Here is a 57671-nt window from a genome sequence, read left to right as displayed (position 1 = left end):
GCTTGGGCTGTCATCGGTGATGCTTCGTTCGCTGAAACAAGCGGGGTTTGAATCCCCATCACCGATTCAGGCAGAGTTGATTCCGCCGGCACTCGACGGGATGGACGTCATTGGTCAGGCGCGAACGGGAACCGGGAAAACCGCTGCATTCTCGATTCCGATCCTGGAGCAGTTAGATTCCCTCGACGATTGCCGAGATCCTCAGGCGATCATCGTGGTGCCGACGCGTGAACTGGCCGATCAAGTCGCTCGCGAGGCCGAGCGTTTGTCTTATGGCGTACCCACCGAAATCGCAGTGTTGTCGGGCGGCAAGAACATGCGTGGCCAGCTCCGTCAGCTCGAAAATGGCGCTCAGATCGTTGTCGGGACTCCCGGTCGCTTGCACGATCACTTGCAGCGTCGATCGCTGCGTACCAAGGACGTGTGGTGTGTTGTGCTGGATGAAGCGGATCGCATGTTGGACATCGGATTCCGTCCACAGATTGAACGCATCCTACGTCGCTGCCCTCGTGATCGACAGACGCTCTTGCTGTCCGCCACGTTGCCCACCCAGGTTCAACGTCTGGCCGAATCGTACATGCATGAGCCGCTTGTCATTGACTGTTGCAAAGAAGAGATGTCTGTCGAGACGATTGAGCAGCATTACTTTACCATTCCCCAGGATCAAAAACAGGACTTGCTGCGAGCGTTGCTAAAACGCGAGCAGCCCAAGCAGGCGATCATCTTTTGCCGCACCAAGCGTGGAACCGATCGCTTGTGGCGCGCCCTGAGCAAAGATTATCCCGACGCGGCGGCAATGCATGGTGACATGGCACAGACCGCGCGTGACCGAGTGCTGCAAAAGCTTCGTGATGGCAAACTGAGTATCTTGGTGGCAACCGACGTGGTGGGTCGCGGGATCGACATCAGCACGATCTCCCATATCGTCAATTACGACGTCCCCGAAGACAGTGACGATTACGTGCACCGTGTTGGGCGGACCGGCCGTATGGGACGCGAAGGCGTGGCGTTCACATTCATTGTTCCCGGCCAAGGTGATGTTCTGACCAGCATCGAACAGCGGATCAATAAGCTGCTGATTCGAGACTCCATCAAGGGCTTTGAAAAAGAGCCAGAGCCGGAGCCGCAAGAAGATGTTGCCGTCGCGCCCAGCCCCAAGCGGCTCAATCCGATGAACCGCAAAGTCAAACGCCGCCGCTAGTCCGCGCGCACGTCAACGGTGGCGTCACCCGCCGCTGGTGCGTCGTGGCGAATCGCTTGATGCTTGCGCTCACGACGCGCCGCATTTCCTTGCTGCGGCAACGCCTCTGGCAAACGCTTCTTCCATCAAAGCAATGCCGCTTAGATCCGAGTGCGCGAAATGGATCCGCCCGAGCGATTCGGCTGCTTGCTGGCGTTGTTTCCCAAACATAAATCCTACGCGAGGTTGGATCATCGCGTGTCCCCATCGCATGATGTCCATGCGCTGGATCAACGTCTCGATCTCAGGGTGCGCCCGGGACAGGTCGGCTAAGACAATTGCTGCCCAATCGTCCCACGTCATCTGCAAAAGTGTTTGCCGAGACAACTTGGGATCGTCTTTTAGCAATGGGTGGTACCAGGTGATCACGGTCGGCCCATGATCAGCACCTGACTGATGCGAGGCATTTACATAGCCCAGTGAATCGCTATGGCAGATCACATTGTCCCAGGCCATCAAGGCCGCCAGCCCATCTTCTTTTGATTCACTTGGTCTCGCTTTCAGCAACAGGTTAGCGACGACCCAGCCACCGTATTGAAACGTGGTCGCGTCGCGTCCGGCCTGTTGCCATTGGTCGATCAGGCGACTTGCCAAAAACTGTGGGGCAGCAAACACGACGTCGTCGGCAATCAATTCGACCATGCGATCCCTGGCCTTGTCGTAAGCCGTGACGCGCATGGATTGACCATTTGGTTGCTTGGTGATTTTGGTGACAGCGTGTTCGGTTCGGATCTGTTTGGCAAAGCGCTGACTTAAGTGCTGGACGATTTTGCCATTGCCCTGTGGCCATGTCATCACCGGCTGGGATTCCATTTCAGCAATCGAATTCGCCTGACCGCTCAGTCGAGACGCAAAGTAGAAAACGCCTGCCCATGCGCTGGTTTGTTCCAGCGTCAGTCCATAATCATCGCGGCACCCGTAATCGACCAGCCAACGCAGTGCCTCTGAGTCATAGCCTTGATCGGTCATCCACTGGGCCATTGAGATCTGGTCCAACTGAATGACCTCTGGATCGCTGTCCGTCCCCAGCTGCATTGGGATGGCGAACGCCCGTCGGCCTTGTTCGTCGCGCCGCTGCGCCCACTGATTCATCTGCAGTTGGAATTGTTCCAGTTGTTGACGATCGGTGGAATGAATCTCTTGAATGGATGCGGGATAAAGTCCTTCCAGCCAACGCCCTTGATGAAACACGCGTTCTTCGGGTTCGCGGCACAGGTGTTCTTCGGCGACAGTCACCTGACCGTCGGCCGAGACGTCTGTGACGATGTTCATTTCCTGAAACAGTTCCAGCAAGTCTCGGTTGAATGACATGGGCACCGGGACGTAATGGGCTGCCCAAGGAAACTGGGATGCCTCCCATTTGCCGCTGCGACTGGTGCCGCCGGCCGTGGACTCCATTTCTAGGATCACAACGTCTTGGATGCCTTGCCGCTGAAGTTCCCAAGCAGCGGAAAGGCCAGCGATTCCTCCGCCGACGATCACCACCGCATGCTTGGAAGGGGCACCCGTTGGCTGTGGCAGCTTCCAGCCGTCGCGAATCCGGTGTCCAACACTGAGGTCCGGTTGCAAGAGTTCCCCGCTGAAAGCTGCCGAGGGCTTTCCGGAACAGCCAACGAGCATTGCCAGCGGCGTTGTTCCCAGCCACTTGATCCACGTTCGGCGTGTCGGCTGTTTGAGTGTTTCGTTGCCTTGTGCTGAGCTCACGAACCCCATTCCTGTTCGTAATAACGCACCAAAACTTGATCGTTCAGCCGGTTGATTTTGACATCGACTGGAGCGATGTCAGCGGGCATTTGAAACAACGTTTGCATGGTTGATTGATCCAGATAGCGAAGCCCGTCGGGGAGCGCCCGTCGCGATTGCCAAGGCCGAGTGTCGCTGACGTCGGTGCCAGTGTAGCGTGCATAAGCAAATCCCCAGACGCCAAACGTCGGCACCGATGTCTGGTAGGGCTGGACCAGGAAACCGGACGCCGACAGCGTGTTCAGAATGCACCAATAGGATTGTGGGGCAACCAGCGGCGAGGTGCACTGGACCGTGATAACGGCGTCGTCGTTCAGCACTTTTTGCAACATCTGAAAGAATCGCGTGGTGTAGAGCTTGCCGACCGAATACGAACTTGGATCAGGAAAGTCGATGATCGCGACATCAAACGTTTTCTGTTGTTCGGTGGCCCAGACAAACGCGTCTTGGTTGATCACCGTGACGCGTTCATCGTTCAGCGAGTCTTGGTTGAGTTCTTTCAGCGGCGGAAACTTTTCCGCCAGGGACGTCATCGCGGGATCCAGATCCACCAACGTCACCGTTTTGACCGACGGATACCGCAGGACTTCACGCACTGCTAATCCGTCACCACCTCCCAGGACCAGCACGTCGTGCACCTGGTCTCGGCTGCTGATCGCGGGGTGGACCAGGGCTTCATGGTACCGGTATTCGTCGCGTGAATTGAATTGCAAGTTGCCGTTGAGATACAGCTGGAAGTTTTCCTTATCCTTCGTGACCACAATCCGCTGAAACGGGCTGTGCTGTGTAAACACGATCGGCTTCTGCAGAATGACTTCCTCTGAAAGCGAAGTCAGCGAGTCGGCTTTGATGAAGCCGACGACCAAGATTCCAACAACGATGAAGCCTCGCGTTCGCAGTCCCGTCACCGAACGCTGGGACAACAGCGGTCGCAATAGCGAGGTTCCCCAAATGCCGACCGCAGCGTTTAGTAACCCAAACAGCAGCGAAGTTCGCACCAGTCCTAGATGTGGCACCAGCAGAATCGGGAACAAGAGTGACGCCATCAGAGCGCCAATGTAGTCAAACGTCAGCACACGCGCGACGAGTTCGCGAAAGTCAAGATTTTCCTTCAGAATCCGCATCAACAGCGGTAGCTCGAGGCCGACCAAGATGCCGATCAGCAGCACCATGCCAAACAGCAGGATCCGAAACCATGCGATCTGTGCGAAGGCAATGAAAAGGATCGGAGCCGAAAGGCCGCCGACCAAGGCGATCGCAATTTCAATTTCGATGAAGGTCCGAGCCACTCCAGTGTCGACATAACGCGACAGCCAGGAACCAATCCCCAGAGCCGACAAGTAAACGCCGATGACTAAAGAAAACTGTGTGACGCTGTCACCGAGCAAGTAGCTGGCCAACGTGCCAGCCAGTAACTCATAGATCAAACCACAGGTCGCAATGACCAGAACATTCAAATAGAGCAGGTAGTTGGGTGCCCGATTGATCATCCGACGATGGCCGCGGCAATGATAATCGAAATCCCAATCACGATGGCTCCCATGATGATCGCTAGTGCTTGGTTCTGATCTTCTTCGATCTCACGCATCACTGAAAACGGCGTCAGTTTTTCCATCAGCCAGAGGCCGAAGAACAACAACACGATGCCGAGCACGGCGAAAACGATTGCGGCCACTAAGTGAACACCCAGGAGCGCAAATCCGGCCGCCGCGACGGAGGAACCCTCCGAATCGGCGGATTGAGCTAGCAACGCAAGACTGTTTAAATTCAATAAGTTCATCTTATTTTCCTCCACCCCATGAACCACCAAAGGAACGTCCACCATAACCGCTGGAGGATCGCATCCCTGATGAGATGACACGCAGCACACCAAAGCTGGGCGCTTTCCAACCGGCGACCGCTGCGGTCGTGAAACCAGAGCAGCAAATCCCGGCGGCAACAAAGTAACTGATCAAGAATGCGTTTTTCATCTAATCATCCGATGATAGATAAGGACTGAAATCACTGTCGCTCCACCGTTGCACTTCAAACTGACGGCGATAGAGCAAGAAACCCATTGGGAAGAGACTGACGCCCACCAAGGCGTACGTTAGCAGCCAAGCGTCGGCCTTGCTGCTGAACACGCCATAGACCAACAGCAGGTAAACCACGCCTCCGATCCAGGTGAGCCAAAAACTCTTCTCCATTGTCGGTGCAGACTGCAGGACGCCAACGCCCCAGGGGCGTGGCAGGTCTTTGACGCCGAAGATCGCTTCGATTTCCTCCGGGGCCATGTACTGGCCTTCCGAAACGGTGACTTCCTGTGTGTCGCCCCAGCCGGTGGTCTCGAACGAAAGCATGCGCGGAGGCGCAATGTAGTCGAACGTCTCCGTTTGGTCACCTACATTGACCTGCCAATAAAATTCGCCCAAGACATAGCTGACATGCGCTGTGCCACGATCGTACAAGCGGAAGGTCTCGCCATCGTAGGTGATGCTTTGACCGTAACGCGTGACGGGTTCGTCCACTGGGGCGACAAAGCTCCAGTGATAATCTTGACAAACCAACCAGCGAAAACCGGTCTCGCGATTGTAGAGCAGGTACTCCGTCCAAGGAAACGTCTGACCTTGATACAACACATGGCGTTTCATGTATCCGATCAAGGTAAACTTGACGCCGCCAATGGTCCCCTCGGATCCCAGCGGTATGAGCGGGTCGAGACGTTTCTGCGTGAGCGTCTGGAAGAGGGTGAGTTTGCCCTCCGACGCATCAAGCAGTGACGAGCAATTCGGGCAGGCCACTCGCAGGGTTTGGTCCGGTGCTCGTAGCTTCAACGGGCCGCCGCACTGTGGGCAGTTTAGCTGCAGCGAGCCTACACTCTGGACACCCGCGTTGGGATCCAAACTGGAAAGGTCAATGCCGAGTTCTTCCAGCGTAACCATTTTGCCCATGTACGCGGCTTGCTCGGCTCCCTCGCTGCCGTCGCCGTAGTCGAAGGTTGAAACCGCGTTGTCGGTGGCGATTAAGTCGACATAGTGATGTGAGCTGCCGGGATGAAATTGCCAGGGCAGTTCGCCTTCAGCGCCCTCGGCAGTCGCGACCCCTTTTTCGCGAACCGTAAAGGTTTCGTTCTTCAGCGGAATCGCTTTGTTGAGCTCGATGGAATCAAATTCTGGAAGAGACTGTGATTTTTTGAGCGTGTGTTTCCGCGTGATGGAAAATTTGCCTTGCGCTTCGGCTAACCAAGCCCATTGCTGACCGCCAAAGGAGAGGTACCACTCGTCCCAGCTGCCGCCGCCAGCATGCCGGTAACGAACGCGGCCGGCGATCGTGAATCGTTTGCCATTGAACCGGCCAGTCATGCCTCGCTTCAGGCCAGATGCCGGATCGCCGACTTCCGCGACTTTTCCGTAGTCTTCTAACGCTCGGTCGCTTCGTCCCACAGCGGTGTGGCAAAAATCACAGATGGCGACCATCGCGCCACCGGCTTGAAACTCAAGCGGTCCGCCACAAGACGGACAATTGGTCTGAATCCGTTTCATTGACCCGCTCCCCATCCGGTTGCCGTTTCGGCGTCTTGCCCGTTTGGTCGTGTCCTGTGAATTTTCCTGACCCGTACGTCGCCGGCATTCAAGCGACGCTGCAACTGAGTTTGCCAAGGCCAATCCGGCTTTGGAAGGCAGCTGTACAGGTTAAAGGTAACAAATCCAAATTCGGGGTACGTGTGACAGGCCAAGTGCGATTCACGGAGCAGATACAACAGAGTCACGCCGCCAGGGTCAGGAAACACGTGCCGCTGTGGTTGCCCAACCACCTGCAAGCACAGGTCATTGATTAATTTTTGGCAGATCGATTCAATCGTTTCCGCGTCTCGCAGTGCATGGGCGTCGCACGCGGAGGCCTCGACGATGAACTGGCAACCGCCATCAAACCCAGCCAGGGGGCTTGATGAAGCAAGATCGGTATCACCAGATACAGTCACGCGAGTGTCCAAAAAATCAAATGGAATGATCAGCCGACCGGGCGTCTGTCGGTTGGGGGCCGTTATAGCATAAATTCGGTCGTGCAAGGAGGAAGCCTTAACTGGGATGCTTGTAAAAACGTCCTTGCGGCGACATCACGGTTGATTGTCCGCCAGGCTTCGTCGCATGTGCCCGGGCACGGAAACCCCTGAAATAAGGGCGCGCCCGGATTACGCAGCGGGTAGGAGCGAATTACAATACGGGACTTCCACCTGGCGGATGAGCCCGACGCTGAATGCTCGATTGCCAGTGTCTTTTGATGACAGTGTTATACAGCCAAATCTCGATGAAGGATTCAACCAAGATGTCCAATTCAGTTCCCCGTCGATCTGCGCTCAAGGCGCTCGGAGCAAGTGGTGCGTTGATGGGCCTGTCCGAGAACGCAGCGGCCAATCAAGCCGACACCAGCGTTCGCGATTCGCTTGAGCCAGTCGTTCACTGGAGCGACACTCACGACCGGATCTGGCTCGCGGGTAACTGCTGGGCGAACCCGATGGAGGATTGGATGATTCGAGATGGAGCTGCAGAGTGCTTGACAACAGGCGGTGACCGCAACATCCATTTGATCACTCATCAGCTGACTGATCCTGGCAAGTCATTTGAAACCAGCGTCGTCGTCTCACGCGTCGCTGTTGCTGGCAAAGATGATGGTGTTGGATTTAAAGTGGGCGTCAAGAGCGACATCAATGACCATCGCGCCAACGTGTTTGCAAAGTCGGGCGTCAAAGCAGGCTTGATCAACGGCAAGCTAACCATCAACCGTAAAAGCAAAGCGATCGAAGGTGCTGCTGATCCTCAAAGTGTACGTTTGAAACTTAGCGGGAGGCCCAGTGGCGATTCGGTGGAGTTGACTCTGACTGCCACCAGCAGCGAAGGACAGGCGCTTGGCAGTCTGACGACAACGGTTACCCCTGAAGCGGTGACTGGAAATATTGCTGTGGTCAATAACTTTGATCCGCAACTGAAAAAGGGCAAAGGCGCTCGCTATCGCTTCAGCGATTGGGCTGTCGCAGGCGATGCGTTTACCGTCGATCAGGAACGGGCATTTGGTCCCATCCTGTGGACGATGTATTCGTTAAGCGACTCGCGTGGTGATGACGGGTTCGTGATGAAGTTGTCCGCGCTGACGGGACCACTGGGCGAACAGGACAGTGATCAGGTGGAGCTGCAAGTCCAACGCGGTGGCCAGTGGCAATCGCTTGGCAACGCGACCTTGGACCGTGATGCGTGGACCTGCACGTTCCGGATTCCAAACTGGGACGCGTCTGCTGATGTGCCTTATCGCGTGCTCTACAAGGAAACGCATCCCAGCGGTAAGGAAACCGAGTCGCAGTGGTCCGGAACCGTCAAAGCCAATCCCACCGGACGTCCGCTCCGCTTTGGTGCATTGACGTGCCAAAACGATTATGCGTTCCCATATCAACCGGTCGCTGATAACGTGATCAAGCTGGATCCAGATATTCTGTACTTCTCTGGTGATCAGCTTTATGAAGGGCATGGTGGATATGGCTTGATTCGCCGGCCTGCCGATTTAGCGATCTTGAATTACCTGCGAAAGTACTACCAATTTGGTTGGTCGTTCCGGCATGCAATGAAGGACCGCCCCACGATCTGTTTGCCCGATGATCACGATGTCTTTCAAGGCAACATTTGGGGCGAAGGCGGCGCACCAATGGATGTGCTAAACGGCGGTGCATCAAGCAACGGGGGTTACATTGAACCCGCCAAAATGGTCAACGTCGTTCATTTGACCAACTGTGCACATCATCCTGATTTTTATGATCCGACACCGTGCAAACAAGACATCAGTGTTTATTACGGGGACATGGTCTACGGTGGGGTTAGCTTTGCGATCATTGCTGACCGCCAATGGAAAAGCGGCCCGCAGCGCGTCGACACCGGTTCCGGACGAGCGGATCACTTAAAGGACCCGGACATTGATCCGTTGCGACTGGACAAGCCTGGTTTGGTGCTGCTGGGAGAGCGTCAAAAAGAGTTCCTCGAAAAGTGGGCCGACGATTGGCGTGGTGCATCGATGAAAGTCTTGCTCAGTCAAACCGTCTTTGCCGGAGTCGCCACTCACCATGGAAGTTACAACAACTATCTTGTGGCGGATCTAGACTGTGGCGGATGGCCTCAAACTGAACGCAATGCGGCGATTGAGTTGGCTGGCAAAGCTATGCCGTTGCACATCAATGGTGACCAGCACCTCACGTCACTGGCGCAGTACGGTGTGGATGAGCAACGCGATGGGTTTTGGTCGTTCTGCACCCCAGCGATCGCGGCCGGTTATCCACGCTGGTGGCGCGCTGATGAAGTGGGGATGGAACACACCAACCGTCCCAAGCATGGCATGCCGCACACGGGTGAATACGAAGATGGCTTGGGCAATAAAGTCTACGTCTACGCCGTCGGTAACCCCGAGGTTGCCAGCAAAAAGAATCGCTATGAACGGGCGCACCAAAAAGCGAGCGGATTCGGTTTGGTTGAAATCGACCCCAAAGCCAAAACGTACAACATCCATTCGTTCCGGTTTTTGATTGATGCCACCGACGGCAATCCAGAAAATGAATTCCCCGGCTGGCCTGTTCTGTTGCACCAACGTGAAAACGGCGGCGACAACGTGATCGGCTAGGAGCGACGCTTGGTTCGTTTGCCAAGCATTTCTAGGCAAAGCGTCTTGAACAGGGACACTGCGTTGGCAGCGTATCGAGGCAACAGACGCTGCGGCTCGCTGAACATTCGGTAGGCCCATTCCATGCCGATGCGCTGCAAGATACGCGGCGCTCGTTTGGCCGTGCCGGCAACGAAGTCGAACGAAGCTCCCAGCTGGATGCTGACGGGAACACCGAGACGCCGATGGTGCTTGGCGATCCATTGTTCGCCTTTGGGTTGGCCAAAGGCGACCAACAGAATGTCGGCCTTTGCATCCAGGATGCGTCGATCTTGTTCCGCTTGTTCGAGTTCGGAAAGCTCCCGGAACGGCGGTGATTCAACACCGGCGACACGAAGTCCCGGATACTGGGAGGCCAGTTTCTCGGCGCACATCTGGGCAACGCCCGGTTCGCCGCCAAGGAAATAGATGCCCCAGTTCTCTTCGGCCGCTCGCGCGGCAAGCTGGAAAATCATCTCGCTGCCCGCGACACGCTCTGGCAGATTCGGGGTGCCGATTCGACTGCGACAGACGATCGGTTGACCATCGGCCAGAATCATGGCGGCGCCATCAGTGATCCCTTGCATGCCAGCGACCTTCTGGTGCAACATCACGTAGTGAAGGTTGGCCGTGATCAGATAGCTGGGAACCCGTCGTTGGATCAGCCAAGCGATCCAGTCCAGCGTCTGGGCCATGGAGACGCAATCAAAGGGGACGTCCCAAATCACTCGCCGGTCGGTTTTCGGCTTGGTTAGCGGAGCCCGGTAGGACGGCGTCTGCGCACGAGTTCCCTTGCGGGGCGCATTGGGGGAATCACTGGAGGACCCAGTGACAATCGGTACTTGTCCTAAATGACTGGAATCACGAGTTGTGACCTGATCCATGGCAAGAACTTGTGCAGAGGAGGAGTGCCGAGGCGGTTCGAAGAGGTAAAGACACACAACGTTACGAGGCGGTTCCTCTGATGGCCAATTGTCTCCCCAAAATTGGTGTCTGTGCACCCTCAATGCAAAGGCTTAGGCCGGCTGTGAGGATTCGCGGGGCATAAGGCACCGCAGAGAGAAAGACTTTCGCGAGGGGCGTGAGTGCCCCCTTCTTGCGATGTCGGTGCTTGTCTTAACGTACTTGTCTTAACGGTGCTGAGTCCATTGAATGCGTCGCAGAGCACTTGTTCAACGTGGGGCCAGACGCTCGATTCGCCAATGGCCTTCACTTGGCGAATTTTTTGAGTTTCCGATCGAGTGTGCTGCGCTCGATTCCCAGGATGTTTGCCGCGCGACTCTTGTTGCCGTCAGTGTGTCGCAAGACACGCTGGATGTGTTGCTGTTCGAGTTCGCTTAGCGAGAGTTCGATGTTGGATGTGGACAGTTCTGCATCAGGCTGTGGTCCTTGTGCGGCCGGTGTCAGCATCAGGTGTTTGGCTTCAATGCGAGTGCCAGAGTTTAAGACCACAGCGCGTTCAATCACATTGCGTAATTCGCGGATGTTGCCCGGCCAGCGGTAGTCAAGCAGCATCTTCTCAGCTTCGGAGCTGATCGATTCAATTCTGCGTCCCATTTGAGCATTGAATTGTTGCAGAAAATGATGTGCAAGCACGACGACATCGGCACCTCGTTGCCGAAGCGGTGGGACCAGCACTTCGACAACATGCAAGCGGTAGAACAAATCCTGACGAAACGAGCCTTCAGAAACCATTTGCTGCAGATCGCGGTTGGTGGCGGCAACCACACGCACGTCGACTTTGATGGAAGCCTGTCCGCCGACGCGTTCAAACGGATGCCCCTCCAGGACGCGCAGAAACTTGGCTTGGATCTCGGGGTCCATCTCACCAATCTCATCCAACATCAATGTGCCGCCGTCCGCGGCCTCGAACTTGCCGGGCTTCCGATCGGTTGCTCCTGTAAAGGCACCTTTTTCGTGGCCGAACAATTCGCTTTCCAGCAAACTGGGGGACAGAGCAGCGCAGTTCATGCAGACCAAGGGACCGTTGGCGCGTTTACTGGCATGATGGATCGCCGAGGCCACCAGTTCTTTGCCGACCCCGGATTCCCCGCGGACCAGGACGGTGGCATTGGTGGGGCCGACTAGCGTCACCTTTTCGATAATGTCTTTGACGCTTGCGCTGTTGCCAACGATCTGAACTTTTTCGCTCAGCTGTTTGCGCAGTGCCAGGAGCTGCTTTTTGGATTTTTGCAGTGACCGATCCAGTTTGCCACGGGTTTGCAAATTGCGTAGCGATTCGGCCAAAATCTCGCCGGCCGCCAGCACGAACTCCAGATCCTGGGTCGTTAGCGGCGGATCGTTAACATTGGTGAACAGGTGTTGCACGCCCAGCAAGTGGCCTTCACGATCGCGTACAGGAGCCAGGATCATGCTGGTGGCTTCGATTTCACCTTGCGTGTTGGCCGTTGCCAAGGTTTGGTCACCGCCGATGTTTCGCGCCAAGATGGCTTGGCCGTCGGGGCCGATGACACTGGTCATCGCCTGCGGGGCGGCTCGGCGGTAGGTTGACGAGCCAGCGTCGGCGTGCGAACGTTGCCGAGTGGCGACCAATTGCAAGGCGTCGGGGGTCAGTGTGCGGTGCTGTGGTTCGGGGACCGTAAAATCAATCAGGTAAACACCTGCGGCATGGTAATGAATGCAGTCTTGCAGGCAATCGAGCATGCGCTCAACGGCATCATGGGGGCCTTGGCTTGCAGCCAGGTCAAAGGCTAGCCGCAACAGTTGTGATGTCAGATCAGACGTCTGAAACCCCTGCGAGGTGGCTTGGCGATCAGTCCCCGCTGTTGCGGTGATTGCGTCCTGTCCGGTTGCATCGACATCGTGCAGGTAACCGCTTTGCCGAATGCGATCGGTGATCGACGCGCCATCCAGGCCCATGGTTGCTTGATCATCAGAAGTTCCCGCAGCAGGAATCGCATCGACGGGGCCATCGGCATGGTTGATCTGTAACACAAACTGCAGCGAAAATCCGGCGACTTGAATGCGGTCGCGATCGTTTAGCGGAGTGGGCTCGCTGATCGCGTTCCCGTTGACCAGCGTGCCATTGCGGCTTGAAAGATCTTCAATCAGCCATCCTTGCGGGCTGGGGAACAGTCGCGTGTGCATGCGACTGGCTTTTTCACTGCGAACGGTGATGTCACTTTTACTTGACCGACCAATGGTGATTTCGCCTTGGCCCGCCAGACGAAACACGTCCGTCCAACGTCCAGCGGTCTGCATGACGAGGTAGCCAGTGGACCCGCCCGAAGAGTGCAGGGGGGGCGACGAGTGCAGCGGGGCCGAGGAACGCTGTGGATCCGAGGGGGGCTGGGAACTGGAGGCTGGCAAGATTTTGACACCACTAAGCTGGAAACGAAACTCGGACCGAACCGTCAACGCAAGTCACTGAAATCGCCCGTTGGCGGCAGCTTTCCATCGGCAGCCTGACGGAGGGCAGCGGTTGCTCGATCGGCAATGTTGCGGGCTGCAAAGTCTTAGGCCGCCGAGTTCCAGGCAATTCTGGACAAGGGACAAGGTACCTCATTATGCCAGAACCTCTCAATCGGTGCGCTCCTGTCAATCGGTGCGCTCCTGTTCTGATTGCAAAGCCAAGCTGCGGGATTGTCCTTCGGCGAGGTTTACCCGACGAAAAGGACACGTCGGGAGGCTTTGAATCAGTCGTCAAATCCGCCGGTCCAATGTGGTGCCCAAGTGACGCCAAGGCGAAGGGACCGAGCATCGGGTTGGGGAAATGAGGATTATCAGGGATTTATTGGGCGTTGGGCCGTCGAATGGCCTAACTTGAACCAGAGTGGCACCCCCCTGGGGACCGTTTTTTGTCTCCAGAGCCTAGAAAGTTCAGGTACAATGAGCGATTATTCTCAGGTGCTCAAGAATTCGGCGTCCGTCTTTGCCGAAAATAAGGTTCAGGTTGCGACTTGCGCAGTCGGTAACTATTCTCTAAAGCGTCACGGCCCCGTGCACGGACGTCTTTTCCACCGTAATCTAAAGTAGACCGTGTCACACGCGACACGACGCATGAAAATCCTATCGGAGTAACGATTCGATGAAACTGTCCCCAGCTCGAGTGCTGTTAGCTATTGTGGCTATTGGTTTGGCCTCGGTAACAACACTTTCTTTCGCCGGATTCAACGGTGGCGGCGGCGGCAACCGGGTTGGTGGTGTTTCCATTGATCCAGCCGGGGTCGTCCGCGCGGCAACGGTTCAGGAAAATCAAGAGTTCATCAACTTGTTGCGTGCCAGTGTGCCCGTTGCAAAGGGTGACTTGGCCCAAGCTGCCGAGACGCGAATGATCTCGCTCAAGGGTATCCAAGCAGCGATTGAAACCGCTCGCCAAGGCGGTGGGCGTTTGCCTGCCGACGTGCGTTTTCTGGCTGGTTTGACCTCCATCGAATACGTCTACGTTGATCAGCAGAACCAGGACATCGTGATCGCCGGTCCAGCTGAGCCTTGGAAGATTGGTGACGATGGCAGCATCGTTGGAACCAAGACCGGGGCAGCGGTTCTGCGTTTGGAAGACTTGATCGTCGCTCTTCGAAACGTTGACAATTCACGTCACGGTGGCATCAGTGTTTCTATTGAACCCACCGCAGAAGGCCGCGATCGTTTGCAGAAACTTCTTCGTCGCGTGACACTGAAACCGGGACAGAACCCCGCAGTGATCGAAAACGCGATGAAGCAAGCCTTCGGGCCACAGCAAGTCAAATTCAACGGAATCCCCACCGACTCTCGCTATGCTGCGACCTTGGTTGCCGCTGACTATGAGATGAAGCGTTTGGCGATGGCGTTGGAAGATTCACCTGTCAAGGAGCTGCCAAGTTACTTGTCCATGGCTCGCAACGCTCGTCACAGTTCGGTATCCAACCCGCGTTGGTGGATCGAATGTGCGTACGATAGCTTGACTCGCAACGAAGCCGGCACGGCTTGGAAGTTGTCCGGTCAAGGGGTCAAGACGCTGACCGAAGACGAAGTTGTCAACAAGAGCGGCCAACTTGAGTCAACCGGTCGCAATGATCAGTTTGCTCAGAAATGGGCGGACGCCATGACTGCTAACTACGTTGAATTGGCTGCCAAGAAGCCAATTTTTGGCGAGTTGCAAAACCTGATGGACTTGACCGTCGTTGCCACTTTGATCGCTCAAGAGAGTCTGGAATCAAAGTCCGGTCTACAGCTCACCGTGTTCCGCGATAATGATCTGCTCAGCCCCGTCTCCTACGATACACCTCGCACGATCAGTCCCGAATGCAGTTTCATTCGTGGCAACGCTGGCTGGGTTGTGACCGCATCAGGCGGCGTCTCGATCAACCCTTTCCAGTTGATCACTGAGCAGCAAGTGGATGCTGGGCTGGAGCAAGTGGCTTCGGTTGGAACCGCTGATGCTTGGTGGTGGAACAAATAGTGTTTGCAACGCACTGATTTCAATGAGCAAAGAAGCGGCGTCATGCCGCTTTTTTCATATCAGCCGTTTCGGCGTGAGCCACGGTTTCTGTGCGGGCAGCGGCTCATCCGAAAAAACGGCCTAACGGTCTGCGGCAGATCAGCTGCTGCTTTGCTGGCCGGCGAATTGCAGCGAACGCAGGATCAGGCCTTTGATCTCATCAATGTCGCCGCCTAGGGCAACTTCCAGATTATTCTGCCATTCGGGACGCAAGCGCTGGTCGAAGACGCTCATCCCACGGGTGTAGGTGCCTTCCGTCTCGACCTTCGCGGCCATCTGATGCCACTGAAACAGTTCCGGCTCTAGCACTGACGCCACGGCGGTCGCATCCATGAGCGCCAATAGTTCGCAGCCTAAACGCTGGTGATGGGCGCGGAACGAGAAGGGCAGGATGGAGTGCAGAAAGTTCCCGACGGCGTTGTGCCGCGGTGGCAACTGATCAAGGAGTTCAACGCCGAAGGTGATTTGACTAGTGATATCGAGTGGCACCAGCGACTTGGTGGTCTTTGATCGAAAGACCTCGTCGGCGGCCAGCGGATCGTAAGACAGATTGAATTCCGCGACGGCAGACGCATTGCCTGGGGCTTGGTAGGTGCCACCGCTGATGACCAACTTGTCGACCATTTGGAGTGCGCCTGGGTCGAAGCGGCAGAGCTTGGAGAGATTCGTCAGTGGTCCAAGGCACAGCAGCGTGATTTCGTCGGGGTTTTGCCGGACGAGGTCGGCGATCACTTTTTCGCTGGTTGTCAAGTGCTGGCGTTGGGAGGCAACGGCAGTGAAATCCCCGAGGCCGTTGGGGCCATTCAGGAAACGCGCGTCGCTAACCACGTCATCGCTGGGGGAGTTTGCCTTCGCGATGCGAGGGTAGCGGGGCGGGTCGAGCGCTGCGACCACCGCGGCGATATTGTCGGTCGCCTGTTCGGCGGGCACGGTCCCTGCGGTGGCCGTGATCGCCAAAACCTCTAGCCGAGGATCAAACAGAGCCATCGTCAGCGCGACTGCGTCGTCGATCCCTGAGTCCGTATCGATAATGAGTTTTCTTGCCATAGACCAAACTATAGATCTCGATAGAGCTAGATGCGATCACCATTGGGGAAAGCATAAGCGGGATTCGGCCCGCCAGCGCCAGTGAGACCGTTCTCAGCGCTGCGCCGTCTGGGGCCATCGATTTGGGAACCGGTTGCACTGCCAGGGCTCACATCAAAGGGCTAATTTGCGTACACTTTTCATCGGTCGAAAGCCGCATTGCAGTTGATTTTCACCTTCTCTCTCTTTGATCTAAAAAGCAAATTTCATGACCGATTTCGTCTCCGCGATCAAGATTGTCCAACATGGCACTGATCTTTCCGCCGATCAAACGGCTGATTTGATTGACCAAATGCTGCAAGGGAAAGCGGACGAGGAGGTGATCGGACAGTTCTTGTTGGCCTTGCGCGAGAAGGGCGAAGCGATTGACGAAATCGCTGGGGCGGCCACCGCCATGCGACGGCACATGACTGCGATCCCCCATCATCATACAACGTTGCTCGATACCTGTGGCACCGGTGGCAGCAAGAGCGGAACGTTCAATATCAGTACAGCGATCGCGCTGGTTGCGGCCGCCTGCGGAGTTTCCGTCGCCAAACATGGCAATCGCAAGGCCACCAGTGTGACCGGTTCGGCCGACGTTCTGGAGGAGCTGGGGGTGCCGATCGAGTCCGATCCCGAACAGGTCGCTCGTCGCTTGGATGACATTGGGTTGTGCTTTTGCTTTGCGGTCAAGCTGCATCCGGCGATGCGTCATGTGGTCGGCATTCGCCGAAAACTGGGCGTCAAGACGCTGTTCAATTTGCTCGGCCCGCTGTGCAATCCGGCGGGAGCAACGCATCAGTTGCTAGGGACCAGCACGGCTGACGTGCAAAAAAAGATCGCGGCCAGCGTGGCCCAGCTGGGGACCACCAGAACATTCGTTGTGCATGCCGCTGACGGACAGGATGAAGTTTCGCTGGACGGCTACACGGACGTGATCGAAGTTGACCAAGCACAGCAGCAAGTCGCCCATCGCTGGACTCCAAACGATTTCGGTCTGTTGCCAGCTGGTCGCGAGGCGTTGGTGGCTGAGTCGCCCGCCCACAGTGCTCAGATCATCCGAAACCTGCTGGACGGTCAGCCCGGGCCCCAGCGAGACACCGTCGTCGCCGGTACCGCCGCCGCCTTGCTGTTGGTCAACGAAGTGGCTGATCTAAAGCAGGGAGCCGAGCGAGCGGCCGCCGCCATTGACGCCGGGGCGGCCAAGGACAAACTCGATCAGTTGGCAAAGTCCTAGAGAGAAGGCCGCTTGAGACGCTCCAACGATGTGCTTTTCCGCTGGGTTGCTCGCCCGATTTGGGCTTCCCTATGAATTATCCTGTTCAGGAGCCCCCTTTGGACTGCCCATCGGTTATCAAAAGGTGCAAAATACGGTCCCCTTGGTATCGTTTCCGGAGTGGTGTCAGGCATCCGCCGTTTCACTGACCGCTCGCTGATTACGCAATCGCATTGAGATTTGAGATCACAGCATGAAGGCCGAACACGCAGCCCGTTTTCGTGAGATTCGCGACAAGGTCGAAAACCAGCAGCGTCTGACATTGGACGATGGACTGTTTCTCTATGATCCGGAAGTTCCGCTCCAAGAAGTGGGGCAGCTTGCCAACCTGGTGCGCGAGCGGATGAATGGGAACGTCGGGTACTTCAACATCAACACGCACCTCAATCCAACCAATGTCTGCGTGTACCGCTGCCGATTCTGCGCTTTCCGAAGTGACTTGAGGGATCCGAAAGGGTACCTGATGTCGGACGAGCAAATCCTGGCCCGTGGTCAAGAAGCGACCGAGAATGGTTGCACCGAAATGCACATCGTTGGCGGATTGCATCATAAGCAACCTTATGAATGGTACCGCGGCATCATCGAACTGCTGCATACCAACTATCCCCAGATTCATCTCAAAGCATGGACAGCCGTTGAAATCAATTGGTTTGAATTTCAAACCAAGAAAACCAAGCAGTGGGTGCTGCAAGACATGCAGCAAGCCGGACTAGGTAGCATGCCCGGTGGTGGAGCTGAAATCTTCCACCCTGAAGTGCGTGACCAGCTTTGCGAACACAAGGCCGACACTCACCAATGGTTGCAGATTCACCAAACGGCCCACGAAGTCGGTCTGCGAACGAACTGCACCATGTTGTATGGCCACGTTGAAAAGGCTTATCACCGCATCGACCACCTCTTGAGGCTGCGGGACTTGCAAGACAAAACCGGTGGCTTCCAAGTCTTTATTCCGCTGGCGTTTCACCCCGAAAACACCAAATTGTCGGATCTGAAAAAGCCTTCTGCGCTGATGGACCTGCGTACCGTTGCCGTCAGTCGATTGATGTTGGACAACGTCCAGCACATCAAGGCTTACTGGATCATGTTAGGAATTGAAACCGCTCAAGCAGCCTTGGCTTACGGTGCCGATGACATCGACGGAACGGTGCGTCACGAACTGATCTATCACGATGCAGGTGCCACGACGCCACAAAGTCTGAGTGTCGACTACATCAAGCACTTGATCAGTGAAGCCGGTCGTGACCCCATCGAACGCGACACCGTTTACAATCATGTGGTTCGCGATCAGCAGGACTTCACTCGCTGGAGTAGCGGCGAACCTGTCGGTGCAAGCGTTTAGCGAAGACGCGTGCGAGCGAAACCAGGTTGAAGCCTCGCTGGATCCCCAGGGTGAACGCTTGCAACATGTCGATCTGTCCCCTTTTCTGGAGTGAGAGGTTGCCAAAACAAAACCCAGTGGCGTTAGACGCACACTGGGTGGGTGATCGATCAAGTTCTGGCGGCACGCCGGTTAGTCTTCAGCGCGAAGTGATGCCAAGACGCTGAAGTCCTCCAGTGTGCTGGTATCGCCAGCGGATTCGCGACCTGCGGCGATGTCACGCAGCAGGCGACGCATGATTTTGCCACTGCGAGTCTTCGGTACACCGGCTGCGAAGCGAATTTCGTCCGGTTGAGCCAAAGCGCCGATCTGCTTCCGCACGTGCATTCGCAGCTCTTGACGCAGTTCCTCGGTGGGTTCACGATCTTTAATGGTGACAAAGGCAGCAATCGCTTGACCTTTGATGTCGTCGGGTCGCCCGACGACGGCGGCTTCGGCGACCGCTTCGTGGCTGACCAGAGCGCTTTCGACTTCGATCGTGCTCAAGCGGTGTCCCGAGACATTGATCACATCATCGATGCGGCCCATGATCCAGTAATAGCCGTCGGCATCGCAGCGGGCGTTATCACCGGTCAAGTACTTGCCTTTGACGGTTGCCCAGTAGGTTTCGACGAAGCGTTCTTCATCGCCCCAGACGCCTCGTAGCATTCCCGGCCACGGCGGATCAATGCACAGCATGCCACCATGTTCTGCGTCGACGGAATGACCGGTTTCATCCAGGATCACAGGAATCACGCCAGGCAACGGTTTAGTGCACGAGCCCGGTTTGGTCGCAGTGATGCCTGGCAGCGGGCTCATCATGATGCCGCCGGTTTCTGTTTGCCACCACGTGTCAACGATTGGACATTTCTCGCCGCCGATTTTCTCGTGGTACCACATCCAGGCTTCGGGATTGATGCCTTCTCCGACGCTGCCGAGCAATCGCAGGCTGGACAGATCGTGTTTGTCGACATGTTCGTCGCCCCATTTGATGAACGCGCGAATCGCGGTCGGAGCGGTGTACATGATGGTGACTTTGTACTTTTCCACCAGCTCCCAGAAGCGATTTTCAGCCGGGTAGTTTGGGGCGCCTTCAAACATCAAGCAGGTTGCCCCTGCCGACATGGGACCGTAGACGATGTAGCTGTGTCCGGTGATCCAGCCGCAGTCGGCGGTACACCAATAGACGTCGTCATCGCGGTGATCAAAGACCCATTGGAACGTTCGGTTCGCCCACAGGTTGTATCCAGCAGTGGTGTGGCGAATGCCTTTGGGTTTCCCAGTGCTACCGGAGGTGTACAAAATGAAGAGCGTGGTCTCGCTGTCCAGGGGCACGGCGGGAAGTTCGCCGGGTTGCTTGTCCACGACATCATGCCACCAGACATCGCGGCCTTCGGTCATTGGCACATCGTTGCCAACGCGACGAAGGACCAAGCACGTTTGAATGCTGGGTGACTTTTCCAAGGCCTCGTCAACGGTCTTTTTCAGCGGCAGCACTTTGCCACGACGATAAAGACCATCGGAGGTGATGATCAGTTTTGCAGAAGCGTCTTGGTTGCGATCGGCGATGGACTCGGCACTGAAACCAGCGAAGATCACCGAGTGAATGGCGCCGATCCGAGCGCAAGCCAGCATGGCGATGGCCAGTTCGGGAGTCATCGGCATGTAGATGCTGACCACGTCCCCTTTTTCAACGCCTAGCTCCAGCAGGGCTTCCGCACACTTGCAGACTTCGGTACGAAGTTCATTGTAAGTCAGTGTACGAGTGTCGCCCGGTTCTCCTTCCCAAATGATTGCCGGTTTGTCGCCACGACCGAGGTCAATGTTGCGATCCACGCAGTTGTAGCTGGCATTGGTTTCCCCACCAACAAACCACTCGGCATGCGGTGCTTCGAATTGGCAGACCTGATCAAACGGTTTGAACCAGTGCAGGTGTTCTAACGCTTGCTCTTTCCAGAAACCGTCACGGTCATCACGCGCGCGGTTATAAAGTTCCTGGTACTGCTCTTCGCTGGAGATCACGGCTTTGGCGGTGAACTCGGCCGGTGGCGGGAAAAGGCGGGTTTCGTCCAGGACGTGGTCGATCTGACCGGATGCGGGGTCTGTCATCGATGATATGAAAACATTCTAGGGAAGAAGTTTGGGCACATAGTGGGCGGTAAGTCTAGCGTAATGTCGCTTCGCAAGCCATACGCGACCAAAAATTGAGTGTTGTCTTCGCATGGAAACTCTCGCGGCGCTGTTCACCATCAGTGGTGGGGGGGGAGTGCTCGGCGGGGGGGGCAGTGTTTAGCTGGTGGGCTGCCTTGTCTTCGGCACAGACATGCGATCTGCCTCGGCAATGCTCTGTCGGTCAGGGAAGCACCGTGATTGCGTCCCAGCGAGACCATTCCGGTTGGTTCGATTGAACCCGTCGCTCGCGATCGTGAAATGCGTTGGTGCAGCGCATTGGCGGAGGAAGTCACTGGTAAAAGCCACGGCAATTGCCGCGCCGAATGCAAGGTGCCCTTGAGTGAGGGTGGGGCGGTCGTGGTAGACTTTGTGCATGGGGAAAAAGAAATCGAATCGAAAGAATCCATCCAAAGGCGAACGCGTTAATTTTCGCAAACGCTATCAGGGCCGAGTGCGCGATGGCGACTTAACGCGGGAATTCAATCAGGGCGAACAGGATTCGCTGGCTGACGTTCGCCAGAGTGAACGCGTCAGTGGCAAAGGAGATTTGACGCGGAAACGGACCGTTTCGCAGCTCAAAGACCACGAAAATGATCCGTCGCGGGCGGTTGATTTGGTCGCCGGACGCGTGCTTCGCGCCCATGGCTTGGCCAACACCGTGTTAACCGATGATGGCCAGCGTCTGGAATGTTCGATTCGCCAAGTGTTAAAGTCGCTTAGCATTGACGGACGGGGAACCGTTGTCGCCGGAGATCGCGTCCGTGTGCGAATGGAAACCGAATCAACCGGAATGATTGAACACGTTGATCCACGACGCGGTGTGATCAGTCGGACCAGTCGAGGGCAACAGCATGTGATCGCGGCCAACGTCGATCATTTGCTGATTGTTGCCAGTGCAGCCATGCCCAGTTTGAAGCCGGTGTTGATCGATCGCTTCTTGTTGTCCGCCGAGCAATGTGATCTAAGTCCCGTGATCATCATCAATAAGTGTGATCTTGTGGATCCGGTAACCTTGCAGCAACTCGTCGGCGTCTATGCGTCAATGGGATATCGAACCTTGTTCACGAGCGCCCAGAGCGGTGTGAACATTGATTCTCTGCGTGAACTTCTCGCTGGCAAACAGACAGCCGTCGCCGGACAAAGTGGGGTCGGCAAGAGCAGTTTGTTAAACGCCGTCCAGCCTGGACTGGGGTTGGCGGTCTCGGAAGTCAGTCGTGACAACCAGAAAGGCCGGCACACGACAACTTCGGCTCAGTTGATTCCAATCACCGATCCGCGCGGCGGCGCAGTGTTTGATACGCCTGGGATCCGGCAGTTCCAATTGTGGGATATTAGTCCTGAAGAGGTTTCGGGACTGATGCCTGACATTCGTCCTTACGTTGGCCAGTGTCGCTACGCCAATTGCCTGCACTTGGCCGAAGACGATTGTTCGGTGAAAAATGCAGTTGCCGACGGTCGGATTGACGCCCGCAGGTACGACGCTTACTGCCACTTGCTGGAAGATGACCTGCTCAAGCAATAAGCACCGATTTGCGGACCGATCGTGGGCTGCATTAGAACGCAGGGCTGACCTTTTTTAGTTAGAATAACAGTCCGCTTGGAGTGAGTCGCTGGTTGCAGTCATCGCGGGTCGATGGTTCCGCCCAGTGGTCTTCTTCGCGCCCAGTGGTCTTCTTCGCGCTCCGTTGTCTTTGTTCGTTTGTACCGCAAGAGTCTTTTCCGATTGCGTTTTCCCATGTCAGTCCTGTCTGCGATCACCGAAATGAGCTTTCCTTCAGGTGAGCGTCGACGGCCAAATTCATCGTCGTGTCGCGCTGCCGCGTTTTCGTTGTGGTTCGGTTGCGTCTTGCTGGGGACGTTTTTGGCGGGCTGTGATTCATCAATACCAGCGGAAACAGGGATGGACCCGCAAGCTGTGGATTCCGATTCCACGGCGAACAGTCAGCTGGATGATTCGGAAACTGCGACCACCGATGATTGGGTGAACAACCGGGTTCAGGCGGAGCGACTGCTGTCCCAAGGCAACGCCGCGGCGGCGATTGAATTGTTGCGAGCAGAATTGATCTCTCATCCCGACGACGCAAACACCGTGCGGATGATGATTGCTGCCTGTCGAGCCACCAAGCGGTATCAAGAGGGAGCCGGTTACGTGGAGCTTGCCCTGCAGTCTGCCATGGAGAATCAACGCGCCTCCGAAGCCGTTGACCAATTGATCCGAGAAGGTTTTGATCTGCATCTGGTGGCCGGTCAGTTTCGCCAAGCGGAAAAGCTCCTGCAAGACGCTTTAGTACAGCAACCCAAGAATGTGGTCGCACATCGCTTGTCGGCTCAGTATTACAACAGTCAAGGCAGACGCTGGGAATCTCGGCAGCATGTGATTGAGTTGATTAAAGCGCATTCAGTGGTTCGCAACGAACTGTTAAGCTTGATTGATTTGACCGGGCCGTTTGCATTGGTCTCCTACGAGGGCTATCTGCCGCGTCTTGACGTTGATCTGTTTTTGCTCGGTCAGGCCCGCATGCAGTTGTTTCAACGCACGCCGTTGGAAGGGGTCCTGAAGTTGGTTCGTCAGGCACGCCAAGACGTTCCCCAGAGTCCAGCAGCGGCCGCGTTCGAAGGTTACTTGTTGGCCAACGACGGGCAATACGACGCACTTCCAAAATGGTTGCAGGGAGTCCCTGCTGGAACCGATCAACATCCGGAATATTGGGTGGCGCTGGGGGAATGGCTGCTGGCCGAGAAACAGTATCAGCCAGCAGTGTCGGCCTTTGGCAAAGCCATGCTCGGCGATCCGACCAATCGAGGCGCCCTGCGGTCAATGATCGCCTGCTGGGACAGTCTTGATCGCAACGAGCAAGCAGAACAGGCACGCAAAACACTGGCGGAACTTGATCGCATGTATCGCTTCGCCAGAGACGCAGACGATCAGCAGACTGAACAGATCGCGGCCAGTTTGTTTGATCAAGTGCGTCCTTGGGAATCACTGGGGTGGTCGGTCGTGGCGTTACAGTTTTTGGCACCCGGCCAACGTGCCGCAGCGATGCAGCAGATCGAGCAGAAAGAACAGTATGTCATTCGTTGGCAAACGGGACAGAACGCATCCGCCATTGCCAGCACTCGTTTAGCAAAAACGACGGGGCTTAGCGGTCAAGCCAAGTTGCAGATTGATCTTCAGCCGTTATTGGCCAAGGGCAATGAAAAGACAGAGGGCTCCGGCGGGACAATCGCTGACGAGTCCGCATTTCCCATTGCTTTAAAAGAGGCTGCGAGATCGCTGGGGCTCAAGAGCCAATATGTGTGTGGTTTCCCCGAAACTGGCAAGCCGTTTTCTCCGTATCAAGTCAACGGTGCTGGCATTGCGGCGTTTGATTATGATCTGGACGGCCATTGTGATCTCTATTTGGGACAGTCTGGCGGAAGGCCTGACCGAGTCAACGACTCACTCCCCAACGAGCTGTTTCGTAATCTTGGCGATCAGCGGTTCATTGACACCAAGAACGCTGCGAATGCTGGCGATCGGCATTTCGCTCAAGGCGTTTCGGTGGGCGATCTCAATCAGGATGGGTTTCCCGATCTACTGGTCGCCAACATCGGCCCCAACGTGCTGTATTTGAATCAAGGCGATGGCACCTTTCGTGAGGCCAGCGAGTTGCTTCCCAAGGGCGGCGAAAATTGGACTTCGACGCTTGGCTTGGCCGATTGCGACGGAGACCAGTTACCGGATCTGATTGAAATCAATTACATTGATCTTGCTGATCAACGCGTGCTGACGCGAACCTGCACCGAAAACTATTTGGATTGCCAGCCACAGGATTTTCGCAAGGCGGCTGATCGAGTGTATCGCAGTACAGCAACGGGCGCGTTCAAGCCATGGGAATCGGTTTGTCAGCAGATGGCCGAGCAACCGACGTTGGGGTTTGGCTTGGTCGTGGCCGATTTTGATGGCCGAGCGGGCAACGATTTCTTTGTGGCCAACGATGGCGATTTGAATCCCTTTTGGCAAAGCTCAAACGCAACCGGCGCGGGGTTTGAGTTGTCTGAAAGTGGGACGCTGCTCGGTTGTAGCGTGGGACGTTCTGGCGAGTCTCAGGCTTGTATGGGCGTCGCGGCGGGTGATTTCGATCGCAGCGGTACCTTAGATCTGCATGTCACCAACTTTCTTGGCGAACCTGTCGCGCTGTACATGCAAACCGATGGTGGCGCCTTCAATGATGAAGCGATTTCGATGGGGCTCGCCAAGCCATCCCGTGAAGTGTTGGGCTTTGGAACACAGGCTCCCGATCTAAACAATGATGGTTGGCTGGACTTGGTGGTTCTCAATGGGCATGTCTTTAATGCTGAACATGAGGGCAAGCCGTTTCGCATGCCACACCAGCTGTTTCAAGGTGGCCCGGCTGGTTTTTCACTTTTGAAACAGCATGGTGCTGAACCGTTCTTTGAGCGACCATCGTTAGGGCGCACCGTTGCCGTCTTCGATTTTCAGAATGATGGTGATCTCGACCTTGTGACCAATGACTTGCATCATCCGGTCGGCGTTTTGCAAAATGAGTCTCAGGCGGGCAACTGGATCCAAATTCGTTTAATTGGGATCGAGTGTGAACGCGATGCGATTGGTGCTCGCGTTCGGGTGACGCTTGCTGGCGAAGAGCACTGGCAGTGGCAAACCGCTGGCGATGGTTACATGTGCAACAACGAACCGGTGTTGCATTTCGGTGTTGGTAATCTTGATGAGCCCGCTCAGGTCACGATCTTTTGGCCGGGAGGTCAAACCCAGCAACTCGATGGGTTGAAGCTCGGGAAACGATACACCGTCGTTCAGTCTCAATCTCCCTGGGTGGAGTCACAACGGGAGTGATCGCTGGCGTGAGGTGTGTTGACAATGCGGCTGAAACCGGGCCGTTGGAGCTCGGATTCATTTTTTTCTTAAATTCCGCGGAAAAGTTTCGATCCGTGTGAAACCTGCAACGAGCTGCAGGGTTTTATCACCGTGACGAGGCGAGGTGTTCAAGGGTTTCGCTTGGACCTTGGATCAGACTTCGGTCGATCGAATTCGTCTTCAGGATGTGCTTTCGATTCGCAGGAAGGCACGCGACACAGCAACTGGTTTCTGGATTTGTGGGTAACTCACTGAAGGTGAGTGCGGGGCAGCAGAGGCTGGTTTTCAAGAATTACTTTTCTACCAATTCGCCGGGAAAAACAGGATCAATGAAGATTACAAAAGGGCCCATGGCCTTGCTATTCGCAGCGCTCGTTGCCTTGATGGTGACTGAAGTTTCTGCACAAGAAGACGGACGTCCACAAGGTCGATTCCAGCGTGGTCCCGGAGGCCAAGGTGGTCCTGGTGGCCAGGGCGGTCGCGGTCCCGGTGGTGGTTTCGGCCGCGGTCCCGGTGGTGGTGGCGGAGTGATGGGTTTGCTGCAAATCCCTCAAGTTCGTGAAGAGATTGATTTGCTGCCCGACCAACAAGAAGCGTTGAAGAAGATCGGCGAAAAACGGCCTCGCTTCGAACGCCCTGAAGGTTTGGACTTCCGCGATCGTAGCGAAGAAAACCAAGCGAAGTTGCGTGAAGCGATGGAAAAAATGCGAGAGCAAGCCGAGGAGTTTGCCAAAAAAGCAAGTTCAGAGGTAGAAGAAATCTTGTTCCCAGAGCAGATGGAACGCTTGCAACAGATTGAAGTTCAGATGGCTGGCATTCGGGCCATCACCATGGAACGTGTTGAGAAAGAGATCAAAATCACCGATTCTCAGCAGAAGGAAATCGAAGAGAAGTTCACAGCTCAACGCGAAGGCATGCGTGATCAGTTCATGAAGCTGCGTGAGACAGCCGGCAACGATCGCGAAGCCATCCAGAAAGCCTTTGAAGACATTCGCAATAAAAACGAAGAAGAAGTGATGGATGTGCTGTCTTCTGATCAGAAAAAGAAGCTTGAAAAGATGAAGGGCAAGCCCTTTGAAGCCCCTCAGCGTGGCGGCTTTGGTCGTGGCGGCCAAGGTGGACCTGGTGCCGGCGGCCGTGGAGGACGCGGTGGACAAGGTGGTCCTGGCGGACAGGGGCAAGGCGGACGTGGAGGTCGAGGTGGTGCTCGCGGACAAGGCTCCGGCGAAGACGCGTAACGCCTTCGATTGACTCTCCTTATCATAACATGCGACGAAGCGCTACGTCGCATCCGACGAAAGCCGGTTGCCTCACAGCAGCCTGCTTTTGTCATTGGCGTCGGCGTTTTGGTCAAAATCGAGCTCGCCTCGCATTCTCTTTCGCCAGCTCGCATGCCGGCACGCCAAGGTTTTCCGGTTGCCATCAGCCTCTGCGGCTGTCTTCTGCCCGGTGCGTCTTTTGCGAAATTTTCTCGATCCCTGAAACTGCCGCAAGGTTTTTCAAGTAACTGGACTTATTGGACGAAAGCCTGGTCCGCCAATGGGCTCTGTGAATCAGTCCGTTCTATTGATTCCTTGTCTTTCTAAAGGGAGTGTGTGATGTTTCGTATGATCCGCTGTCGGCCGGTGTCTCTGCAGTCCAACCACAGCCTGGCGTTGCTGCTGGTCGCTGGGGTGTCGATCTTCGTCTGCGGCCTGTTTGCCGGAACTGCCCAAGCCGATGAATTGCCTGAGCCCGCTTTGGCCGAGAAATTCTTGCACGAGGGCACGTTCGCTGAAGGTGAAACGGCCTGCCTGTTGGCGCTCGATAAAGATCGAGGCAATGATCAAGTTCGCTTTGGTCTTGGAGTGATTCAGTTTGCACGGGCCATCGAGAACCTCGGTGCTGCCCTTCATGAGCACGGAGCCATTTCTGAGAAGGCTCGTCAGCCCTTCCTGCGTTTGCCAGTGCCCAAGAACGATCAACCAGCAACAATCAGTTATCAGGAGGTTGGTCGCATCTTGGATGTTTTCGCCCACGACCTGAGCCGCGCGAACCAGACGCTGGGAGAAATCACCGATGATGATGTCAAACTACCGCTGCGTCTGGCAGCGATTCAGTTTGACTTTACAGGGACAGGGAAGAAAAAGACCAAGTTGATCGATCTTTTGGTGCACTTCAATCGAGGCCGCTTGGGCCTGGAAAAGGCGAACCCAGAGTTTCGCGTTCATTTCGATCGCGGCGATGTTGATTGGTTGCGAGCCTATTGCCACCTGCTTTCCGGAATGGTGGAAGCCTATCGAGCCGTCGATGCAGGCCAGGGTTTTGAAGCACGAATCGCTGAGATCTTTCCGAAGGTTGATGGCATTCGGGCCGAAGCCGACGAGGAGGTGCTTGGTGCGACCATTGTCGATCCACCGCGTTTACGTCGCATGAGACTGCATTTTGTGGCCGTGTGTGATCTGAACCAAACCACTTGGAGTCACATCCGCGCCGAAACAGACGACGATTTCGAATGGCTACCCAAGCCAGGGCAAACGGATCAGCTTGGATTGCCACTGTCCGATCAGCAAATTGACGCTTGGTTGGAAATGATGCGTGAAGTGGGATTGATGCTTAAAGGTCAACGCGTCCTTTCCAGCGACTTGCTGCGATTTGCATTTCGCGATGCGGAGCCGGGATTAGGTTTGAATGTCAAAAAGTTGTTGGATGATCCGCCATTGGACTTTCTGAATTCAGAACGTTTGAACAGGAAGGGCATCGACGCAAAGTATTTGGAGCCGGAAAAAGGCAAGGTTGTCAACGTCATGGCGTTGTTGCGAGTGAGCCAGTTCTTTGGCGGTCCCTTCGGATTTCTGTCCGCCGTGCGAATGAACTGACCTCCCTTCCCGGCAGTCGACCGCCCATCAGCGGTCAGCCACGCATTTCCCATCAGCCGTTTTGGCGTTCGCCACGGTTTCGGGGCCTAGAGAATGCGATCTAGCTCTTCGGTCAATTCCTTGAATCGCTGCAGGGTGGTTTCGACTGGTTGCGGCGTGGTCATGTCGACGCCGGCATCTTTCAGCAGGTCCAACGGGTCTTTACTGCAACCGCCTTTCAGGAAATTCAAGTAGTCGTTTAGCTCGGCCTCTCCACCGCCTAAGACGCGTCGGGACAAGGCCACCGCGGCGCTCAGACCCGTTGCATACTTGTAGACATAAAAGGCTCGGTAGAAGTGTGGGATGCGGAAACACTCCAATTCCAGCTCTTCATCGACAACAAAATTGGGACCAAAGTAAGCGTCTAGCAGTTCGCGATACACATGGCGGAACGAGGCAACGGTCAGGGGCTCACCGGCTTCGGCCATCTCGTGTGTGATCTTCTCAAACTCAGCGAACATCGTCTGCCGCACCACGGTGGCACGAATGCTGTCGAGTTCATTGTTGATCAGATAGGCACGTTCGTTGTCATCGGCAGCGTTTTTGAGCAGGTGCTCAGTCAACAGTTGTTCGTTGAACGTGCTGGCGACTTCGGCCACAAAAATGGTGTAGTCATAATATTGGAACGGCTGGTTGCTGGCCGAGTACCAACTGTGCATCGAGTGACCGGCTTCGTGCGTCAGTGTAAAGACATCGTTCAGCACGTCGGGCTTGAAGTTCATCAGAATATACGGGTCGCCGTCAAACGAACCGCAGCTAAAGGCGCCGCTTTGTTTGCCTTTGTTGGGGTAGCGATCCGCCCAGCGAGTGCGCAAGCCTTGCTCCAGAGTCGTCACGTATTCGTTGCCCAGCGGCTGCAGTGACTCGACAACCACATCGACAGCCTGGTCCCAGGTGTGATGCTTTGTCATGTCACTTAAAATGGGCACATAGGTGTCATATTGATGGATGTCATCGAGCCCCATCTTGCGACGTCGCACATCAAGGTATTGATGAACGTTCGGCAGAGAGTTCCGGACGGCTGTAATCAGGTTGTCATAAACGTCGCTAGGCACGTTGTCAGGGAAAAGGGCCGCAGCCAACGAGCCTTCATGATTGCGTGCGCGAGCGTAGTAGATGTCGCGTTGAATGCTGCCTGATAATGTTGCTGCCAGCGTGTTTTCGTGATCGGCGACCTCTTGATAGAACTGGTGGAACGCATTGCGACGAACCGAGCGATCGGGGCTGATCAAAAACTCACTGAAGGTAGCGTGTGAGAGTTCTTTTTGGTTGCCATGGCCGTCGTCCAAAGTGCCGAACTTCATGTCGACATCATTCAGTTGTCGAAAGGCGTTGCCCGCTGCTCCTGACATTTCACCTTGCATTGCCAGCAGGCGTTCCTCACGGTCACTGAGCGTGTGATCACGTTGGCGAAGCAATCGCTGCAGTTGCAGTTTGTAACCGGCTAGCTTGGGATCGTCAACCAAAGCCTGCATTTCTTCAGGTTCAATCGCCAACAGTTCTGGCGAGAAGAAACTGGCGGCTTGGTTGGCTTTGACGGCCAGGTTCTGAAACCGCGACTTGATGCCTTGATAGTCGCTGTTGCCTTGATCTTCGGTGGTCTTTAAGAACGCGTAAATCGCCAATCGTTCGGCATCACGTGAAAACACCGAGTCATATTCCATGGCTTCCAGCAGCGTCTCGGCTGACTCGCCAAGTCTGCCACGAAAGGACTCAAAGCCGGCGACTTTGCCTTCGAGTTCCCTGTACAGGGTTTCCCATTCTTGATCCGACGCAAACAAACTTGATAGATCCCAACAGTCCGCCGCAGCAACTTCTGATCGTTTGGGAAGCGAAAGCGTGGCAGTGGTAGCAGATTCGGAAGACATCAAAAACCTTTACGAGAGTTTGAGTGGTTCAGGAGACTTGGAAAGAACTTCAAGGTGCGCGACGAGGTGTCAAGCGACTCGACGCGGCTGGCTGATCTGCACCCATGCAGGACGATTGTGCCAAACGACTGCATCCTGCCAAGGGCGACTATTTAAACGATTCGCTTTCAGCTGGAAACTCTCCGCTGCAAACGGCGTCACGATATTCTGTCGCCGCGGCACGAATCTGTTCGCCAACATTTCCAAATTGTCGAACAAACTTAGGAGTGTATCCAGTGGTCAATCCGATCATATCGTGTGTGACAAGCACTTGCCCGGTGGTTTGGTTCCCAGCACCGATCCCAATGGTGGGCACAGCAACCGCTTGGTCAATTGCCTGGGCGATCGCCGGTGGAACGCATTCAATCAAAACGCAAAACGCGCCGGCTTGTTCCGCCGCCAACGCATCATCAACCAGGCGTTGCTGGTCCCGTTGGACTCGGTACCCGCCATCAAGATGTACATTTTGTGGACGCAGCCCGACATGCGCCATCACGGGGATACCGGCAGTCGCCAGAGCACTGATGCGCTCGGCTTGCTCGGCGCCGCCCTCAAGTTTCACGGCGTGGCACTGAGTCTCTTTGAGGACGCGAGCGGCGCTCTCAAGCGTCCGGTTGATTGACAGTTGGCCTTCAGGGAAAGGCAGGTCCACCACCACCATGGCACGTTTCGCAGCGCGACCGACCATTTCCGCGTGATAGAGGATTTGATCCATCGTCACCGGTAGCGTGGTCTCATGTCCACCGACAACCATCGCCAGCGAATCACCCACTAGCAGCAGGTCGATGCCCGCTTCATCCAGCAGTTTTGCGGTGGGGAAGTCGTATGCCGTCAGCATCGTCAGTTTTTCGCCTCGCTCCCGGCTCCGCTGCAGACTCTTGGTTGTGACTCTGGGCACTTTGGCGGTGGTCTCTGCAGCGCTGTTTTGCCTTGCTTCACTCATCGGAAACGTATTGCCTTGATTGGAGACGTCTTTAGGAAGGGCCAGTTGAGGCCGTCGTCGAGCTCTATTATCACAACAGTTCGTCAAACGGTAACCCGGCAAAGGTCAGCCCCTGTTAGGGAGAGACGGTTGTTCTTATTGTGCTGGGGATGATCTGTCACGAACAGCTTTTCAGTGCGGCTTGTTTCACCCCCAGATGGAAGGGGCCCACGCAGTGGTTATCGGCTCACGCAGTGGTTATCGGCTCACAGAATTGCAATTCGGTCTGCACTGTGGCCGCGCCATGTGAATTCGAATGCTTGGACACCCCGTGTGTCCAAATGGATCGCTTTCGGATTAAACTAGGGGCAGAGCGAGAGTGCTGATGTGTTGGGTTGGCGTGTCGCGGTGCCTCAGACCGGTGCCACGGACTGGTGGTTTGCGCGAAAGAGAAGTCTCTGAGAGTGGGGCTTGCCGCCACCACGTTGAATTCGCCAGCCTGTGACGCGTTTCACCAACAACTCTTCCCTTCCTCCTATCCCCTGATTGCGTGATTTGCCCTCACGATGTTTTCGCTGGCTGCTTGATCCCAACCCATTAGGCGGCGGTTCACGATCCAATCTTTGGTTCTGAGTCCTTCGAAATCAGCGTCTTATCGCAAGCACGATTCCCTCATTCGCATTTCTGTACGGAGTCTCCCGATGCCCGGATTTGCTGCTGTAAAATCAAAATTCATTTGGACGATCGTTCCCCTGGTCGCTGCGATCACTTCGACCTCCTGTGGACAGGGCGCATTTAATCAAGCTGCTCCTGGGGCTCAGCAGGCCTTTGGAGCGACGCCTGCCAACGAGATCACCAACTTTACGGGAAAGCTCAAGGGCTTTCAGCGGGGGGTGATCATGGTGACCAAGGACGATGGCACCGAGGCAATGGTGCTGCCTCCGGAACGTCTGACTTCATTCTCTTTCGTCGCCGAAGCCGAGCCCAGTTTTTTGCGGCCCGGAATGTTGGTACGTTTTGCGGTCAACCTGGGGCCCACCGGGTTGCCCATTCAGCCAGTCCAGGTGGTGACGCTGTTCAATCAAGTGAATCCCAAACAACTGCAGGGTCAAGAGCGTGAGCAATTCACCCCAGGGGTTTACGGAGATCGCCATCAGCCAGCCAATCAGCAGGGTGTGGCTGGCAAGAAATCAGTCGTTGGGAAGTTGATCGGGATTAGCGGCAATGGAGTGATGCTGGTTCAAGCCGGCAAGTATCGCTTGCAAGCCCCAGTCAATGAGCAAACAAAGTGGGAAGTCCGGTTTAACGATCTCACTCTTGCCAAGGCCGACGATAAAGTGACCGTGGCTGGGTTTTACAATCCTCCCAAAGTGAATCAAATTCGCGCTGACCGAATCACGATCACAACCGATCGTGTCTTCAAAACAGAGCAGCCGGAGGCCAAGCGGCCACGCAAACGCGGTGCCAAAGACGATCCCGCTGATGAAGACAAAGCGGACGCAAAAGGTGACGCACCCAATGAGGAAAACGCCGATGAGAAAAAAGCCGCAGACGAAAAGTAGATCATCTCGATGAAGATATTGATACAAGGAGGTCACGTCATCGATCCCGCCAGCGGTGTCGATGAGGTTCGCGATCTGTGGATCGACGGCAAGCAGATCGCAGCGATGGATTCGTTCACCGCTCAACAAGCGGATCGCTGCATTGATGCCAGCGGCTGTGTGGTGATGGCGGGTGGCATCGACCTGCATACTCACATCGGTGGCGGCAAATTGTCGATTGCCCGCATGTTGTTGCAGGATCAGATTGATGCCGAAACGCGACAGCACGCAATCGCCGCGGCCGAGTACGAAGTGTTGCCTAGCGCTGGTGTCACGGCGCAGCGTTATCTAGCGATGGGTTACACGGCTGGTTTTGAACCCGCCATGATTCCCTGTAATGCCAGAGCAGCGCACGCCGAAATGGCTGACATGCCGGGGCTGACCACCGGCGGCTTCTGTTTGCTGGGCAACGACGACTTGCTGTTGCGTTTGATCAGTGAATCGGCGCCGCAAGCCTTGATCAATGATTATGTGGCTTGGATGGTCACCGCGACTCGATCCCTAGCGGTCAAAGTGGTCAACGCGGGCGGTATCAATGCGTTTAAGTTTGGCCAGCGCGAATTGGATGTCGATCAAGTCCATCCTCGCTATGGCATCACGCCCGCCGATGTGATTCGCACGCTGGCACGCGCGGTCAGTGAAATCGGGCTTGTCCATCCGTTGCACGTTCATTGCAGCAACCTGGGGGTGCCTGGCAACATTCGCTCGACTCTGGCGACGATTCAAGCGGCCGATGGCTTTCCGATTCACCTGACGCACGCTCAATTCCATAGTTACGATGATTCCAGTGACCATGGAATGTCCTCAGCAGCGGTGCAGTTGGCAGAGGCATTGAATCAACATCCCAACGTGACCATCGACGTCGGTCAGGTCATGTTTGGGCAAACGGTGACTGTCAGCGCGGACGCCGCTCACCAGTTTGCCAATCGCTTGCATGCGACGCCCAAGAAGTCCGCGATTGTCGACGTTGAATGCGAAGCGGGTTGCGGAGTGGTTCCGTTTCGCTACCGTCGCAAACAGTATGTCAATGCCTTGCAGTGGGCCATCGGTTTAGAATTGTTTTTGATGATCGATGACCCCAGTCGCGTCTTTCTGACGACCGACCATCCCAACGGAGCACCGTTCACTGCGTACCCGCATTTGATTGGGTTGCTTGCTGATCGAAGTCTGCGCGAGACAGCGCTGGCAGAGTTGCATCCCGATGCCAAAGCGGCCAGTTCGTTGTCCGGGATCGAACGAGAGTATGGATTGCATGAACTGGCGGTGATGACACGCAGTGCACCCGCAAACATTTTGGGTTTGAAGGATCACGGCCGATTGAGTCAAGGCGCGGCTGCAGATGTGGTTGTCTATCAACGGCAAGACAATTTGGAGGCCATGTTCCGGTCTCCGCAGTCTGTGCTTGCTCAGGGGGCCGTCGTGGCCTCTGCGGGGACCGACGGCGAAACCAGGTTGGACTATGCAGCGGCAAGTCGATTGCAGCATCGTGCCATTCATGCTTCGCTGGACTTTGACTCGGCTAATGTTGACCAACTGCGTCAACGGTACAACGAACGATCAACCTTTGACATGCAACACCTATGGATCAGCGATGATCAGTGGGCTGAGTTTTTACAGGGCAGCCCCATTGAAGCGTCAACACGGAGGCGGACGGCATGATCGATCATCCCACCAGCCAAGTGAATGAGGACTCGCTGCGGATTAATCAAGTTCGCATCGCGCCGACGTTTGCCGAAGCGTTTGATATGAAGGCCACTCGGATTGTCATCACGGCGGCCGACCCCTACTGGGCTCTGCAAGCCGGCCAGGCCATCAGCGGCTTTGGAACCAGCGTCATCGATTGCAAAATTGAAATTGATATCGAAAGCATCCTTTCACCAGAGGAAACGCCGGACGGTCGACCCGGTGTGGCAATCCTGGCCTTTGCAATGTCCGGCGGCGATCTTGAGAAACAGATCGTGAAGCGTGCCGGTCAGTGTGTTTTGACGTGTCCCTCTTCCGCCCTGTTCAACGGGATCGTGGCAAGTGAACATGACGATGCAAAGACCTTTGCCTTAGGAAAAACACTGCGTTTCTTTGGTGACGGCAATCAGATTAGCAAGCTCACGAAGGGGACACGCTATTGGCGCATTCCAGTGATGGATGGTGAATTCATCTGCCAGCACGATGGTGCGCGTGTAGGCGGCATTGGCGGCGGTAACTTTTTGCTGCTCGGAAGCGACTTTGCAGCGGTCAGTGCAGCTTCAAGAGCCGCCGTGGATGCGATCGCGATGATGCCGGATGTCATCACACCCTTTCCCGGCGGTGTGGTGCGCAGTGGATCGAAGGTCGGCTCTAAGTATCCTGCGTTAATCGCATCAACCAATGACGCCTACTGTCCGACCTTGCGCGGGATCGTTGATAGCGAACTCTCGCAGCAGGATAACGTCGTGCTGGAAATTGTCTTGGACGGTCTTAGCTTTGATGCGATTGCCGCAGCGACGAAAGCCGGCATTCACGCCGCATGTGACTTGGCCGGTGGCAAGGGGCTCAACGCGATCAGCGCTGGCAATTATGGCGGCAAACTCGGTCGGCACCACTTTCACTTGCATCAGTTGTTGGCATGACGCACTGGATCCTAAATCGAAAGTCAAACGAAGCTGTTCAGATCGACGCACGCAATCTCACGCGACGTCGATTGCGCGAGCAACTCGAATCGGGGGCTGGCCAGATCATGTTGCACGCGGACGGCGCACCGGTTTTGCTGGACGAACTGTTCGACGTCCAGTTGCAACCATCGGCCGTCGATCGAATCGAAGTCCACGGGCATTTGCAGGGCGTTGATGCGCTGGCCAGTTATCACGATCAGGGCGAGTTTCTGATTCATGGTGACACAGGAAATCATGTGGCCGCCGGGTTGCAGGGCGGCCGAGTCGTGGTGCATGGCAGTGTTGGAGATTCCCTGGGTGGACCCGCACCTGGCGCCAAAGCCGGGATGGTCGGCGGTGTGATTCAGGTTGATGGCAGTGCTGGTGATTACTGTGGCCATCGAATGCGACGTGGTTTGATTCAGGTGAACCAAAATGTGGGACGCAACCTGGCGGCGTCCATGATTGCCGGGACTCTCTTGGTCCAAGGGGAACTGGATGGGCCGTCCATCGCCGTCGGCATGCGGCGAGGAACAATCGTGTTGACCCGTCCCTTGGAAGCGCTCAATCAACCAAGCTTGGCTCAGCACTTGGCCGCACGGCTGAGCACCGCAGTTTCTTTCGACGCCGGGTTTCTCAACCTGATGGAGTTCACGGTCGAGCGTGCTCCGATTGAACGGCTGATTCGGTCGCCGCTGCGACGCTGGCGCGCTGACCGAAGTGTCGGCGGATTGGGGGAAGTGATCTTTCCAGCGAACGATCCTGTGTGATCGCTCGTTGGTCTCTCTCGCGGGGTGTCTGTTCGTTGGCCTCGCGGCAAACGCGTGGCCTTGAATTCGGTCCATGGTAAGGGCATTCCCCTACATCAGCCCCGCCACTGGCCTTCCCGTTTGCTAGCATTTGCCCTCGTTTTCGGGTTCCGTAGAGAATTCGGGTCGTTGCGGTCATGCAGCGCCCCAGCGGTTGCCGATGAACGAAAGGTTATCTGCCGCGCGGGCTGTGTGTCTCTGCGCGCCCAGAAGTGGTGCAACAAAGCACCGAAAAAAGAACGGAATCGCCCCGGCGAGTGCAATGAAGCGACGATCAGGACCAGCGAAAACGAACCAACAACACGCCATGACGTCTGCACGTCGAGGGATGATGGCTTGCTTGTTGGTGATTCATTTCGCGCTGGCAGGTTCGGCGTTTGCCCAAGAGTCAGCCATCTCCACCGACAACCCGGTGCAGGTTCCCCAGGGAGTTGAGGTCCTGTCGAACCTCGTCGTGCAGATCGAGTCCAGTCTCCGCGCTGAGGTGTCGGTGATGGTGAAGTCCGTTGCGGTGACTCCCGACGGCAATACACTGGCAGTGGCTTGCGACGATCATACCATTCGGATTCTTTCCGTCGTTGAGATGGACTTATCCAAGACGCTGACGGGACATACGGATCTCATCAAATCATTGGCCTACGATGATGCCGGTGAGCGTTTGATCAGCGTCGGCAACGATGGACGAATGTTGGTTTACGACTGCCAGGCGGATTACAAAGTCATTAGGAAAGTCGAGGGAGTGCCCGCGTTGTCATGCGTCGCATTTTCTCCCGATGGGCAAACCATCGCTGCCGGTGACTTTGACGGCCAAGTTTACTTATTGGAACAGGAGGGACAAAATACCGTCAACCGCACGGTGAAGTGTCCCAGTAAAGATCTCCGATCGTTGGCGTTTCGTGATGATGGAAAACTGCTGGTGGCTGGTGGCCGTGATGGTTACTTGCATCTGATCAACTTAGAGCAGGGCAATCAGATTCGATCGGTGGAGTTGCATCTAGGACGCATCAACAGTTTGAACTTTGCCTATGAATCATCGGTCGTTGTTTCAGCCGGCAGAGACGGTACGGTGGCCCTGTTTGATACAGAGACGATGGCCGAGTTGGCGCGGGTTGCTGTTTCGACCGGGCAACTGTTCTCTGCTCGGATTTTGGACGATCGCCATGTGGCTGTCGCTGGAAGCGATGATGTGATTCGCATTGTTGATATGCAGCGAGAACAGATCGTGGAACAAATCAACGGGCATCAGGGATCGATCGCCGCGATGACCAGCAGCGGAAACTTGCTGTTCTCTGGCGGGTTCGACGCGACGCTTCGTCGCTGGGAACTCAGTGGCGTGGAATCACCCGATGGTCGCTCATCGGTGATTGAGAAAGGGACAAACTGAGTCCTCGGATGGGGTTGGTTCGCAAGATTGCAGACCGTTCACTTGGCGGACATTTAATGTCTGCCGAATGAACATGCTGTTCAATCCGCATGTGGCACAAGGAGGTGCCAACAGGTGATTTGGAATTCTGGAAAAACCCGCAAAGCACGACGCCACGACGCGACGCCTCGTAATCGCGTCTCGGTGTCGCCTCAGCGTTTGGAAAGCCGCCTCTTACTCGCAGCGGATCCCATTCATGTTGGTCTTGTCTACCTGGAGACTGACTACCTTGAATCGGACAACGATACGGGGAGTGACTCGCGTGGGGATCGCTTTCTCCTGTCCTTCCAAGGAGGCGCAGAAGGGACCGAGCTGACCGAGTTAAGAATTTCGACGGATAAAGATTCCGATGGATTGAGTGTTGGCGATCCCATTTTTGATACACAGCCTGGGGGACGCGGCAAGTCGGGCTCGCATGATTTCCAGGTCGTGCAGATCATCTCAAACGGAAATCACCAGCCGTCGGTTCATGCCAGCGTGGATGACGGTGGACAGGAGTTGGTGCTACAGCTTTCCAACTTTCGTAACGGCGATCGATTGGAGTTTACGCTGGATGTCGACGAAGTCCTGCGTAACTCGGCTGACCTTGCCATCTTCAACGATCGCTTGGACGTGATCACATCGGGCCAAGAGTTTCAGGATTCGATCTTAGAAGCTGTCTTTGAAGCGCCGCACTTTCATAGCGCCAACGCCGATGCTGTGTTTGTCAATGACTTTGGCGATCCGGCGGATCGATTTGCATTGGACCTGCCACCTGACGAGGGCAATGACGTCGACAGTCGACCGAACCGCAGTGCCGCAGCGATTGGGACAACCGTGCAACAGCCCTTGCCTGTTTCCATCTCGGGAACGGTTTGGCTAGACAGTGACATGGACGAAGTCCGCAAACCGGGCGAGCCGGGTATAGCGAACGTCGTTCTAGATTTGTACGAACTGACATCCAACGGAACCTACGCTTCAACGGGTTTCCAAACCCAGACCGATCAGCTGGGCCGTTACGAATTTGGCGAGTCCTTTGGCTTGCTGCCAGGCACTTATCAGGTGGTAGAGACTCAACCGGCTGGGTATTTCAGTTTGGCCGCCGTGCCCGGCAGTGTTCAAGGAAATCCTACGGGTGAATCCAGTGGCACGGATGTCCTGACGGGGATCGTGATTCCTCTTGGCGACACGCAGGCCGTCGAGATGGACTTTGCGGAACTCACGCCAGCATCCATCAGTGGTCAAGTGTATCTGTTGGCACCGGGCACTGATTGCGACGGTCCTTATGATCCGTCTAGCGATACTCCGCTTGCCGACGTCCTTGTCAGTCTGTGGCAGGATGACGAGTTGATCGCCACAACGACTTCAGATAGCAGCGGAGGCTATCGGTTTGATGGGCTAATGCCTGGCACCTACCGTGTCACTCAGCAAACGCCGCCCGAACTGTTGGAAGGCGACGCCCATGTGGGCGAAGTCAACGGCGTCGAGATTGGAGTCGCTGCCGGCGGTTCTGAAATCCGGCACTTGACGCTGACTTCCGGCGCAGTCGGTGTGAACTATGACTTCTGCGAAGCCGCACCCGTTTCAATTTCAGGTGCAGTCTTCCATGATCGCAACGATGATGGAAACCGCCAGTCCGGTGAGGAACCGATCGCCGACGTGTTGATCAGTTTGCACGATGAAAATGGCACTCAGATCTCCACCACAACTACGGATTCAGCGGGTCAATATCGATTTGATCAGCTACCGGCCGGGAATTATCAAGTTCGACAGCAGCAACCGGTCGCCTACTTGGATGGCAAAGAATCACTCGGTTCGGTCAATGGATCACCCACCGGAACAGTCGGCCAAGAACAGTTTACCAGCATTGTGATTGCTCAGGGATTGGCGGCAGTCAACTATGACTTCGGCGAATTGTTGCCTGGTTCGATCAGCGGCATGGTGCACGCGGATCTCGATCGCGACTGCGTGTTTGATCCCGGCGAGATGGCGCTTTCCGGAGTCATGATCCGTTTGCTTGACGAATCGGGGACGCAGGTCGCAGAGGCCGAAACAAATGACGAGGGGATTTATCGTTTTGAGGGGCTGAGCCCGGGACGATACACCGTTGTCCAGGATCAGCCCAGCGGATACTACGATCGTAGCGCCACGCCGGGCAGCCTGGGCGGGGTTCGTGGAGTGAATCAGATCAACCAGATTGATATCGAATCTGGACAGGAGGGTCTGAACTATGACTTCTGCGAAGAGCCCGGCGTCACCGTCGCCGGTGCGGTTTATCTGGATCTGGACGAGGATTGCATTTGGGAGCAGGGTGAACCGGCCATTGCTGGAGTCACGATCGAACTGCATGACGGCAATGGATTGGTCGCGACAAGTGTGACCGATCAGTCGGGCCAATATCTGTTCGATAACCTGCCTGCGGGTTCCTATACGTTGATGGAGGTTCAACCAGAGGGTTACCTCGACGGTTGTGCGGAACTTGGATCGGAAGGCGGACTGGTCTTGGATGCAAACACCGTGCAGGTTTCGTTGTCTCCCGGCGCTGAAGGGACGGACTACGTGTTCAGCGAAGTCCAGGCTGTGTCCATTCAAGGGCAGGTGTGGTCGGACAACAACGACGACCAGGTCCGTGACCAAGCGGAATTCGGCATCGAAGGCGTCACCGTCGAGTTGCGCGACGAGAATCAACAGGTGTTGCAAAGCACGCTGACCGATAGCCAGGGCGTGTACCGCTTTGAGAGCCTGACGCCTGGAACGTTCGGCGTGACAGAATTACAGCCCAGTGGATACTTCCACAGTGGGCAGCTGATCGGAACCAGTGGAGGCCAGGTCACGCAGGACGACACGATCACGTTCATTGTGCTCAACAGTGGCGATCACGCGGTCGGCTACGACTTTCCTGAACTTCCGCCCGCGATGATCTCTGGGTTCGTCTTTCAAGATGGACCGACGATCGAATCCGAAGAAGAGCTAGCGTTCAGTGATCTGCTGGACAGGCGAGATGGTCTTCGCAGCGAAGATGATGCGCCAATCGCAGGTGTGCGAATTGAATTGCGGCATGCGGATGGGCGCTCGTTGTCCGACGAGGATTTGCTTGCAGGGGCGAATGAGTCCACCGTGACGTTCACCGACGATGCGGGCTATTATCAGTTTGTTGGGCTACGTCCCGGCGACTACATGCTGTTGCAAACGCACCCGGACGACTACCTTGACTTTCTAGAGACCTCGGGAACCACTGGCGGATTGTCCGACAATGTTGTTCACTCCTACACCTCCGCTGAGTTGCTGCGTTTGGACGCCGTTCCAATCGAATATGATGGCGACGCAATTGTTGGCGTCATGGTGGCTGCCGGTGAGACTTCCACGGAAAACAACTTCAGCGAAGTTCAAGTGGTGGTCACGCCACCACCGCCGGTGACAATTCTGGAACCGGAACCGACGCGTCCACCGCGTTTGCTGGGGCCGGTGTATCAGGACATTCCACGCACTCCGCTTCTCTACAGTGCCTTGATCCCTGACGAGATTCAGCCGCCAGCGATCTACGGCGGAGAGCAGTATGTTGTCTGGCACCTCAGTGTCATCAACGGTGGTTTCCCTCGCGGCGGTCAGCAAGCGGGGTCGGCTTTCCGCGTGGTCTCCACAGGGCAGGGCGACATTGGCAATCGACGGCCAGACTTTGATGCCCCGCATGACCTGGGGCAGTGGAGTTTTCTGAGCTCCGACACCGATGTCATCGAGCAAGCCTCGGCGTTCACGCTGGGCGATGAGTTTGCCATTGCCCGCTCAGGTGACTTCGACGGCGATGGCAGTGATGAAGTGCTGATCTATGTCGGTGGCGTTTGGTATATCGATGTCAACGGGAATGGTTTCTGGGACAGTAGCGATCTCTGGGTCGTCCTTGGCACTACCTATGACGTGCCCGTGGTCGGTGACTGGGATGGTGACGGAAAGGACGACGTCGGGATCTATGGAGCTCGCTGGGACGGCGATGAGTTGCGCATTCGAATGGACGCCGGTTTGCCAGATCCAGCGAATCAATATCGTCGAAAAATCGAAAACCGCTTCCAGCATCAGTTGATCGCCGCAGAAGAAACCGATGCCAATGGTCAGGTGGTCCGCCAAAACAAACGCGTGCTGCAACGCAGTGATCAAGGTGATTTGCGAACCGACGCCGTGGATCACGTGTTTCGGTTCGGCCAAGCCGCTGACATTCCCGTTGTCGGTGATTGGAACGGTGACGGGGTCGACCAGATCGGTGTGTTTAATAACGGTTCGTGGATGTTGGACCTCGAAGGCGATGGGCGACAACTGCAAGGCGAACGCGCTTTCGAATATGGACAAGCGGGTGATCGGCCTGTGGTCGGTGACTTTGATGGCGACGGCCTGGATGACATTGCGATTGTCCGCGGCGGACAGATTATCATCGACTCTGATGGCGATCGCCGTTTAACGGCCGCCGATCAACGCATTGAGATTCCACCAGAGCATGTCGATAGTCAGCTCGTGATTGGCGACTGGGACGGCGATGGGGATGACGAGATCGCGTTCTACAAGGACGCGGGTTAATCACGTCGCAAGCGTGTTTTTCATTCTTGCCGATCCTGCGGTTTCCTCGAACCAGGACTGGCTAGTAGGCTGCCATGCTTGCACGCACCAATTAGCACTCAACGTTGCTGCTGGTGCTAACCGTCGGTCAAGGCGGCATACTCTGGGTGCGTGGCGATTAAGATCTGATCGATGGCCTGTCGGGTTGCTGCGTCAAGGTGCGAGTATTTCTGCTCGGGCTGCGTAGCGTTCAGAATCTCTTGCAACCGTTGTAGAATCGGTTGGCGAACCTGATCCGGCAAACCCTCGAACGCGGGGGAGTAGATCAGGTAGCTACAAGGGTATTCAAACAAGCGCGAGGTCAGGTTCAATTGCCGCAGCGAGCGGCCTGCAGAGTCAACCGGTCCCTGTTTGGCAAAGGATTCGGCATAGGTCGATGTGCCTTGGACTTTGTCCGTGAGCGGGAATTCATCGCACATCAGAAGATAATCCAACACGTTGTCGACAACGGCTTTGATTCGCCGCTGAGCACTCTCACTGACGTGATCGGCGGGGCGATCCAGCAGTTTATTCATCTGCTGTGACTGTGCTAAAGCCATTCGCGTTTCAAAGTTGGCCTGCGTAATGGCGTTGTGCATCTGGGTTTGATGCTCCAACACCATCAATGCTACGATGTCACTGTGTGCAGAGAGGTAGTGTGATGGGGCGAATTTGCCGTCCAGCGAAGTGGCATTGGCACCGGATTCGCGGTCGAAATCCATTTCGCTGCCTTTGCTAATGGTATTGCCCATATGCCGCATCGATCCGTGAGTCCCCGTGACGTACCAGCCTCCCCAACGCTTTTCAAAGTCACTGGTATGGTCGGTCAGATAAGTACCGTTTCCATAGCGAGGTTGCCCGGAGGCGTCCGGGAACACGCTGCGGACCAGATAGCCGGGAACGTTCTGTGTGCGACTTGATGCATGGCAGGCTAGGCAGTTCCCTCGGTCGCGGACGATCTTCGGGGTGGCGGATTCTTTTTGACTGATGGTGTAGAAAATTGCACCCTGCTGTTTGTCGGTTGCGGCAAACTCCAGTACGTCGCCGTTGTCGCAGTAACCGACATAGATATCGTCATTAAAGTAGATAGCCCGGGGATGTTTTGGTGAGATCCGCATTAACTGCAGACTGGTTTTACTAAACACCAACGTTTGCGACTCAACAGGAATGTTCAGTTCTTCTAGTACTGCATGCAGGTAACCCAACGTTGGTTTGTATTCCAGTTTGGTTTCCCCAGACGCTAACCGCTTGGCAAGCTGAGCGACGGGATCGTTTACCGGCGCATTGTTGTAGTCAATGGGTGGGCGTTCAAAGTGAGTCACTTGAGCGATGGCCGAAACCCCCGGCAAAAACATGAGGGAAACGGTAATCAATCGGATCGTTAGAAACGTTATGGAACGCATGCTGATTCAGGGTGTGGCGACAATGGGATTGAAATCACCGACAAGGTTGAAGGGACGTAAAAGATAACGTGCATACACTTTTTACAGGACGCACGTGAGAGCCTGCCAAGTGGGTCTGGTAATTCAATATTTGTGAATGCAGGTGTCTAGTTTTAGTAGTCAAATTTATTTGGGGCCCCACATGCTATCCAAAACCGCCGAATACGCTCTCCGTGCTGTCGTTTCTATGGCCAGTCAGTATGGTAAACCACAGGCCGCTGATCGTATGGCAAAACACACCAAAGTGCCGCGCCGCTACCTCACTCGTGTCCTGCAGGATTTGGCTGCGTCTGGATTGGTGCGTTCCCGACCCGGCCCAGGAGGCGGATACGAACTGAATCGTCCTACGGATGAAATCACTGTCCTGCAGGTGATCAACACCGTTAGCCCGCTGCGGCGCATCGATTCCTGCACCGACGGGCTGGAGCAGTTCCAGGAGATGCGATCATTGCACAACGAGTTAGATCGAGCCTTTTCAGCGACCGAAGCCACGTTCGCAGCCTTGACCATTCAAAGTCTGTTGGAAAACAACCGCTTGTTGACGCCGCGGACCCCTGCCGAGACACCGGCTGCAGGGGTTGTTTCAACACCCAGCACAACGGCCGCTCAACCAGCCTATGTGCCCGCTCCAGTTTCCGCGCCACCGATGCCCACGCCGACCTATCCGGCCAGCATGACGTCGCACACGGCACAGAAACCAGGGACGCCACGGATGGGGCAGGTCTTTTCCCGATCGAACTACGGTGATCGCAGCTTCCTGAAGGGTTCAGAGTAAGCGGCTCTGAAGTCGCTGTCGATGGATTGCAACCGGATTCAGTTGATTTTCTACGGGGCTGAAAATCAACTGAGCCGGTTGGTCACAATTCCTCTCTCTCGTGGTGCGAAACAGCACAGCCACGGGCGGCAGGGCGACGGATCGTTTCAAGTTTAGTCGCCAACTCGTCAGTTCGTTGAACTGGCGAGTTGGCTTTTTTTGTCTCTCCGGCGAGACTTTCTCTCATCGAAAACGCGACGATGTCGCTTCGGGATCGAGCGAAAATCGCGAGCCGGACAGGACTCTTCGAACCCTGATTTGCGACTTTTTCTCGTGAAAAATCAAGTGATTTTCTTTGGAAAAAATACAAAGTCTCGTAGCTAACTAAGTGTCCAACCACAATCTGTTTTGCCGCTTGCGCTGTGCCTTGATTGGAGCCACTCTGTGTCGACCGTTCACTCCGCCAAACACCGGCTGAGTGATGCCATGGCGAATCTTTGTAAACGATTGGCCCTGCTTGGGACTCGCTATCGCTGGTGTCTAGAAAAGACTCTGGTGCAGAGCGTCAAGCGAGTCATGATCAGGCCAAGCCGTTGATGGCTTGTTGCTTGAGAGATTCGAGTCGCTGGATTAGCGGCTGCGTGTTCGCTAGCTCCGCTTCAATTAGCAACGCCCACAGATCCACTTTGCCGATGCGATCGCTTTGGATCTTGACGAGGTCTTTGTGTGTGCAAACCAAGGCATCAACAGAATCGAGTGCTTGTGCCCATCGGTCTAATTTCGCCATCGTCTGGGCATCGTATTGGGCGTGGTCGGGCAAGATGAACTCGTCGATCACCTCTGCACCCAGGCTGACAACGCTTTGGCGAAAGGCCGACGGGTTGCCGATTCCGCTGATCAAGGCGACCCGCTGTTGATTCAATTCAGTGGCTCGTTTTGTGGTGCTGGGAGATTGCAGGAGACCGCTGGGTTGATGCACGCAGTAAATAACGGGGACGGAGTCATGGGTTTTCCTGATCTGTTGCTCAACGGCATGGATCTGTTGTTCAGAGACTTGATCGGTTCGTGTAAGGATCACGACATCGGCTCGCGCTAAGCTCGCGATTGGTTCACGAAGCAGTCCCCGTGGCAGCAGATAGCCGTGCCCAAAGGGACAGGTCATATCAATCAGGACAATGTTGAGATCCCTGCCTAAGCGGCGATGTTGGAAACCATCGTCCATCAGGATGATCTGTGCTTCTAGTTCGTCGATCGCGATCTGTGCCGATGCGACTCGATCGGGATCTTGCAGGTGAGGAACATCAGGTAGTCGCTGGTGGAGTTCCTCGGCCTCGTCGTTGTGATCCGCGTCACCGCGACCATAACCGCGGCTGACAATGCTGACGCGAATGCCTTGGTCGCGGAACCAGCTAGCTAGATAGGCAACGATCGGCGTTTTTCCCGTTCCTCCGGTGGTCAGGTTGCCCACGCTGATGACAGGGCAGTCAACGCGAATCGTTTCACGTTTGCCGGAGTCGAACTGTCGATTCCGAGCGCCAACGGCGATGCCGTAGGGGAGTGTTAGAAAACGCAATCCGATTCGAAGCAACGTTGCAACGGGGCCTTTCCTTTGTCCGCTGATGACCGTTCGAATGTCCAACGCTTGGTGTCCTGATGGGAAAGCGAATGCAGTGGTCGCTACGACCACCAATGGGGCACCCGGATCATAGCGACAAGTCATTCTGATCGGGTTTGTCCACGACGTCTCGTTGGCATCATGGGCTCGTTGGCATCATGGAGTCATTTGCATGATGCAACGGTAACCACGCTGACTCACTAACCGGGCGAGCACGCAACGATCAGTCAGGCTGATGAATCGCATGACGCGGGCGCTGTCGCGACTGTGAGCCGACCGTTGATGAACGTGCACCGTTTTGCGGTAACACGGGTAAGGCGATTGGTGTCACGTTTGCCTGGCCACTGTTCAGCGGTGGTGCCAACGGGTGATGTTGGTTCGAATCCTGGTCGGCCTGTAGCCTAACGTTCATCGGACCGATTGTCACCTGCGCTGATTCGCTTAGCGGCATGATCTGGCCGCTGTGGTTGGCATGTCCTTGTCGCGCGCTGGCGAAGTTACCAGGCGAGTGGGATGAGCGTGGTGTCGATGGCGTTGACTGGATCGCGTTGGCGCCGGCGATCGCATTGCTGTGATTCAGGCCGGTGGTCTGAGGCTGAGCAACAAACTCCTTTTCAGCGAACATCCGATCGAGTTCTTCGAACGCGAGCTCGGTTTGCGACGACGAGTGGAAACGCTCGCTGGTGGGTGAGAGCGTCTGCAGCGGTGCGATGGCCGCAGCCCGGTCTGCAGTTTGTTCTGGAGCTTCATCGCGCTGAGTTTCCGTGACATGTAACGCGCTGAACTTGCGTCGCTGAATGGGGTCGGGCGGAATCGGCAGGGCGACTTCTGCGTAGGTCAACGGGCGCGGCGCTTGATAGGTCGGTCGGCTGGCCGGCTTGTTGGATGCCGAAACCGTGCTGGCGAACGTTGGCTGTGCCATTTGGTTGTATTCGCGCACCGCGAGTTCCAGCGACGATGGCGAAAGCGCCTGCGGATCGACGGCCGCTTCAGTGGGGGCCGGTGTTGGCGCTGCGACGCGAAAGTATGGCAGTGAGAAAAGCAGTCCAGCAATCACTGTCAGCAGAATCAGATTTGATCGTTGCACGTGATGTCACCCAAAGGAAGCTGTCACAAATGTACGGTTTCCGATTCCGAAAACCTACCCAAACTTCCTTGCTGTCCAACGGCGCATCATGCGTCTGTGTCGACATCGGCCTTCGCTTGACAAGGCTTCACAAAATTCACCGGTCTGACGGAGCAAAATTTGGCTGCAGTCCACCTGTAAGGATTGGCGAAGCCATGCTGCCAACGAGCAGCAGAAGTGCTCGGCTCAGCACCAACGCACAAGAGAATCGGCCGCATTCGAAAAGCGGCGACCGTCCGGGACCACGATGGAGACCGCCAGCAAACGAAGCGATGCCTATCAACGCAGGCAATCGCAGCGTTGATGTGGTGAATGATGGCTGACCTGCCATCAGAGCCGACAGCCGGATTCGAACCGGCGACCTAATCATTACGAATGATTTGCTCTACCAGCTGAGCTACGTCGGCGTAGGGTGCGGTGGTAGATCCCGCGGAGACGATCACTGACGCGAAGGCGATTGATGAATCGGTTGGCAATGCCAACGTTCAACGCGTGCGTGACCGGCCCAGCAAGTTACAAAAACAAGCTGATGTTTTCCAGGCCCAACCGCCAAGATTCCAAAGATTCGGTGGGTTTGCTACCGGACTGTCCAATAGGACTCCGCTTGCTGGAATGGGTTCGCAATCCTTCGATTCGTTCCGCGGATCAATTCTTTCGGGTGCCGGTGTTTTCTGGTTCCCTGAGCAGATCAGGGAGCACCAGGGAGCCTGATCGTCGAATTTTTCGGCGTCCGGACCAACCAGTTGCAGAAACGACGCTGCGCCCGGCCAATACGGTAACGCGACTAAGTGCAGAGGCAGCAGCGGGATCTGGCTTTGCGATTCATGTCGCTGCATTCCAGTTTTTGGAGCCCGCCGGTGAGGCAATGGCGTTTTTTCACCATCTGAGCTGCATGAGCGGCGCCAACGCGTGCAGACTTCGGGCCGAAAGGGCACCTGATTTGGATTTCGATTGGCGTTCTGTGTGTGTGCACCGCGAAATCCATCGCAAAGTGGATTGTTCTGTGTCGGGTGACGCGGGCAGTCCTTTTGAGGGTCTTTCTTAAGGCCTGCGGTTTGCTTGGGCATCATCAGCATCCAAATTGATCGAATTTTGGGTGGTTCTGGTGATTTTGCGGGGAGAGTGCTCGGGCACACCTCGACAAAAAATAATTTTTTCGGTAAAAATTTAGATCCCCGCAGGCCGTCCTTCACGGTTTCGGGGGCGGTCTGTACTTGAAGCGTCGTCTTTGGTTGAGTTTTGGACGGATTTTCCGTCATCGACCTGAACGTCGCTTCCCAACGCTGGCGCCTTACCGGTGCGGTCTTTGGGCAAACAATTTGCGCTCCGGGCATCCAATTCGGATGGGTCGCTGTCGAGTGGCTTTGTGTGTCGATTGAAAAGCGGGGACGCAGGTGCTTTGAGTGGCCGGCCGATACAGCATGCGAAGGTTTCCGAGTCTCGGTGCGACCGTTGGCTCAACAACAACCTCAATACTCAGCCTCACAAGCCCGAGGGCAGGAGAACTGGACTCGATGAATGAAGTCGAACTGGACGTCGTCGACTTGAAAGCGCTCATTCTTTCGAACAATTTGTTCGGACCGAATGATGTTGCCGAGATTCGTCAAATGATCTCAGAGAACTATGGACACTTCGCGGAGCTTCGCGATGCGGTTCAGCAGATGGAGGAGGATCCCGCGCTCAGTCCATCTGGAAACACAAAGAAAGGTGTTTGTCAGTTCCTGCTTGGTCGATTTGCTGAAGCTCTGCAAACCCTGCAGGCAGCTGATGGTAGCGCGACGGCATTGTTCTACGCCGCTCGAGCAATGTTTGAACTGAAGCGATACGACGAAGCGATTGCTGGATACCAGCAAGCCCAAGCTTCGGGTTATCACGAAGATCAGTGCAAAATCTTCATCGCTGAATCACAGCGCTACGCTGGTCGCATCGATCAGGCGATGTTGTTGCTTGACGACATCTTTGGTCCTGCCGAGCAGACCGCCGAATACATGTACCAGCGTGCCGCCACGGTTGCTGGGATCGGTGGCCGACGTGACGAAGCGATCGCGCTTTATCAACGTGCCGTGCAGACCGATGAAAACCACGCTGGTGCCTTGTTCGGTCTGGCCTGGGAAAACGATCGCATGGGCAACGACGAAGAAGCCCTTCGGTTGTACGAGCGTGCCGGTAAAGCATTCCCAACCGGCGTGGGAGCATTGGTGAACTTGGGGCTGATCTACGAAGATCGCAACGAGTTCGACAAAGCGCAGATTTGCTACAAGCGGATTCTGGACGCCCATCCAGATGACACGCGAACCCAGATGTACATGAAAGACGCTTCGGCCAACGGCAACATGCTGTACGACGAAGAACTGCAACGTCAAAACGATCGCCTTGCACAGACCTTGAACATGCCTGTGGCTAACTTCGAACTTTCCGTTCGTAGCCGCAACTGCTTGTCCAAGATGGGCATCGATACCATCGGTGACCTGACTCGCACCAGCGAATCGGAATTGCTCTCGAGCAAGAACTTTGGCGAAACCAGCTTGATCGAAATTCGCGAAATGCTGGTCAGCAAAGGCCTGAAACTGGGCCAGTTCGCTCATGAGAGCAAGAAAGCCGATCCGCCAATCGATACCACGCACCTCTCGCCCGACGAACAGGCGATGCTGGAGCGTCCGATTTCGGATCTGAACCTGTCCGTGCGAGCTCGCAAGTGTATGGCTCGCTTGCAACTCAACAGCATTGGCGAACTGCTGCGTAAGACCGGTGACGAATTGCTGGAGTGCAAGAACTTCGGTGTGACCAGTCTGACAGAGGTTCGTGAGAAGCTGACCGACCTCGGTTTGAAACTCCGTGGCGACTGATTGCAGCCGTCAACCCGTTTAAGCGACAACGCCGATGCAGGGAAGCTTTCCAGCATCGGCGTTTTCCGTTCGCTTGGCCGGGATTCATGTCGCGATGGTGATTGGGCGTGCATGCTGGGGCTGCGTCGAGTGATCCCAACGCTGCGTGCTGACCAGAGTTTAGACTTTTTGATCCTCTCCGTTGATTGTTTGAAATGGGGACGCAGATTTGGCTCGCCGAATGAGGACCTCGCCTGAAGATGGCATTTCGATTTGAATTGCAGTGCACTGATACCAGCACTGCCCTTGGCACGCCGGCACGGCGCGGGGTCTTTCACACGCCTCATGGCCCCGTGCAGACTCCTGGCTTCATGCCTGTGGGGACACAAGGGACTGTCAAAGGTTTGACGATCGATCAGGTCGCCGGCACTGGTGCCCACATGATCCTGGGCAATACCTATCACTTGGGTCTGCGTCCTGGCCACGAAGTCGTCAAGACGCTCGGCGGCTTGCATGCGATGAGCGGCTGGGAAGGGCCGATCTTGACCGACAGCGGCGGCTTTCAGGTCTTTTCGCTCGATGGGATCAATAAAATCAGCGAACACAGTGTGATCTTTCGTTCGCACATCGATGGTGCCTTAATTGACCTCACACCGGAATACTCGATGCAGATCCAAGAGTCGCTCGGCAGTGATGTGGCCATGGTGTTGGATCACGTGGTGGCGTTGCCAGCAGAAAAGGATGCCGTTCAGGACGCCATGGAGCGTTCGATCCGCTGGGCCAAACGGTGTCTCGAGTATGCGGGGCGAGCCGATCAAGCCAAGTTCGCCATCGTTCAGGGCGGGCTGGACGTTGAACTACGCGTGCAATGCGCTCGCGAGATGGCAGCGATGAACTTCGAAGGCTATGCCGTCGGAGGCTTAAGCGTCGGTGAACCCCCGCCAGAAATGTATCGCATCACCCAAGCCACCACGCCAGAGTTGCCTCAGCAGAAACCGCGTTACTTGATGGGCGTTGGCAGGCCGATCGATTTGCTCGAGAGTGTGGCTCGCGGAATCGACCTGTTCGACTGTGTGATGCCCACTCGCAATGGACGCAACGGATACGCCTTTACCGATGCCGGGCCGATCAAGATCCGCAACGCGAAGCATAAAACCGATACCTCTCCGTTGGATCCCAATTGTGATTGCCTAGCCTGCACGCGACACAGTCGTGGCTACTTGCGGCACCTGTTCATTGTTGGTGAAATGTTAGGGCCATCGTTATTGTCCTTGCATAATCTGACTTATTATCAGAAAGTGATGCAAGGAGCTCGGGAGGCGATTGAGCAGGGATGTTTTGCTCAGTACATGGCCACCAAAAAACAGCAGTGGGGAATCGAGTGAAGCAGATCATTGCCGTTGTCCGGCCACACCTAGCAGAAACGGTACTTGAAGCCATCAAGCGAGCGCCCCTTGAAGCGATCACGGTGAGTGAAGTGAAAGGCTATGGTCGTCAAAAGAGTTATCTCGACGAATATCAAGACACCGAGTTCTCGGAAGCCTTTTTGCCAAAAGTGGAAATCATGATGTGGGTTGATGACTCACGTTATGAGGAAACCTTGGATAAGGTCGTCACTGCCGCGCGCAGTGGTCGGATCGGTGATGGCAAAGTGTTTACGATGCCCATCGCATCGTTTCAATGATCGCAATCGGCGCGGCATGAATGATTCGTCGGTGTCGTCCAATCAGCCGCAGGCCGTTCGGGCAGTTTTTTCAAGTGGTAATGGGGGCGGGTCGCAGAGCCGTGGCCAGCGCCAAAACGGCCGATGGCATGAGGGGATCTCCGCGACTGAGATCACGGTCATCCTCTGATCGTTGTGGATGGAAAAGAATTTCATCCAATCTTTTCAGACCCACTAGGCGCATCGAAGTTCATTGACGATAACTTCGGTGCGGGATGGAGCAGCCCGGTAGCTCGCGAGGCTCATAACCTCGAGGTCGTCGGTTCGAATCCGGCTCCCGCAACTTCTCGGAACGATCAAAGTCGTTTCCGACCCTGAAGTGAATAAAAGGTCGGCATGGTTTCCATGTCGGCCTTTTTTCGTTTTTGCCCCGTGTTTCGCGGTGTCTGCGAGTTCGGAACCGCTCGATCGCGTTCTTCGTTTCTTTGGTCCGGCCGTTACCTGGGTTATGGGGTTGGGGGTGAATTTGGGTCTTGGGGCGAGATTTCTTTGTTTCTTCGTTTCTCTGTCGGTCTGGGTTAACGAACGTCCGAACCGCTCAGACGGTTCCGACGTGAAAAGGGTTTGGCCCTGCAAAACGCTGGGTTTCTGGAACCGTTGATTTTGCCACCCCCTAACAAGAGCTGGTTTCTTCGGAGAACAGCCGAGAAGACCGGGTAATGCAGTTGGGAGATACGAAGACCTTGTCCGCCTCAAAAACGGGGATGACGTAGCGTATCTGGCTCTTGGAAATGGGCGGATTGCACTTCTTCAGGTAGAAGCGGTGCGTGGCAGCATCCGCGTGAGCGGATCTAGCTTTACATCTCCGCAATCACAACCGATAATGACGGCATGTTTCCACCACTGCTTCGCTTTTTGATGATCGTCACCGTGTTGGCCTGCCCAACACTCGGCGGTCGTTGCTGCGATGCGGGAACGTCAGACTTTGCCGCTGTAACTTCGGCGGTCGACGCTTGCGAAACTTGCTCTTGTCATGATTCGGATCTACCTGAGCCGGCTTGTCCGGCTGAGGGTGGCGAGTGTCACGATTGCTTCTGTGCGGGGGCGCTGCCGATTGGGCCGAGTGCTTTGGACTCGCTTTCGTTTGATTCGCTCTCGTTTGATTTCGTTGTCTACACGCCGGCGTCGACGCTGGCCTCTTTGCATCGGGCGTCTGCTCGGCTCGATGTTTGCCAATGGCCGCCGACGACGGGCGAGCGATTGGCCACTCTCTGCACGCTGCTGATCTAGCAGCGGACTTTCCTACGCATTTGACGAGCGGATCGTCAAATCCTGAGCGGGTTGCTGCACGCATGTTGTGTCGGCGTCGCTCGATCTTTGAAAGTCGAAAACGTTTGAGTGTGCCCTGATGTCTACAACTCTTGATAAGCCGGACGTCGATGCGCCGGTGACCAAACAGCCGGCGCAAAATGGCGTCCCGGAAGCCGAGCGAAACGTAGCGACGAATGCGCAGGCGAGCATCGTTGTAACAATCCTGGGGTGGATTCCGTCCGTCTTGGTGCTGAGCCTATTGGCCGGCATCGGCTGGTACGGACATCACAACGATTGGAAGTTGCCATCGCTGACTTCCATTGCGACGACGGAGGTTGCATCGGGACCGCAGTGGTGCGACAGCCACGGCGTGCCGGAAGATGACTGCGTCGTTTGCGATCCGTCGCTGCTCGAATTGCCGCCGGAACTGACGTTCTGTAACGAACACGGTGTCCATGGTTGCGTGCTTCATCATCCTGAATTGGCACAAACCAAAACGCCGGTCGATATCACCGACGCGGACTTGCAACGAGCCGCCGAAGCGTTGTCGCTCATACCGCGAGCGGAGAATCTGCCGCTGAGCAGCTCGGCGGGTTCGCGGATTCAATTCGCCTCGATCGAAGCGATGAATAAAGCGGGCGTGGACGTTGAACCGGTCACTCGGGCGAGCATCACCGAGTCGATCGAAGCGGCGGGCGAGATTCAATACAACGCGACCAAGACCGCACAAGTGTCGCCATCGGCCGACGGCATCGTTCGTAAAGTTCTGGTCAATGTCGGCGACTGGGTCAAAGTTGGCGACGTGTTGGCAGTGGTCGATTCCAAGGACATCGGACGGCTGAAGTCGGAGTTGCTGTCGGCACTCCTCGAAGAACGCCTGCAACTCGATCAGCTTGCTCGCGTCGAGAAGCTCGCTCCCAGCGGTGCGGTGCCCGGCAGCCGCGTGATCGAAGTGAAAACGGCGATGCAGAAAGCGCTCGTCGCCGTCGAACGAGTCATTCGCGACTTCGCCAACCTTGGCGTGAGCGTCGATCATGTCGCACTGCAATCGTCGAATCTCGCGGAGACGAAACGACGGGTTCGTGAAATCGGAATGACTCAAATTGATTCATCGACCGGCGGCGATAACTTGATTGCGGTGACGGCACCGATCGAAGGTCGCATTGTCGATCGTGATATCACGGTGGGCGAAGTGGTCGATCGCGGCAGTCGCATGTTCCGCATCGCTGATACGCGAACGGTTTGGTTGGACCTTCGAGTTGCCGCCGAACAAGCGTCGCTGGCTCGGCTTGGATTGCCGGTTCGCTACCAAGGCGATGGCAGCCAAGTCAAACACGAAGGCACGATCACTTGGATCAGTAGCGATGTCGACCCGCAAACTCGGACCGTTCGCGTTCGTGCCGAGCTACCGAACGCCGACGCAAGCCTTCGCAACGAATCGTTTGGGCGTGGCGAGATCGTGCTGCGTCAAGAACCGGCGGCGATCGTCGTTCCCGAGGAATCGTTGCAGTGGGATGGGTCGAGCCATGTCGTGTTTGTTCGCGACGCAAGATTCTTTGAAAAGGATCGGCCGAAGTTCTTTGTGACTCGTTCGGTGCGTCCAGGTGCGAAGCAAGATGGTTTTGTCGAAATCATCGCTGGCGTGTTGCCCGGCGAAGTCGTCGCGAGCAGCGGTAGCGATGTGCTCCGCGCCCAACTCCTTCGTAGCAACTTGGGAGCCGGCTGCACCTGCGGTCACTGATTCATGCTCGAAAAACTCATCGACCTATCGCTTCGCCACCGCGTCGCCGTATTGCTCGGCGTCGTCGTCCTGATCGCCGGCGGCGGCTACGCGCTTGCTCAACTGGACATCGATGCGTTTCCCGACACGACGCCGGTGATGGTGCAAGTCAACACGACCGCCGCGTCGCTTTCGCCCGAAGAGATCGAACGCCAGATCACCTACAGCATCGAGCAATCGCTCAGCGGTTTGCCATCGCTCGAAAACATTCGCTCGGTATCGAAGTTCGGCTTCTCGCAAGTCGTCGTCACCTTTGAAGACGGCACCGACATCTACTTCGCTCGGCAAGTCGTCGGCGAACGACTAGCGACCGTCGAGTTACCGCAAGGCGTCAATCGTCCCGAGATGGGACCGGTCGCGACGGGACTAGGCGAAGTCTTTCACTACGTGTTGACGTATCCCGAGGTCGACTTCCAGGCGCTGCCCGAAGACGAACGGTTGCGATTGTTGACGCAGCTTCGCACGACACACGATTGGGTCGTTAAGCCGCAATTGCGGACGGTTCCGGGCACGGCGGAAATCAACAGTTGGGGCGGGTACGAGAAACAGTTTCAGGTTCGCCTCGATCCGGCAGGATTGGTGTCGCGTGGTCTGACGTTCGACGAGGTCATCACGGCGTTGCAACAGAACAATCGCAACGTCGGAGGCGGCAACATCAATCGGCTCGGCGAGATGTTGCTCGTGCAAGGTTTGGGACGCACGTCCAACGAAGAGCAAATCGAGGCGATAGTGATCAAATCCGTCGACGGTGTGCCGGTGCGAATCAGCGATGTCGCGAGCGTCGAGATTGGCTACGAGATTCGCCGCGGTGCGGTGTCGGCCGACGGTCGCGGCGAAGCGGTGATGGGTTTGGGGTTCATGTTGATGGGTGAGAACACGCATCAGTACACCGCCAATCTGAAGCAGCGCGTCGACGAGATCAGAACCAACCTGCCGGCCGGCATGACGTTGGTGACGATGTACGACCGAACCGAATTGGTCGACTCGGTGATCGACACGGTTCGCAAGAACCTGTTTGAAGGCGGCTTGTTGGTTGTCGCGGTCTTGTTCCTGTTTCTAGGGAATTTGCGAGCCGGTTTGATCGTCGCGATGGCAATTCCGCTGTCGATGTTGTTCGCGTTCACGGGCATGTGGCGGTTCGGTATCGCGGCAAGTTTGCTCAGTCTCGGTGCGATCGACTTCGGCTTGGTCGTCGATAGCAGCGTCGTGATGGTGGAGAACTGCGTCCGGCATTTGAGTTTGGCGAACCCGCTGAATCGAAGTCGACTCGAACGCATCCGCGACGCAGCGGTCGAAGTTCGCGGGCCGACGATGTTCGGCGAGCTGATCATCATGATTGTGTACCTACCGATCCTGACGCTCGAAGGGGTCGAGGGCAAGATGTTTCGTCCGATGGCGTTGACTGTCATCTTCGCGCTTGCCGGTTCGATGCTGTTGTCGATGACATTGATGCCGGTGCTCGCCAGTTTGCTATTGCCGAAGAAGATCAGTCATCGCGAGCCGTTGCTGGTGCGAATGATCAAACGCATCTACCGGCCGATCTTGCATTTCACGATGCACCAACGGATCGCGGTGATCGGGTTCGCGTTGGCGGTGCTGGTCGTCGCATTTGGGATGATCGCACCCAACCTGGGCACCGAGTTCATGCCTCAGCTAAGCGAAGGTGCGGTGGCGATCAATGTGGTCCGTTTAGCCGGCACAGAACTGGACGATTCGATCCAATTCAACACGCGAATGGAAACGGCATTGCTGAACGCTTTTCCCGACGAGGTCGCTCACGTTTGGAGTCGCATCGGATCGGCGGAAATCGCGACCGATCCGATGGGACTTGAGTTGACCGACGTGTTCATCACGCTGCGTCCGCGTTCGCAGTGGCAAAAAGCAAGCACGCAAGCACAGCTGACTCGATTGTTCGAGGAAACACTCCGCGACTTGCCCGGCCAACGATTGGCTTACACGCAACCGATCAAGCTACGACTGGATGAACTCGGTACCGGCAGTCGTTCCGACATCGCGGTCAAGCTATACGGCGACGATTTGGATTTGCTGTCCGACAAGGCCTCCGAAATCGAACGCGTGCTGTTGACGGTCGATGGTGCGGCCGACGTCGGTGCGACGCAGTTGACTGGCCAACCGATGTTGCAAATCAAAATCCGGCAGGACGAGATCGCTCGCTACGGAGTTCCGGCCAGTGCGGTGTTGAACATCGTCGAAGCGATCGGCAACCGTCCGGTCGGCGATGTGTTTGAAGGCCAGTTGCGATTCCCATTGACCGTTCGATTGCCGGATGAGGACCGCGGCGACCCCGAGTCGATCCGAGCGATCCCGATCACGACGCCGCGCGGCGAGCAAATTCCACTGGGCCGCTTGGCTGACGTGGACGTCACCACCGGTCCGTCGCAGATCGCTCGCGAGTGGGGCCAACGCCGCGTCACGGTGTCGGTCAACGTTCGAGGACGCGACGTTGGCAGCTTCGTCGCAGAAGCGCGCCGCAAGATCGACGAACAGATTGTGATGCCCTCGGCTCGCTATTACGTCGAGTTCGGTGGGCAATTCGAGAACATGATTCGGGCCAGACAT

General features: G+C 55.9%; 37 protein-coding genes and 2 tRNA genes (2 of these 39 only partly in view). 23 read left to right on the top strand and 16 right to left on the bottom strand.

Features of this window, described 5'->3' with window-relative positions:
* A protein-coding gene (locus tag SV7mr_RS15125) for a DEAD/DEAH box helicase (protein ID WP_419187423.1) crosses the window boundary here: on the top strand, positions 1–1201 show its 3' portion. The gene continues 53 nt to the left of window position 1, outside the view; 1201 of the gene's 1254 nt are visible here — the last part of the coding sequence; its start codon lies beyond the left edge, outside the window; the stop codon is at positions 1199–1201.
* A 69-nt stretch (positions 1202–1270) separates the two neighbouring features.
* Here SV7mr_RS15125 and SV7mr_RS15120 read toward each other — a convergent pair whose 3' ends face one another.
* Genes SV7mr_RS15120 through SV7mr_RS15095 form a run of 6 tightly spaced genes read right to left on the bottom strand, consistent with a single transcriptional unit; the run spans position 1271 to position 6944 of the window.
* A complete protein-coding gene (locus SV7mr_RS15120; protein ID WP_419187422.1) occupies positions 1271–2944 on the bottom strand; it encodes an FAD-dependent oxidoreductase in 1674 nt (557 codons plus the stop codon).
* On the bottom strand, positions 2941–4473 hold the full coding sequence (locus SV7mr_RS15115; RefSeq protein WP_145273807.1) for a polyamine aminopropyltransferase: 1533 nt from the start codon (positions 4471–4473) through the stop codon (positions 2941–2943). The genes SV7mr_RS15120 and SV7mr_RS15115 overlap by 4 nt, the downstream gene beginning before the upstream one ends.
* Entirely contained in the window at positions 4470–4763 is a 294-nt protein-coding gene (locus tag SV7mr_RS15110; protein WP_145273804.1) for a DUF350 domain-containing protein, read from the bottom strand. Before SV7mr_RS15110 ends, SV7mr_RS15115 begins: the two co-directional genes overlap by 4 nt.
* A 1-nt stretch (position 4764) precedes the next feature.
* Entirely contained in the window at positions 4765–4953 is a 189-nt protein-coding gene (locus tag SV7mr_RS15105) for a hypothetical protein (RefSeq protein WP_145273800.1), read from the bottom strand.
* Positions 4954–6504, bottom strand: coding sequence for a DUF4178 domain-containing protein (locus tag SV7mr_RS15100; protein WP_145273797.1), 1551 nt, complete (start codon positions 6502–6504; stop codon positions 4954–4956). It lies immediately after the preceding gene.
* Positions 6501–6944, bottom strand: a complete 444-nt coding sequence (locus SV7mr_RS15095) for an S-adenosylmethionine decarboxylase family protein (protein WP_419187421.1) — start codon at positions 6942–6944, stop codon at positions 6501–6503. The genes SV7mr_RS15100 and SV7mr_RS15095 overlap by 4 nt, the downstream gene beginning before the upstream one ends.
* Positions 6945–7288: 344 nt before the next feature.
* Between SV7mr_RS15095 and SV7mr_RS15090 the strand changes: the two genes are divergently transcribed.
* A complete protein-coding gene (locus SV7mr_RS15090; protein WP_145273791.1) occupies positions 7289–9619 on the top strand; it encodes an alkaline phosphatase D family protein in 2331 nt (776 codons plus the stop codon).
* Here the strand turns inward: SV7mr_RS15090 and SV7mr_RS15085 are convergent.
* Entirely contained in the window at positions 9616–10521 is a 906-nt protein-coding gene (locus SV7mr_RS15085) for a WecB/TagA/CpsF family glycosyltransferase (protein ID WP_145273788.1), read from the bottom strand. The genes SV7mr_RS15090 and SV7mr_RS15085 overlap by 4 nt on opposite strands.
* A gap of 325 nt (positions 10522–10846) precedes the next feature.
* Complete coding sequence (locus tag SV7mr_RS15080; RefSeq protein ID WP_145273785.1) at positions 10847–12859, bottom strand: sigma 54-interacting transcriptional regulator; 2013 nt, start codon at positions 12857–12859, stop codon at positions 10847–10849.
* Positions 12860–13685: 826 nt separating this feature from the next.
* Here SV7mr_RS15080 and SV7mr_RS15075 point away from each other — a divergent pair.
* Positions 13686–15038, top strand: a complete 1353-nt coding sequence (locus tag SV7mr_RS15075; RefSeq protein WP_145273782.1) for a DUF1598 domain-containing protein — start codon at positions 13686–13688, stop codon at positions 15036–15038.
* Positions 15039–15176: 138 nt separating this feature from the next.
* On the opposite strand, the gene SV7mr_RS15070 is transcribed toward SV7mr_RS15075, so the two are convergent.
* The gene (locus SV7mr_RS15070) at positions 15177–16124 is read right to left on the bottom strand and encodes a nucleoside hydrolase (RefSeq protein ID WP_145273779.1); all 948 of its coding nucleotides are present in this window, start codon (positions 16122–16124) and stop codon (positions 15177–15179) included.
* Positions 16125–16371: 247 nt separating this feature from the next.
* On the opposite strand from SV7mr_RS15070, the gene trpD reads away from it, so the two are divergent.
* Positions 16372–17382, top strand: a complete 1011-nt coding sequence (gene trpD, locus SV7mr_RS15065; protein ID WP_145273776.1) for an anthranilate phosphoribosyltransferase — start codon at positions 16372–16374, stop codon at positions 17380–17382.
* Between the two features lie 232 nt (positions 17383–17614).
* On the top strand, positions 17615–18760 hold the full coding sequence (mqnE, locus tag SV7mr_RS15060; RefSeq protein WP_145273773.1) for an aminofutalosine synthase MqnE: 1146 nt from the start codon (positions 17615–17617) through the stop codon (positions 18758–18760).
* A gap of 171 nt (positions 18761–18931) precedes the next feature.
* Here the strand turns inward: mqnE and acs are convergent, their stop codons facing one another.
* Positions 18932–20887 (bottom strand): acetate--CoA ligase, encoded by a 1956-nt coding sequence (gene acs, locus SV7mr_RS15055; RefSeq protein WP_145273769.1) that lies wholly within the window; start codon positions 20885–20887, stop codon positions 18932–18934.
* A gap of 436 nt (positions 20888–21323) precedes the next feature.
* On the opposite strand from acs, the gene rsgA reads away from it, so the two are divergent.
* The 4 genes from rsgA (at position 21324) to SV7mr_RS15035 (ending at position 28684) form a co-directional block, all read left to right on the top strand.
* Positions 21324–22472 carry a ribosome small subunit-dependent GTPase A gene (gene rsgA / locus SV7mr_RS15050; protein WP_145273766.1) on the top strand — a complete coding sequence of 383 codons (1149 nt, stop codon included), beginning with the start codon at positions 21324–21326 and terminating at the stop codon, positions 22470–22472.
* Between the two features lie 213 nt (positions 22473–22685).
* On the top strand, positions 22686–25805 hold the full coding sequence (locus tag SV7mr_RS15045; RefSeq protein WP_419187420.1) for a CRTAC1 family protein: 3120 nt from the start codon (positions 22686–22688) through the stop codon (positions 25803–25805).
* Positions 25806–26155: 350 nt separating this feature from the next.
* A complete protein-coding gene (locus SV7mr_RS25450) occupies positions 26156–27064 on the top strand; it encodes a hypothetical protein (protein WP_419187419.1) in 909 nt (302 codons plus the stop codon).
* A 360-nt stretch (positions 27065–27424) separates the two neighbouring features.
* Entirely contained in the window at positions 27425–28684 is a 1260-nt protein-coding gene (locus SV7mr_RS15035) for a hypothetical protein (RefSeq protein WP_145273757.1), read from the top strand.
* Positions 28685–28770: 86 nt separating this feature from the next.
* Here the strand turns inward: SV7mr_RS15035 and pepF are convergent, their stop codons facing one another.
* Together pepF and panB are read right to left on the bottom strand one after the other, a co-directional pair.
* Positions 28771–30591, bottom strand: coding sequence for an oligoendopeptidase F (gene pepF, locus SV7mr_RS15030; RefSeq protein WP_145273754.1), 1821 nt, complete (start codon positions 30589–30591; stop codon positions 28771–28773).
* Positions 30592–30739: 148 nt separating this feature from the next.
* Positions 30740–31573, bottom strand: coding sequence for a 3-methyl-2-oxobutanoate hydroxymethyltransferase (panB, locus tag SV7mr_RS15025; protein WP_145273751.1), 834 nt, complete (start codon positions 31571–31573; stop codon positions 30740–30742).
* 680 nt (positions 31574–32253) lie between these two features.
* Here panB and SV7mr_RS15020 point away from each other — a divergent pair.
* The 6 genes from SV7mr_RS15020 (at position 32254) to SV7mr_RS14995 (ending at position 42557) form a co-directional block, all read left to right on the top strand.
* On the top strand, positions 32254–33114 hold the full coding sequence (locus SV7mr_RS15020) for a hypothetical protein (RefSeq protein ID WP_145273748.1): 861 nt from the start codon (positions 32254–32256) through the stop codon (positions 33112–33114).
* A gap of 9 nt (positions 33115–33123) precedes the next feature.
* The gene (locus SV7mr_RS15015) at positions 33124–34812 is read left to right on the top strand and encodes a formylmethanofuran dehydrogenase subunit A (protein WP_145273745.1); all 1689 of its coding nucleotides are present in this window, start codon (positions 33124–33126) and stop codon (positions 34810–34812) included.
* Positions 34809–35759, top strand: coding sequence for a formylmethanofuran--tetrahydromethanopterin N-formyltransferase (gene fhcD / locus SV7mr_RS15010; protein ID WP_419187418.1), 951 nt, complete (start codon positions 34809–34811; stop codon positions 35757–35759). The genes SV7mr_RS15015 and fhcD overlap by 4 nt, the downstream gene beginning before the upstream one ends.
* Positions 35756–36550, top strand: coding sequence for a hypothetical protein (locus SV7mr_RS15005; protein ID WP_145273742.1), 795 nt, complete (start codon positions 35756–35758; stop codon positions 36548–36550). Before fhcD ends, SV7mr_RS15005 begins: the two co-directional genes overlap by 4 nt.
* Before the next feature lie 346 nt (positions 36551–36896).
* Complete coding sequence (locus SV7mr_RS15000; RefSeq protein ID WP_419187417.1) at positions 36897–37973, top strand: WD40 repeat domain-containing protein; 1077 nt, start codon at positions 36897–36899, stop codon at positions 37971–37973.
* 114 nt (positions 37974–38087) lie between these two features.
* Positions 38088–42557, top strand: a complete 4470-nt coding sequence (locus tag SV7mr_RS14995) for an SdrD B-like domain-containing protein (protein ID WP_145273734.1) — start codon at positions 38088–38090, stop codon at positions 42555–42557.
* Positions 42558–42673: 116 nt separating this feature from the next.
* Here SV7mr_RS14995 and SV7mr_RS14990 read toward each other — a convergent pair whose 3' ends face one another.
* Positions 42674–43978 carry a hypothetical protein gene (locus SV7mr_RS14990; protein ID WP_473163644.1) on the bottom strand — a complete coding sequence of 435 codons (1305 nt, stop codon included), beginning with the start codon at positions 43976–43978 and terminating at the stop codon, positions 42674–42676.
* Between the two features lie 181 nt (positions 43979–44159).
* Between SV7mr_RS14990 and SV7mr_RS14985 the strand changes: the two genes are divergently transcribed.
* Positions 44160–44792, top strand: a complete 633-nt coding sequence (locus tag SV7mr_RS14985; RefSeq protein WP_145273731.1) for an RrF2 family transcriptional regulator — start codon at positions 44160–44162, stop codon at positions 44790–44792.
* 559 nt (positions 44793–45351) lie between these two features.
* Here the strand turns inward: SV7mr_RS14985 and lpxK are convergent.
* From lpxK to SV7mr_RS14970, 3 genes are all read right to left on the bottom strand, one after another.
* Positions 45352–46491 (bottom strand): tetraacyldisaccharide 4'-kinase, encoded by a 1140-nt coding sequence (gene lpxK, locus SV7mr_RS14980; protein WP_145273728.1) that lies wholly within the window; start codon positions 46489–46491, stop codon positions 45352–45354.
* Between the two features lie 118 nt (positions 46492–46609).
* Positions 46610–47473: a hypothetical protein gene (locus tag SV7mr_RS14975; protein ID WP_145273725.1), complete on the bottom strand. Its 864-nt coding sequence runs from the start codon at positions 47471–47473 to the stop codon at positions 46610–46612.
* A 373-nt stretch (positions 47474–47846) separates the two neighbouring features.
* Positions 47847–47919: transfer RNA gene (locus tag SV7mr_RS14970), tRNA-Thr, on the bottom strand.
* 1107 nt (positions 47920–49026) lie between these two features.
* Here SV7mr_RS14970 and SV7mr_RS14965 point away from each other — a divergent pair.
* The 7 genes from SV7mr_RS14965 to SV7mr_RS14935 all read left to right on the top strand — a co-directional run.
* On the top strand, positions 49027–50358 hold the full coding sequence (locus SV7mr_RS14965; RefSeq protein WP_145273722.1) for a tetratricopeptide repeat protein: 1332 nt from the start codon (positions 49027–49029) through the stop codon (positions 50356–50358).
* A gap of 239 nt (positions 50359–50597) precedes the next feature.
* Entirely contained in the window at positions 50598–51722 is a 1125-nt protein-coding gene (gene tgt / locus SV7mr_RS14960) for a tRNA guanosine(34) transglycosylase Tgt (protein WP_145273719.1), read from the top strand.
* Positions 51719–52021 (top strand): P-II family nitrogen regulator, encoded by a 303-nt coding sequence (locus SV7mr_RS14955; RefSeq protein WP_145273715.1) that lies wholly within the window; start codon positions 51719–51721, stop codon positions 52019–52021. Before tgt ends, SV7mr_RS14955 begins: the two co-directional genes overlap by 4 nt.
* Positions 52022–52269: 248 nt before the next feature.
* Positions 52270–52343, top strand: a tRNA-Met gene (locus SV7mr_RS14950).
* Between the two features lie 548 nt (positions 52344–52891).
* A complete protein-coding gene (locus SV7mr_RS14945) occupies positions 52892–53290 on the top strand; it encodes a hypothetical protein (RefSeq protein WP_145273712.1) in 399 nt (132 codons plus the stop codon).
* A gap of 118 nt (positions 53291–53408) precedes the next feature.
* On the top strand, positions 53409–55052 hold the full coding sequence (locus tag SV7mr_RS14940) for an efflux RND transporter periplasmic adaptor subunit (protein WP_145273709.1): 1644 nt from the start codon (positions 53409–53411) through the stop codon (positions 55050–55052).
* Between the two features lie 3 nt (positions 55053–55055).
* Positions 55056–57671, top strand: partial view of an efflux RND transporter permease subunit gene (locus SV7mr_RS14935; protein WP_145273706.1) — the 5' portion only. The gene runs 606 nt beyond the window's last position; 2616 of the gene's 3222 nt are visible here — the first part of the coding sequence; it begins with the start codon at positions 55056–55058; its stop codon lies off the right edge, out of view.

Origin of the sequence: Stieleria bergensis (assembly GCA_007745635.1) — a bacterium.
Taxonomy (GTDB): Bacteria; Planctomycetota; Planctomycetia; order Pirellulales; family Pirellulaceae; genus Stieleria; species Stieleria bergensis.
The sequence above is the reverse complement of the archived record's forward strand: the minus strand, read 5'-3'. Positions and strand labels throughout refer to the sequence as shown.

Coding starts and splice junctions, on each gene's coding strand:
- SV7mr_RS15115 (WP_145273807.1), bottom strand. CDS start 4,473: ATGATCAATCGGGCACCCAACTACCTGCTCTATTTGAATGTTCTGGTC.
- SV7mr_RS15020 (WP_145273748.1), top strand. CDS start 32,254: ATGCCCGGATTTGCTGCTGTAAAATCAAAATTCATTTGGACGATCGTT.
- SV7mr_RS15045 (WP_419187420.1), top strand. CDS start 22,686: ATGTCAGTCCTGTCTGCGATCACCGAAATGAGCTTTCCTTCAGGTGAG.
- SV7mr_RS15110 (WP_145273804.1), bottom strand. CDS start 4,763: ATGAACTTATTGAATTTAAACAGTCTTGCGTTGCTAGCTCAATCCGCC.
- SV7mr_RS15015 (WP_145273745.1), top strand. CDS start 33,124: ATGAAGATATTGATACAAGGAGGTCACGTCATCGATCCCGCCAGCGGT.
- rsgA (WP_145273766.1), top strand. CDS start 21,324: ATGGGGAAAAAGAAATCGAATCGAAAGAATCCATCCAAAGGCGAACGC.
- SV7mr_RS14985 (WP_145273731.1), top strand. CDS start 44,160: ATGCTATCCAAAACCGCCGAATACGCTCTCCGTGCTGTCGTTTCTATG.
- SV7mr_RS14945 (WP_145273712.1), top strand. CDS start 52,892: ATGTTTCCACCACTGCTTCGCTTTTTGATGATCGTCACCGTGTTGGCC.
- panB (WP_145273751.1), bottom strand. CDS start 31,573: ATGAGTGAAGCAAGGCAAAACAGCGCTGCAGAGACCACCGCCAAAGTG.
- lpxK (WP_145273728.1), bottom strand. CDS start 46,491: ATGACTTGTCGCTATGATCCGGGTGCCCCATTGGTGGTCGTAGCGACC.
- SV7mr_RS14990 (WP_473163644.1), bottom strand. CDS start 43,978: ATGCGTTCCATAACGTTTCTAACGATCCGATTGATTACCGTTTCCCTC.
- SV7mr_RS25450 (WP_419187419.1), top strand. CDS start 26,156: ATGAAGATTACAAAAGGGCCCATGGCCTTGCTATTCGCAGCGCTCGTT.
- fhcD (WP_419187418.1), top strand. CDS start 34,809: ATGATCGATCATCCCACCAGCCAAGTGAATGAGGACTCGCTGCGGATT.
- SV7mr_RS14940 (WP_145273709.1), top strand. CDS start 53,409: ATGTCTACAACTCTTGATAAGCCGGACGTCGATGCGCCGGTGACCAAA.
- SV7mr_RS15000 (WP_419187417.1), top strand. CDS start 36,897: ATGACGTCTGCACGTCGAGGGATGATGGCTTGCTTGTTGGTGATTCAT.
- SV7mr_RS15035 (WP_145273757.1), top strand. CDS start 27,425: ATGTTTCGTATGATCCGCTGTCGGCCGGTGTCTCTGCAGTCCAACCAC.
- tgt (WP_145273719.1), top strand. CDS start 50,598: ATGGCATTTCGATTTGAATTGCAGTGCACTGATACCAGCACTGCCCTT.
- SV7mr_RS15085 (WP_145273788.1), bottom strand. CDS start 10,521: ATGGATCAGGTCACAACTCGTGATTCCAGTCATTTAGGACAAGTACCG.
- SV7mr_RS15105 (WP_145273800.1), bottom strand. CDS start 4,953: ATGAAAAACGCATTCTTGATCAGTTACTTTGTTGCCGCCGGGATTTGC.
- pepF (WP_145273754.1), bottom strand. CDS start 30,591: ATGTCTTCCGAATCTGCTACCACTGCCACGCTTTCGCTTCCCAAACGA.
- acs (WP_145273769.1), bottom strand. CDS start 20,887: ATGACAGACCCCGCATCCGGTCAGATCGACCACGTCCTGGACGAAACC.
- mqnE (WP_145273773.1), top strand. CDS start 17,615: ATGAAGGCCGAACACGCAGCCCGTTTTCGTGAGATTCGCGACAAGGTC.
- SV7mr_RS14965 (WP_145273722.1), top strand. CDS start 49,027: ATGAATGAAGTCGAACTGGACGTCGTCGACTTGAAAGCGCTCATTCTT.
- SV7mr_RS15005 (WP_145273742.1), top strand. CDS start 35,756: ATGACGCACTGGATCCTAAATCGAAAGTCAAACGAAGCTGTTCAGATC.
- SV7mr_RS15070 (WP_145273779.1), bottom strand. CDS start 16,124: ATGGCAAGAAAACTCATTATCGATACGGACTCAGGGATCGACGACGCA.
- SV7mr_RS15090 (WP_145273791.1), top strand. CDS start 7,289: ATGTCCAATTCAGTTCCCCGTCGATCTGCGCTCAAGGCGCTCGGAGCA.
- SV7mr_RS15075 (WP_145273782.1), top strand. CDS start 13,686: ATGAAACTGTCCCCAGCTCGAGTGCTGTTAGCTATTGTGGCTATTGGT.
- trpD (WP_145273776.1), top strand. CDS start 16,372: ATGACCGATTTCGTCTCCGCGATCAAGATTGTCCAACATGGCACTGAT.
- SV7mr_RS15100 (WP_145273797.1), bottom strand. CDS start 6,504: ATGAAACGGATTCAGACCAATTGTCCGTCTTGTGGCGGACCGCTTGAG.
- SV7mr_RS15080 (WP_145273785.1), bottom strand. CDS start 12,859: ATGCAGACCGCTGGACGTTGGACGGACGTGTTTCGTCTGGCGGGCCAA.